We start from the raw sequence: 44,205 nt of genomic DNA on the forward strand, positions 1-44,205 counted from the left end.
TATCAAAAATTTTATCGTATTTGTCGATTTAATTATTATATTTGTTATTATTGCATCTATTCAAATTCATTTTTAGTTCTTCCAAAATAGATTGTAAAAAAATATTTTATAAGAGGTGGAATGAAACTCCCCGCCGCAAGCAGCGGGGTATCTTCTTATTTATCTAATCCATTCGCCGCAAGCGGCGGGGAATTCAACCCTGAGAGATTAAAGAAAGGATCTTAATCTATTTTATTCTTTTATACATAATAATATGTATAACAAAATACTTTGTCAATTCTTTTTTTCCAGCAAAAGCCTCGATTTTCCAAAACCAAAAAGGACTCAACCACATTGGTTAAGTCCTTGATTATATTGGTGGAGCAGAACGGGATCGAACCGTCGGCCTCATCCGTGCGAGGGAAGTTTAGTTCGTCTTTGCTATATCATGCTTTGCTCCTGCAAAAGCAGCTTCTTCTATCTCTACTCGTTTTGAAGCCGGTTTAGTTCTACGAACATGAATTGACTTTCCCCATGCCGAATCATCGTCAGCTTTTTTCATAACAAGTTGATCAATCTCTCGTTCAGACAGCTTCTTGGTTTTTCTTTTTACACTCATATATCCCATCACAATCATCTTGATTGCTTATTTCTGTGCATCCGCCGGTCTACCAGCTTAGAGTGGGGCGTCTTCTGGCGCTTTCGAAGGTCTTGGACGATCTCATCGAGGCTATAATGATGATTTTCTACGTAGGCATCCCGATTTCGCCAGACCTCTGCGATGATCTCATCTTTGTACATCATCCTATTCCTCCGACAGTAGCTCTAAGGGGGTACATATTTCTGGGCAAGTGTATCCGGCTGTCGTACAAATCAACCGGATTATTGGTTTTACTGAAGCGTTGTCTATATGTCGAAAGTTCCAAGTTAGCAAATAGTCCACCTCGTGAACACATGCCACGGCGATGTGAAGAGCATCGGCCTCTGCTCTGGGAGGAACGCCGCCGCCTTCGATCAGCTTGGCCGCAAACGCCTGCACCTCCTCGTCAACCGGAAGTTCTGCAATGCTCCCCAGCACTGCCAAGCGAATACCTGCAGCTTCGTGGTCACCTGCTGATGCTTCGGCAACGACCAGTTCGGAAGTTAACAATTCGTACTTCGGACGCTCTTGCGCCCACCACTGAATGGTGACTTGTTGCCATGCCGCCGAGCGTAAATCTCGACTCGGGTGTGATGTCAAATAGCTGATGATAGAAGTTTCTATATAAACGCTTTTCATAAGTAATAAAACGAAATTCCTTTAGCATTCTATTTAGTCATTCTTTACATTATAATATGCATAATAAAATACTTTGTCAATCCTTTTCCCTGTAAAGCCTTCGGTTTTCTGAAACCAAAAAGGACTCAACCATGTCGGCCAAGTCCTTGATTATCTTGGTGGAGCAGAACGGGATCGAACCGTCGGCCTCATCCGTGCGAGGGATGCGCTCTCCCAGCTGAGCTACTGCCCCACTTTTCTTTCTTAAAATATAACCTGCGGTAAGCCCAGTGTAAAGGCAAAAATGCAGACATTGATTCTCCGAATCTATACGTGAAATTAAAGTCGGGAGCTTTTTTAATATTCTTTAGTCTCCTACTCTTTCCGTTCCGATTCGGGGATATTTATCACCATGACTGAACAATTGCCGAAGCGTCCGACACCCAGGTCGGGTACATCCTCGGTAAATGCCCCGTTCCAGACCATGAAAAGCTTTTCTCCACGGTCATCGAGTTTGAGCGAATAGGAAACCGCCGGTATATAACCATACTTTTCATAATAGTAAGATTTAAGAAAAGCAATTACCTTTTTCCCGCCGGTCTTTATGTCATACTGAATCACCGGGGAACCATCACGGTAGGCTTGCGGTGCGTAATAGACATACCTTCCTCCGGGACTTCTTTCCATGGAACAGGTATAACGCTGATCGGTCGGCCAGATGAGACCGTGATCTACGATTTTCTCTCTCGCAGGGTCGAAGCTGAAGAGCACCCCGGAATTGGTCACTCCCCAGAAAAGGCCGTCCGGGCCACGGTCACGGGTCTGGGCGCGCATTGGTTCATACCTTCCCGTCATTGGGTCTTTTGGCATTGAGCAGGAAAGTTTCGTGAAACGGTTGGCGGCCGGGTCATACCTGATAAGGTGACGTTCCTGGTCGGAAACATGATTGTTGGCAGTATAAACCATGCCGGTAGTTTCATCGAGGAGAATGGCGCGGGTAAACCAGGTCAGGCTGTCGGGAAGCATTCCCGCCCAGCGGCTTCGCTGACTGTTGATATCCCAGGCGAGAAATTCGGAATGGTAACCGACCGCATACAGCATCCCCCGTCGTGTATCCACCCGGTGGTAAGGCCAGGAGGTGCGGGGGATCGGAGCGCCATAATCAACAATATCCCCGGTCTCCATGTCGAAACTGAAGATGCGCCCTCCGTCGTATCCGGTGGCGTAATCCGCTTCAGTGGGCTCGGGAAACCGTGACCAGTATGTGCAGAACCAGATATGTGGACGGGAAAGATCCCTGCTCTGATAGATGTCAATCCATCCATGAACGATTCCGTCACCGAATTGCTTTTCCCCACGGCCGATGGAACGGTTTATTTCCGGCAGACAGCGAACGGTACGGGAGCGGGTATCATATTCTACAAGGTAAATATGGGCATTGAGCTTGCCATGATCACCTACAGCGGAATAGAATTTTCCGGTGGGTGGATAGTAGTTGGATTGAGTGTAATTTCCCCACCATCCGGTTACATCACGATCCGCCAGTTCATCGAAAAAACGGGGTTCTGCGGGAACAACCGCAAATTCTATTCTTGGAGTAGTCTTTGCCACAATAAATTCTTTTCCTGCAAACCGGCGAAGTCCTGCAGGGATTTCAAGCATTTTCGGATCACTGTCAATAACCGTTCGAGAGGAGTAGAGGAGCTTCTCCCTGTCCATATGCTCCGCCATTTCTTTCCGTTTCTTTTCGCTCTCGCAGGGTATAACGGAATCGGCGGGGATAGATACACGCTGATGGATGACTCCATAATATCCGATTTTGTGGGGTTGTCCAGCCGGCCCCGGAGTTTTTCCGCTGCAACAGAGAAAGTTTAGCGCCGGGAAAACCAAAATCACCGCTATGAACCGCACAAGTATAATGATCATGCCCTTACCTTCTCGCAGGTAACAATCCCAGCGTCGTAATGAATCTCTGTCTCTTGACTTTCTCCTGGCAGAAATGTATTATTACCCCAGGGGGGTAATAGATGAGCAGAAGACGGGAAATCGCTTTCATTGGAATTTATGTTGGCATCATCCTGGCGATGCTGTTTGTGTTTTTTTTCATCCAGGAACGGTATGGCGCCCACCTTCAACGGCCTCAGAAGAACAACGCCGGAACGCATTCCCTGATGCACCGGGGAACGCCGCAGATGACGACCCCCTTCTCATCCGGACTTCAGACCATTTCGGAAAGCGCGGTACCATTCGATAGTTCGCCTGAGTCCCTCGTCAAAATCCACCTTCGCCCTGAATCCGAAACGCTCCCAGGCCCGCGCAGTGTCTAAACACCGGCGCGGCTGACCATCCGGCTTGCTCGTATCCCATAGTATTTTTCCGGTGAACCCGCTGTAGAGGGCGATTTTTTTGACCAGCTCACTGATGGTAATTTCAAAACCGGCGCCGAGATTGACCGGATCGGAGCTGTTACATCGCTCAGCGGCGAGCAGAATACCCTCGGCGGCGTCGGCGGCATACAGGAATTCCCGGGAGGCTTTCCCGGTTCCCCACACCACAATGGTATCTTCTCCTCTTTCAAGAGCATCTACACATTTCTTTATGAGCGCCGGAATCACATGGCTCGATGCGGGGTCGAAATTGTCCCCCGGGCCATAGAGGTTAACCGGCAGAAGGTAGATGGAATTGAAACCGTATTCCTGACGGTAGGCCTGGGACTGCACCAGGAGCATTTTCTTCGCCAGACCGTAGGGGGCGTTCGTTTCCTCGGGATAGCCGTTCCAGAGGTCTTCCTCACGGAACGGCACCGGGGTATACTTTGGGTAGGCGCAGATTGTACCCAGTGCGACGAACTTTTCAATCCCTCGAAGGCGCGCCTCCTCCATGAGCTGCACCCCCATTACGAGGTTACGGTAAAAGAATGTTCCGGGATGGGCCATGTTCGCTCCGATTCCGCCCACTACAGCGGCCAGGTGAATCACCAGGCCGGGCCGCATGTCATCATACATGCGCCTGATGTCGGCGAGGATGGTGAGATCATATTCTTCAAGGCGGGGTACCATTACATGACTGGCGCCACGGGTTTCAAGCCCTTGTAGAACGTATCCACCGAGAAATCCCGCTCCGCCGGTAACCACCACCCGGCGGTCTTTCCAGAAATCGTTCATCCATTACTTTCTTTATTTTTCATTCAAGAAAGCCAGCGCGGCGGCGGCCAGCACGCTCACCCCGGTCTCGATGCACCGCTCATCCACATCGAATGAATCGTTGTGCAGAGGGAACCGTATCCCTTTTTCATCGTTTGCTACACCCAGTTTCAGATAATACGCAGGCATCCGATCGGAGAAGTGAGAGAAATCCTCCGCGGTCATGGGGCACTTCGCCTGGTATATCACGTTTTCCCTGCCGAGCAGGTCGGCAGCCGCCGCGGTGACCAGGTCATCCAGATGCGCATCATTGATGACCGGAGGATAGAGATCGTCCAGAAAGACCTCGTTTTTGAGATCGAGAATCCGTGAAACACCTTCCACCGTATCCTTGATACAGTCCATCATATACGCCAGGATTTCTTTGGAAAGGGCGCGGACGCTTCCCTGCATGGTGACGCGCCCCGGGACGGTGCCCAGTTTGCTTCCGCCTTCGATAAAGGCGACATTGAGCGCAATAGGTTCCGATGGATCAGTACGCCGTGGAATAATATGGTAAAGAGAAGAAACAACTTCCGAGGCGCCCAGGATGGCGTCTCTCCCCCTCTGCGGCGTGGCGGCGTGGGCCTGACGGCCTATGATGACGATCTGGAACGCCTCCGCTCCGGCCATGGCCGATCCCGTCGCCACTCCCACCTGTCCGGCATTCAGGTCCGGCCAGCAGTGGAGCGACATGATAGCGTCCATGGGAGGATTCTCGAGCACTCCGTCTGCGATCATGGACAGCGCCCCGCATTTCTCGCCGCAGGGATTTTCCTCCGATGGCTGGAATATAAATTTTACCGCGCCGCCGAAACGGTCTTTCATTTTTGCCAGCACCCGCGCAATACCTATGACCACGGTGGTGTGGACATCGTGACCGCAGGCATGCATGCTGCCGTCATTCTTCGAGCGGTAGGGCGCAGTGCTATTTTCCAGGATGGGAAGAGCATCCATATCGCAGCGAATCCCGATAACCTTCCCCGCTCCGAGTCCCCCTTTTAAAAGTCCCACCACTCCGGTCTTGCCGACTCCTGTGCGATGTTCAATTCCGGTTTTTTCCAATATATTCGCAACCACCTGCGCGGTGCGAATCTCCTGATAACGCTGTTCGGGATGCGCATGGATATCACGCCGGATGGCGATGAGGTCTTCCCGCATATCTTCAGCCTGCTTCCTAACATACCGAAAGTCCTCAAGCAGGCGGTCATTGAAATGAATGTTCATGGCTCATTCCCCGTGTATTTGTGTTATTGTTCCGGTGATTACATATACGAACCAATTGGTATAGATGCCGAAACGGTTTCATCGTTCCCGCGAAGCGGCAACAAGTTCGGCATGACACGTGTCATCCTGAACTCGTTTCAGGATCTAACGGCGCATATATCCCTCACAGCCTGAAGAAACATGCGCACCTCCTCCAGGGTGTTGTAATGCACGAGGCTGGCACGGAGCGGCATGTCATACCCGAAGAAATCCTCCGACATCGACCAGTATTTCATGGAGCGCATAGCCATCTTATAATCTTCCACCAGACGTTTTTCCACATCCCTGCCCGCCATACCCTCGACGCTGAAAGCAAAGGTGGGGTCGCGCTCATCCAGGCGGTTCGGATCGCTCAGGCCGTGGAACTTCACCCGGGGGATTTCCACTAGACCCGGAAGGCCGTCAATGCCGGTCAGCATGGCCCGGGAAATCTCCTTTTCATAGAGATCGATGGCATCCATGGCGATCTTCAGAGACCGCGCACGGCCCCGGTAGGAAGTATAGCGTTCTTTATAACGGTCTTTTACGCGATCGCCCAGCCATGCCAGGTATCCGATGGTGGCGTCCACCGCCGCGTATTTGGCCTGATCGGGCGAGCCCCAGTGCCATTTGGCATGAAGAGTGCCGTGATCCTTCCCGGCACTGTAGGGGCGCATGGATTCAAGGTGCTCTTTTTTCCCGTACATGAAACTTATATACTTGGGAGTGAAGAACTTATAGGCGGATATCACCATGAAATCACAGCCTATTTCCTGCACATCCAAAGGGCCGTGCGCCGCATGGTGAACTGCATCAATCACGTAGTAGGCCCCTGCCCTGCGGGCGATTTTGCCGATCTCGACCAGCGGGCTCTTGGAACCCAGGAGATTGGAAGCCGCAGAAACCGTGATCACTTTTGTATTCACATCGACCAGACTCTCCAGGTGATCCACATCGAGCGTCCCGTCCGGACGAAGATGGGCAAAGCGGAGTTCGCCCGCCGCTCCCCGGCGGACCAGCTCACGCCAGGGATCCACATTGGAGAGATGTTCATAGTAAGTTGTCACGATATTATGACGTTTATCGAGCTGATTCCCGAGAGCATAGCTGAGTTGGAAAAAAAGCGCGGTGGCGCTCTGCGCGGAAAGAATATTTTCGGCGGACTCCGCGTTCAAGAGGTCGGCGACTGCCTGAAGCCCATTTTGCATGAATTTCCCCGCTTCACGGCACTCACGGAAACTGTCGCCGGGATTGGCGCTGTGTTCAAGGGAAGCGATATACTGAGCCTCGGCAGAACGTTTCAATACCAGGGTGCCGGTGCCGTTATCAAGAAAAACCCGCCGGCTGCCCCAGGTATCGGTTCTGGCCCGGGGAAATTCATTCTCAATGTCTTTCAACAGATTATTGTCAAAAATCATGGAACACAATCTCCTTATCAAATCATGTTGTTCTTGTCAAAAGATAGATGCAAAAGACCTATTTATGCAGTTCAAAAGCAAGTAATCCATTGAGCATGACATAATAGCATATAGATGCCGAAACAAGTTCGGCATGACATAGTCACCCTGAACTTGTTGCCGCTACGCGGGAACGATAAAACCGTTTCAGGGTCTATGAAATAAATGAAACGACTTGTTATAAGATGCTCTCTAATCTAAGGCGCAGCACGCTCTCTGTCAAGCAAGGTATTTCTTCGGGATCTCCAGACCTGCCGTGTAAGAAAAGGTAGGCAGATCCACCATCTGGTAGACATTGATCCGCGTATCCGGGCAGGCAGTGAGGAGAATGTATGCCTCACGCTCCTCGAAACCATAATCATGAATTACCCATTCCATCAGGTTGGTAAACGCATCACGCACCGCATACTCAAGGGGTTTTCCGGTTGCTACACCGACCAGGGCGTCCGGCTTTTCTATCCGCACATGGGGTATCCTCTTTCCCTTTATCACCTCGCAGGAGAGGGTAATTTCTGCGCGGGTTTCGTTTGCCGTGCCGGAAAGCTCGCCATCTCCCTGGCAGGCATGCACATCCCCTGCAAAGAGGAGCCCTCCTTCCGTATAGCTGTTAAAATATATCTTCGATCCTTCGCAAAAATCACGGATATCGAGATTTCCGCCCCAGGGACCCTGAATATAGACCGAAGAAAAAACTTCCCGCTCCGGCGCGAGGCAGAGGGTCCCGATGAATGGCGCCAGATGCCACCGTATCCGCTCATTGAACACACAATTTCCATCCGAGAGCGTTCCCGAAGGTCCCGGAACGTGTTTGAAAATGTGGGTATAGAATTCGGTGGTCTTACGGTATTTGAGAGAATCGCCGAGGAGCCCGTCGCCGGGCTGAAGAATGGTATATCCCTGGGCGTCCGGAACGATTTTCTCCACCGCGACCACGACCACATCTCCTTTTTCGGCGCCCTCGATAAAAACCGGTCCGGCGACCGGGTTCAAAAGCGGCGGATTGAACCGGTGAGTGGGGCGGTTCTGAGGATAAGGCTGGAAGGTTTCCTCGCGGATGTATCCGGAGGCGGCATCTTCCGTTTCAAGGATAAACCGCTCGCCGGGCTTGACCGTGATGACCGGGGCAAGACGGTGATCTATTTCGTAAACCAGGTTTGCCGGTGAGCGTTCTATGCGTTTCATGAAAGTCTCCTCTATTTCACCTCGATGTTGCTATGTTTTTCAATAGATGCCGAAACAAGTTCGGCATGACACGTGTCATCCTCAACTCGTTGCCGTTTCTCGGGAACGATAAAACCGTTTCAGGATCTAAACACTCAAAACATGCGCAATTATTTTTTGTCGTCATGTATTGAACAAGTTCGGCATGACTCGTCACCCTGAACTCGTTTCAGGGTCTAATCGATAAAAAAACCAGTTTTTACAAAAGATTTCAAGACAAGTATAATCTTCAACTCTGTAATCTCTTCTCACGGTATTTTCACCGCATTATTCCGCATCGTTATCTCCTTTACCCCAGTATCGATCTGCACCGTACAACCGCGGGGGTTCACCACGGCGGGGAGTTTGAGCAGGACATCCGCTGTTTTGGGCAGCAGGTCGTGTGGCGCTTTGAGCGCCGGAATACTGCCCCTGGCCAGTATTTTCCCGCCGCTGTCCCGGAGCAGGAGAGTCCCGGAGGGAGCGTCCACGGAGCCGAGGCTGTGCACGGTCACCGCTATGGTGTTTCCCTGCACGCGGATGTCATCCTTCCCGATGGCCAGGTCGGGACGGCTCCAATAGGGTTTGCTCTTATTCAGGAGCTTGAGCGTAATGATCGTGGTCTTTTTCGGGGCGAACGTGAACCCGATCTCCCCGGTGCGCTCGAATTCGACTGTACGCTTTCCAATGACCGACTCCGGTGTGTCGTCGCCGTTTGAGTCGATGCCCTCGGACACCTCCCATATGCCGGGGTCCACATCCCAGCCGATGAGGGATGCCTGCACCGGCGCACTCTCCAGATTATACACGATGATGGTCATGCCGTCCGGTCTGGCGTCGGGAATGAGGATGGCCGCGCTCTCGCCGGTGGCGGGCGCAGTGAACCGCCAGCTCACCGTATGGCCTGGGTAGAGGGTATTGCGGACGAGAGCCACTCCTCCCAGGCGCGCTCGCTGGAGTTCAGTGTTGGCCAGGGTCACCCGGTCCACCCACCAGTGGTGTTCGGTCATCATGGGCATCCGCTGGGCACCGCTCTGTATCTGGGAGGCATACATATTTTCGAGAAACCGTTTGTCGCCGGTCACCTGCCAGGCGATGTGGCGGTACAGATCGTTTCCGGCGGCGGGAGTTACCTGCGAGGCGATGGTCTTGCCCCAGGTATCCCGCTTCCCGATAATATCCATAAGGTTTGCGTTCAGGCTCCCCAAGGCGCCGGGGCCGCTGTCGAGAACAGGCTGTAGGTATTTCGGGTCGCCGGTCCACCGCCAGAGCGCCCAGAAATAACTGATTGCCGGGCCGATTCCCGAAGGCCGTTCCGCGTCGGTCCTGTAATTGATGGTGGCCGAAAGCGAATAATTGCCGTTGGCGTCCTTCCTTCGGTGTGCCAAAAGACCGTCGAACAGCTCGGAAACCAGCTTCTTAGTCTTTGGGTTTCCGTTAAACTCCACCAGGGACAGGGCAGGATGAAAGATCAGATAGGAGTATGGATACGACCATGACCACACTCCCTCTTCAGACATCTTTGTGGCGCTGAAGAAGCTCGATCGTATATGGCGGTGCCCGGCGGGATTGACGCCTGTTATCCCTTCCAGGGCGCGGCAGGTTTCCATGATGCGCTCAACCTGCTTCGGGTCGCCGTAATCGAGGAGCATGATCTGCGGAAGGATATCGATCCCCTCCTCGTAGGTGTGGAGCTCATCGGTCTGTATGGTATTCAGCCCGTTAGTGAACATCCCATTGTTGTAGAAGGCGTCCATTTCGCGGCGGAGTGAGTCGGCGACCTTTTCCGGCTCTACTCCCATGAGGGCGAGAGCCGGCCACTGGTTGGTCAGATCGCCGTCATCGGAAAGCCCGCCGCCGAATTCTCCGTCCTCAAGCTGACGGTTGTCGATCCACCAGGTGATGAACTTGCGGTAGAGTTTGAGGTCTTCGACCTGGCGGAACGCCCAGAGGGGAACATCAGAAGGCGCCTGGGGCTGTTCGAACGCAGGAAATCCCTGTTCGCCGTTCCGCATTGCCCAGTAAATCCTGCCCTGCGCGTGTTCCGGGTTTACCCGCAGGAGGTCGGAAATGTCGAGGATATAACGCTCGAACATGTGCAGCTTTTTCGTATTCGGGCCGCATTCCACGATGTTGCCGTAGTTGTCCACCACCTGGGTGAACCTGTCGGCCTCGTGCTCAATTCGGGCCGCCGCGCGATCCTTGAATATGAGGCGGACGCGGGCGCCCTCCAGAGACTGCATCCCGAAATCGCCTCCGGCCCCGGCGATGGTGAGATACATCGGGCGGTCATCGGGAAGGATACGGTCGCGGGTGTCCAGCCAGAGCGTCCTCGCCTCTCCCGGTTTCATCGAAAAGGAAAAATCCAGCAGGTTACGGTTGGGCCAGAGCGGGTCCTTGATCTGGATGTTGAGGGGGAAGAATTCACCGTGGGTGGGTTTTACTTTGAGCGCCGGGAGATCGATGGCGATGCCGTCCAATCCGCCGTCCATGTTCTGCCAGGTATAGGAATACTGAGCGTTTGACCAGAACGGCCGGTTGACTCGGAAATCGCAGGGAATGAGCACATGCACCAGGGGAAGCGGGTGCTCGATCGTTGTAGTCCGGGGGTTGCCGGGAGCGCCTCCCGGGAGCGCCTCCATGACCGCGCGCTCGTCCGGAAGGAATCGTCCCCGGATGTACTCCAGGAGCGGAACGAGGCTCGGGTTATCCGGCTCTAACTTCGCAGTCAGCGAGTACGAGAGGACTGCGGTCCCCCTGGGTTCCCGGCCCGGCGCGACCCGGAAAGCCGAAAACTCCCCGATGGGCATTTCCTGCACCTCGTTGTCGAACCGTACGGCTCCTCCCCGTACAGGCGCGGGCAGGAGATGGAACGTGCGCTCCTGGCTGGCGGGACGGGTGAAAAGCATCGATTCCGCTCTGTCTTTCAGCAGGGAACCTTTCCCGAACGCGCCGCCGGAGATTTCCAGATAGTTCCATTCCTCATCCGGCATCGTAAAAGTCACCGATTTCCCCGAAGTGGAGTAGCAGTTCCAGTCCGGCTCGATGAAGTAATCCAGGCGACCGGTAAGCTGCGAGCGGTTATAGACATTCGGCCAGGTGGTTTCGCGGATGCCGTCAACGCCTTTCCAGACCCACTGCTTTTGATCATAGACATCACGGATTTCGACCTTCCGCACACCGGTTGCAGGCGCAGCGAGAGGGGGCGGTATGTCGCCGGGACGGTTCCAGCCGTAGCGAAGCAGCCACTCATCGCGGAAGGCAGAGTCATCCAGGGCACGGATCACCGGCGCTATCTCTCCCGCCGGTTCCCCCCCGGCAAGGCGGGCGATCTGCCCTGCTTCCAGCATACTGTCGTAGATACGCACCTCGTCGAGGTCGCCGCCCCGGGAGTGGTTGTAGTTGGCCCAGATGTGCTGGGGATTGATGAATCGGTTGGCCGGGCCGAACATGTCCAGGCCCGCATAAAACACCGCTGTAGTGTCCTTCTTCCCCACGAGCGCGCCGTCCACATAGAAACGTATGCCCCTCGTTTCATCCCAGGCGACCGCAATATGCGACCACTTGTCCGGCGCAGGCAGGACGGGAGCTTTCCAGGATACCCGGGCGCGTCCCAGATTGATGTCGGTCACAAAGGCATCAAAGCCCTGGCCGTTGTAATCGATACGCATCCAGGCCATGTCTATGCTCGAGTGATCGCAGTATGAGACCTGGAAGATGTGGAACGGGGTATGCCCGATAGGCTCGCGTGATCGCCAGAAGAAAGAGAGAGTTCCTCGCTCGACATAGATGTTACCCGGAGCGAAATAGGCAAGGACCATAGAAAAGTCAGGAATCCTGATTGCCTTCCCGCGGAAGCCGTCGGGCACGCGGGTGATTGCGTCGAGGAAAGAGGGATTCGGATCGCCTCCGGAGTAATCGGCTGAGAATCCTTTGTCCCCGGATAGATAAAAGAGCAGCCCCGGCTCAGCGGCGTTTTCCGCTGCGGAGCAAAACCAAGGAAAAACCGAGAGGATCATGAAGATAAGAAATACATACCGGAAGAGCTTCACATCATAACTCTTAATTTGGAGGTATACTGTCTGAAAATTTCTGTAGGCTGTATATACTACAGCCCCCTAAATCCCCCAAAGGGGGACTTAACAGGCTGAAATACAACTGAATTATCCGGTTTTACTATTTTAAAAAAAATACCATGTTTCATCTTTATTCGGAGAAAGTCCCCCTCCGGGGGATTTAGGGGGCTGCCTTCCTATAGATATATTCCCGTTTTTTTCAATCATCATACACCCGCCAGAAAGGCCTCTCAGGATCCCATCGATCGGTGATCTCTGCGGGAGGTTTCACCACCACCGCTGTGCACTCCGCAGTCACTGTTCCGTCCGGGAGCCGAATTTCACCCGCTACCTGCGCTCTAAGTGCTGTCTGACGTATGACCCACCCGGTCACTTCGAGCGGCGTTTCTGTGGGAGTCGGTCTACGGTAGGTCACCTGCAGGTTCAAAGTTACCATCAGATTATTGAAATCGCCGTCGAGCATGATCGCGCGACCGGCTGTTTCGTCGAGCACCGCCGCCAGAACGCCGCCGTGCACAATTCCCGGATAACCGTTGAAATGCTCAGGTATGGTAACCGTACTTCTGACCTTGTTGTTCTCAACATCGTTGTACCAGGTCATTTTCAGGCTGATTTCGTTCTGTCTTCCACAGCAGAAGCAGGTTCGTGATGAAGGCTGTCTGGTCATGGAATGCCCCTATAAAAAGTATGTACAGTCCTGGAAGATGATTAATAAAATTTCTCGCAAAGCCGAAAATAAAGATACTACAATTTATAATAGATAATAAAAAAAACCCCTCTTTTTCAGGGGGGAGTTCACAATTTCGGCGCCTGTTCTCTTAAAAATGCATCACTATGATGACCCCTTAAGTTGCTTCGTGAACTTTTTCTTTGCCAGATACGCATAAGATGCGGAGATTTGGTTTCTTGTCCGTATAAGACACCATGCACCGCGTTATCAGACGGCCATAATTCTTGATATATCAACGTGTTGCATTGAGGTTGCCCTCTTATCACGGCGTGTTATGCGGATCGGCATAACAACTAAGCTCACCTGCAACGGGGAGAATTACCACTAAACTTTGTAAGCAAAATAAAACCTTGATAAACCACAAAACCTTCATACACGGCCCAGCCCCCGCTGTCAGGTGCAACGACGGGTTAGGTAATAGCTCTTACCCCACAGTCTTTTTTTCTTCTGGCTTACCAACCTATCTCATTTCAGAATATCAATTCACAATTCAAGATGCGACCCTACTCTCTATTTCCTCATTTTTATGTGGATCGGATTTCTTTACCGTATGGCAACAAATTTTTCTCAACTGTATGCATTGTCATAACATCTTCTTCTTTAAAGTGGAATACAGGAGAGAGCCAAACAATATTATCTCTGATGAGATCAAAATATTTCTCATTTCGACTAAAGAGAGGCAGAAAATACACATTTGAATTTGAAAGTTTAGTACTTATATATAGCACTGCTTGTCTAAGTGTTGTTCCCGAAGCAACAATATCATCAACAAGTAATATCTCTATCTTTTCTTTCGCCGTTGGACTACAGGATTCAATCCCTTTCACTATTGATTCATTTATAGGATTATCAAAATACTTGTTTTCTCGATTTAATCGATCAGCCCATAATGATAATATCGGTATTCCTCTAAACAGCTCTCGTCCCAGGAGGTCAGCATACATCAGCCCTCCATTAGATATACCTAGAATTACATCTGGTACAAATCTGCCATCTTGAACATTATCCCGCAGTTTACTTACAATATGTTGTAATCGCTCCCAGTATTCACTCCAAGCCATAGCCTTTGATGAGGTTACCTCCTCCTCCCTTTCTTTTATTATACCAGGAATTTCTACAAGCATCTGAGGGAATACATCAAACACAAGACTGTCAGTGGGACGGGGACGTTGAGAAATAACCAAGTTTATAGTATCAACAATATCATCTATAGCTTTTTCTGGACCATTGAAAAACGGAGAGTACTCAACGCATCTATAGTTAGTAATATCAAAAGGAATAACTGTCCCTGCCTGTTTTAAAAGAATAGTAGTTGACCTTCTTAAACCATATCGTATACCAAGTTCAAGAAACACATTTGGATTTTGTCCAGTTATATCAACAATACTTGTATCTGCTAATGCAATGTGCCTAACCCGGATTATTCATAAATTTTTTTTTGCTGCCTGAGAATTGTGAAAATGGCCATGTATTAAACTTTCAAAATGGTGTTTCGGTCACCTTGAAGTGTGATTTACAAGAAACACAAGAACGCGGATGATTGATACATTAAGGTATACCTTTTTTTAGGTAAAGTGATCCCTTGAATGAAACGAGAACTGTAATTTACATGCCTGACACATTTTCGGTTACATCTGCATTACGATTTTGTTGCACATGGTGACGAATACATTTTTCAGGGGGAAGGAAGACGGGAAGATGAAATGAAGCTTGGTTTTCATTTCCCGGACTTCGACCCCGATTTTGAGTAAGCGCAACCGTATGGTATCAAACTGGGCATTGGCGAATTCGGTGCCGGAAAGGGCTTTTTCTCTGAGCGTGTGGAGAATGACATAGGCTGCGCTATGGAGCATGAGACGGAAGCTGTTAGCCAGGAAACTGTGGCAGGATGTCCGGCCGCTTTTAAGGGCGAGCTTATGATCCTTGATAAAATTCTCCATCTGGCCGCGGCCACAGTACACCGTTTCATAGATGAATGATGGCAGTGAGCTTTCCAGGCTGGTGACGATAAAGCGGATGTTGTCGCCCTGGGCGGAGACCTCAGCCATGACAATTACCCGGAGATCCCGATGCCATGTACTGGCTTGATAGCGCATCTGCCTGAAGGTGCGGGCTTTTGTACCTGATGCCTTGTACTCACGGCGAGCTGCCTCAAGCGCGACTTGTGCACGCTTTTTGAGAATTGAGGTACATGTCAATCCGAGAACATACAGAACAGCATGGGAGTCGCACCAAGCGTATAGTTCGGGTGTGGCAAAGTGAGAATCGCCGCGGATGAGGATGCCAACCTTTGGCCATGCCGCTCGAATGCGTTTTACAACCCGCTTGATGATTGCACAGGTCTCCTTGCCGCTGGGCCGTCTGCCGGGTCGAAGAATACTGGTAATCAGGTTGCCGCTTTGCCCCTCAAAGATGAAAAGAGGCTGATAGCAGTACTCATCGTAGTAACCGTTGAACAAACTCAGTTGCTGCGCCCCGTGTGTGGGATCATCCGTATCATCAATGTCGAGAATGATCGCTTTCGGTTCTGTATCGTACGAGGCGATAAACAGATCCACCAGTACATTGGCAATACGATAGATATCTCTTGGTGTCATGGCGTTCTCAAACCGTGATATGGTCGGCTGGCTTGCCAGATCACCCTCGGACGGTAAACGATTGCACGCAGCCTTGAAACCGGGATCGGTTCTCAGGTCATCAGCATCATTGGCATCTTCATAGCCGCAGACTATCTGCAGAATACGCTGTTTAAGGAGCGTTTTATTATCATGAAGCACATAACTCTGATGGCGGAAATCCGTAATGACTTCCGCAAGCCGGTCGATAATACCAATACTGTCTGTTATCTCTCTCAATGCAAGAACTCCTCCATCGGAGCTAACATCACCGCCGGTAAAATCCGCTGTCACTTTTTTGCCGGAAATCATTTTGAATCTAAGCGAAAGTTGGGTATCTTCTCTCATGGCAGGCTCAACTCATTTGTATTGTGTTTGTTCGTCGTTATTTGTCTAACTACAATATAATACAATATATTAGTTGATGCACTGCCTTTTTTTATGAATAATCCGGGCTATAAGTCATCAGTATATTTTTTGCGAGATATTTGTTTATAAGTTTTTCATAATGAACAGGAGATGCCTCTCCGCCAGTTTCAGGTCGGCGAGACCCACGGACGCCAAAATGTACTTCCCCTTCCGGGCGAACATCACCGTGCCGTAAAAAGATTCCTTCCCGGTGAACGCCTCGTCTCCGAGTGTCGGATTCCCCTTGTCGATCCCGCCGGAATTACGGATATACTCCATGCAGGAGCGAAAATTTTCCTTCGCCTGTTCCGGCCCGGAGGATTCGATCAGGTAAAGCCGGAAACGTTTATCTCCCTGCTCATACTCGACAGTGAAGGCTTTCCTTAAAAAATCCTGCCCCAGGACATCTTTCGCAATATATTTCTCGGAACGAGCCAATTTCCCCTCAACCGGGAAAAAGGAGAAAAATCGCGGAAATACATTCCCGCCGGGTATCCGCTTCTCGACAGCCCGGGCCATCTGTTCCAAAGTAGATGATGAACAAGCCGATTCGGCAGAGGGCATGATTTTTACATAAAAGCGGTCTTTCCAGAAAAAGAGAGCATTGGAGGTGACATACCCTTCCACGCCGATGTTCAGGAAGCGCGCTTCCGTGTCATGTTCGTTGGCGTAGATGCCGAAAGCGCCCAGACTGTCGGTCATGTCGTAGATATCCACTACAATGGAGAGGCTGTCGGGAATATGTTTAACGGTGAATGTCGCCATATCCCAGAAGCCGTAATCAAGGTAAGGCGGCGCTCCGCCGTCTATGTAGTTCCAGAGATTCTGGGGGCCGTAGTAGACGGGGGCGCGGGTAATAGAAAAGCCGGGAATATCTTTCTCCGATGGGATTAAAGGTGTAACACTATGGCTTGTATCACCGGAAACGGATGGGGAAAATAACGCTAAAAAGAGAAGGATGAAGGATGAAGGTACAAAGTCCAAAGCCCAAAGTCCAAAGCCCAAAGTAAAAGCTCTTCTCCGGGATTCTGGATTCTGACTTCTGAATTCTTTTTTCATTCTTTCCTCATCCCATCGCCGAGGTATCTTCTGTAACCTCGCGGAAGTTTCCCATGCCGGCCACAACCGAGCTGACATTCTTATTCCTGAGAATCCATTTCAGAGCCGACCGGTAGGTTTCTTTCGGTTCACCCTCTTCTTTTCTCGGCCCGCCGGAACAGGTCTTCATGACCAGGATGCCCATACCGGCAGCCACTGCATCGGCTATTTCTTTCTCCTTGGCTTCCTGGTTCCACTCGCTGTAGATACCATAAATGGAATGGGTGAAATGTCCGGCATGGTTGTAAGGGATCATGGCCACATCGTAGAATTTCGTTTTGACCCCGGCCCTCAGGATCTGATCGGCGCTTCCGGCATGGGATGAGAATCCGCAAAACCGTATCTTGCCGCTCTTTTTAGCCTTGGAGAACACTTCCATGAGGATCGTGTCATTCACAAATTCCTCCGATGTGGCGCCACGGACGAGCATAATATCGATAAAATCGGTTCGGAGCGCTTTCAGGCTGTCATCGATGGATTTCACCATGGCCTCCCGGTCGCCCATGAGCTTCTGATCTATTTTGGACTGGATCACCATGTTTTTCCGAATATCCTTTATCACCGACCCGATTATTTCCTCGTTCTTTCCTTCCGAGTACATCCGCCCGGTATCGAAAAAATTCAATCCCATGTCGAGGCATTTTTTTATCACCGAAGGCTCATTCGTCCGGGCCGCGCCGATGCCGACAGCCGATATTTTCAGGCCGGTCTTTCCGAGTGTGCGGAATTCCACATTCGTTTTGGGCGCCTGGGTTTCCCCTGAGTCGGGCGCTGCCAAACCAGTAAGACCGATGCCGATGATTCCTTCCGTGGTGCGGGTGAAAAATTCCTTACGGTTCATCTTTTTCTCTTCTTTATTTTCCATACAATATCTCCGGAATCAAAGACAAAATTTAGACATGATTAACAAGATTAACAGGATAAACTCTTTGATTTAGAACTTATCAGTATTTAAGGATTTTCACATTGCCATGGCGATGCTCACGACTGCGTCGTCAGTCGCCCCGAAACATCAGGTATCGGATCGGCGTATAGAGACCGGACGGTATGCGCGCCCATCCGGTGATCCCCTGCGGTGTAAGAACGAGATAGTCATCGCCGTCGTTGACCAGCACGGTGATTGACGTTCCGGCATCGAGTTCGGCAACAGCCCCGGTACCGCCGCGATCATGCGTCAGCGTGATCTTTTTGGTCGTCACCGTTTCCATCCCGACATACTGCATCGGCTGGGGAATTTCAACAAGTCCCCTGTCCCTGATGGTGTATTTCCGCCGGATATCGAACATCGAATTGACATGCCCAGACGTGTATATGCAACCATCGCCGGGAATGTAGATGTCGGTGCACCAAGAGGTCCGCCCGCGGAAACCGAGGCTGTCTCCGGCAACATCGAATATGAGGAAATACGGATCGGCGCTCAATCCCGGGGAAAAAACGATGGTATACCGTTTAGTGGTATCTGGAGTCAATGACGTAATCAGTACACGCTCACTATGCCCCATAGCCTCGATAGCTCCGGGATGTTCTGCTGCCGAAAAATACTTTCCATCTTCGCGATAAACACCATCCAGCACTATAGATTGCACTTTGGCAAGGGAGGGATTGTAATGAACGTGAACCCCTTCGGGATGATAGCTGCCCTTCACTGCAACGGTTTCCAGCGCTTCGAATGCCGGCGGCACGCGGTGCGTGTCGGCAACAATACGCTTGCCCAACTCGTCCATGTTCCTTCCGACATCATCTTGCGCCCACGCTTGAAAAGGAAGGAGCATAACGACAACCGCGAGAATCATGTTATTGCTATTCCGTTTCATGGCGTTCAGTCCTCCTTTGATCCGACATTCCCCATATCATAATCATGGGCATTCGAAATTCTTCTCAAACTTATTGATAAACGAATATTACTTTCAATAAATTCATTAGCAAGTATATTTTTTTATCTTGATCGATGAATTATGCCACGTACATGCTTGTTTAACCATGCACCGATAAGTCAAAGGTTTCAATAAAAATTATTGAAGCAAGTATCTTTTCTTTGCGAACTTTGCGAGAAATATTCCTTTCATTCCGGATTCTGGATTCTGACTCCTGAATTCAGTCTTTTCAAATCCCTTATTCATAAAGGAAAAGGAGTTAGCTTGCCGTTGTTTTTGATCATTCTCTCCAGGCTCAACAGATTCAGCATAAGGCACCGCGGCTGGTGGAAATTGCACTTGCGGAAGGGGCTGATGCCTTCCCTGACGAGATTCTCGCCGTACCGGTCGACAGCCTGGCGCCATACTCCGATGCCGGTGCTGGCGATTGTCCGAAGGGTGAATTCACGGGTCCGCTCGTACCATTCCTTGGCCCAGATGTCACCAGTATATTCCAAAACGGTCAGGCAGGCAATCAGAATTTCGCACTCCGCCCACATGGTTTTAACATCGTAGCTCGGTCCTAAACGATGCCCGGGGATATCGAGTACATAAAAATTTTCATCCCCGCACCCGCCGTATACATAATCCCAGGCCATTTCCAGGAACCGGCGGACCCGGCTCTTGCAGATATAAAAAATGGTTCCGTTACGCACCAGGAGGGAGCTGTGCATGATCATCCATAAAGTCTCGATGCAGTGCCCCACATACATGTATCCCTCGTAGCCGGGTATCCGGGTATAATCATGCAGAAGCCATTCATTGGTGACTCCGAAATCCGGATTCCAGAACTTGTTCAGAACCAGACCCATGTGCTGTGTGAGAATTTTTTCCAGTTGGGCGTCCGGGTGGTGGCTGAGAAGGTTGGCGAGCATGTCGATGATTACCATGGAATGCCCCTGGTCGCGCGCTCCCCGTTTGGGAAACACATCGGAGCTGATGGCGTTTCCCCATACCACAGCGCCGGCATATCCGGGGTCATCGTAAGCCTTGACAGATGCATGGAGAGATTCCAGCGCAAGCTCCAGGTCTTCCGGATTACCGGCGGCTTTGTATAATTCCGCCAGACCGTGGGCGGCAAACATCCATCCGTAGATGTTTTCGCTCACCCCTTCCTTTATCCGGCCGTCACGGTACACCCGCTCGTACCATTTCCCCTGCCCCGCCCGCATATACTTTACCAGGAAATTCCTGGTCTTGCGTGCAATTTCCAAAAAACGCTCATCATGCCCGAAATTGTTATACAGGAAGGAGTACACCCAGACCGCCCGTCCCTGGTACCAGATATATTTCTCATCATCGCACACTGTCCCGTCATCGTTGAGCAGGCACATGAATCCGCCCAGTTCGCGGTCATAGGCGCCCTTGTCCCAGAAAGGCAGGAACTGTTTAAACAGGCGGTCACGGTAATCATCACGGAGTTCCTCGAGGGTCAACCCCGCGATAAATTCGGGAAGCGATTTGAAAGCGGCGGGTTTCAATTCCCCTTTCGGGACCACGGGGACAGCGCCCGCACCCAGGGCGCCGCCGAGACCCGCAGCCAGCGAGGTTCCGATAAAATGTCGTCGTTTCATATTTACCCCATCTTCCTATCGGTTATGAGCGGTTAATGTCTTGTAAAAAAAGTCGTTGTAAAAGAAAAATCCCCCCTCCACCTTCGCGGCGACCCCCTTGATAAGGGGTAAAAAGATTTCCCGCTCACAAAGTTCCCCCCTTAACAAGGGGGGATGCCGATAGGCAGGGGGGATTATAATATGCCGAAAGAGTTCTCTGTCTTTGGGAAATAAAAGTAGGGCATCGGCATCTGTATATAATCAAATCTACCATCAATTAAAATACAGTTTCCGGTAAAAGCAATGTGTTTCATGATGTCGACGCCGCATTTCCGGTCATTTTTTCAGCCGGTTAAACCTTTTTCAAGCCTGAATTGTCGAATAGTTAGAATTTTTCAAGGGATAAACGATAAACAACTTCACCAAAAAGGGGAAAAATGAAAAAGTTAACCCTTGTATTCAGTTTCATGCTGTCAGTGACGCTCTGCACTCTGTTCCATTCGAACGCCTACAGCCAGCCTCCGGCCGGAGGACAGGGCCAGAGAGCCCCTATATCCATCGACCAGCAGATAGATCAGCTCGACAAAGCGGTCTCCCTCACCCCGGACCAGAAGAAAAAAATACGGGCCATTTATGAGGAAAACGAGAAAAATCGGACTCAGCCGCCCGCACAGTCCTCGGGCGACAGGCCGAATGCACGGCGCGACCGGTTGAACCAGTCACAGCAGATGGGGGGCCGGGGGCAGGCGCTGAACCAGGAGATAGAAAAAGTCCTCACCCCTGCCCAGGTGAAAAAACTCGCCGCATTCAGAAACCAGTCCGGCATTGACAGACGGATTGAGCAGTTGAGCAGCCTGAAACTGACCGATGATCAGAAGAAAAAGCTACGCACCGTCTTCGAAAATCAAAATGCAAGAATGCAGAAAACGCGAGAGCAGAGGCAGAGCCAGGGTCAGGATCAGAGCCAGGATCAACAGGCCATGATGGAAACATTCCGCAAGATGCAGGAAGAGAACAACAATGAAATAAAGAAGGTTCTGACCGCAGCGCAGGCCAAGCAATATGATGACATGCAGCAGCAGATGATGAACAGGAGAGGCCAGGGCGGAGGACAGGGAAGAGGTGGCAGGGGTCAGCAAAACTAAATGGGCAGGCCGGACACGCCTTCATAGGGAACGTGGCATGAATATAAGCATCAAGAACCTGAGTAAAGTGTACAAACAGGGAACCAAAGCGCTGAAAGATGTGAATCTGGAGATCGGAAACGGAATGTTCGGTCTTCTGGGGCCGAACGGCGCAGGAAAAACCACACTGATGCGTATCCTGGTCACCTTGATGGAGCCTACAGACGGGATGGTAACCTTCAACGGTCTTGACCTTAAAAAAGATCGCGGAACAATTCGCTCCATGCTCGGATATCTTCCGCAGGAGTTTCGCATGTTTTCACGTTTGAAGGCTTGGGAGTTTCTCGACTACTCGGCGCAGCTCGCCGGAATTTCCCGTAACGGCAACCGTCGTGAGGTGGTAAGCAAAATGCTCGAATCGGTGGGACTTTATGAGGCGAGAGACCGTCAGGCCAACAAGCTCTCCGGCGGAATGAAACGGCGTCTCGGCATTGCGCAGGCGCTGATCGGCAATCCGAAGGTGCTGGTGGTGGATGAGCCCACAATCGGGCTGGACCCCGAAGAGCGTATACGGTTCCGCAACCTGCTTGCCGACATGAGCCGTGAGGAAAAAATCATTATTCTTTCCACCCATATCGTTGGGGATATTTCCAGCACCTGCGAGCATATGGCCATGCTCGACGAGGGGGAATTGGTTTACCACGGCGCTCCCGAGAAACTCCTGGAGGAGGCGAGGGGGCATGTCTGGCTGATCGATGCTGTAGATGCCGATGTTGAAAAAATCAAGAAGAAGTACTCGGTCATTGCGTCGGTTCCATCCAGGCACGGTCTTGAAGTCCAGGTGGTAGGTGATCATCTGGAAGGTTTTACCGGCAGAGAAATCGAACCGAATCTTGAACACGCCTATGTGTATTTTTTGGAAAAGAGAGCCTCTGAGGCTGCTGAATATGCTCTTTTGGAAGAGGATTGGACCTCATGATATCGATAAAAAAAATCTTAACGGTGGCCGTATTTGAGGCCAAAACGCTCTTCCGGAGCTGGTTCTTCAGGATATTCTCCGTGCTTGCCCTGTTCATCCTCGTTATCATGGATATAGCTCTTTTCGCCCTTCCCCAAAGCTCCTGGATGAACCGTGGGCTGGAAGCTTCCATACCCTATATGAACCTGGTGCTTTTGAATGTGGTGCAGGCCATCATTGCAGTATTCATGGCATCGGAATTCCTCAAATACGATTACAAGCTGGATACCACAGAAGCCATATATGCCCGCTCGATGACCAACGCCGATTATGTTCTCGGTAAAACGTTCGGCGTGCTTATGGTATTCATAGTTTTGAATATTCTCGTCCTCCTGATTTCATTTATTTTCAATTTTTTCTTTACTGAAATTCCGGTGCTGCCGGCTGTTTATCTCTATTATCCGCTGTTGATAAGCCTTCCGACCCTTATTTTCATTTTCGGGCTTTCGTTTGTGTTCATGGTTACCATACGCAACCAGGCGGTAACCTTCATCATCATCCTGGGATATATAGCCAGCACCCTCTTTTTCCTGAGCGGCAGATTCCATCATATATTCGATTACATGTCCAATACTGTTCCGCTCATGTATTCGGGTATAGTCGGTTTCGGAGACATTTCCACCATCCTTATCCACCGTGGAATTTATCTCAGTCTTGGGATAGGATTCATCTTCGCCTCCGTGGTTCTCATGAAAAGGCTTTCCCAATCAAGAGCCATGACGCAAGTGTCTTTGGTCTCCTCCATCCTGTTCATCTGCTGTGGATTCTACCTCGGATACATTTATATCCAGCGGCTTTCGGATGGAGTTAAGCTGCGGGAGAATATGCGGGCGCTTAACAGCCGGATAATTAAAAACCCCTCCATATCCATGTCCGCCTGTGCGCTCTCTCTTGCCCACCTGGGAAAAGAGATCGAAGCAAATGCGGCTCTCACTTTCATTAATAAAACCGAGGGACCGATCTCAGAATACCAGTTCAGCCTCAATCCGGACTTAAAAGTCCTGAGCGTAAACCGTGGGGGACAAGACCTGCAGTATGATCGGACCTTACACATTATAACCATAAAGCCCGCTTCCCCTCTGGCACCGGGCGCTCTCGATTCGCTGACCATATCCTATCGCGGGAAAATCAACGAGGATGCGGCCTATTCTGAGATCGATGAAAATACCCGTGAGGCAGGCTATCGATTCTGGGTTTATAATATTGACAAACGATATGGATTTTTCACTCCGAGCTATGTTCTCCTCACTGCGGAGAATCTCTGGTATCCGGTGGCCGGTGTTCCGTATGGATCCGGCTATCCTATACTGAAAGGCAAGGACTTTGTAAAATTTACGCTCCGTGTAAAAACGGTTCCCGGTCTGACTGTTATCTCCCAGGGCAAAGAATCCAAACCCGCTCCGGGAGTGTTCGAGTTCAAACCAGAGGCTGCCCTTTCCCAGATTTCCCTGGTAATAGGGAACTACGAAAAACGCTCCGTTACCGCGCAGGGAATAGAGTACAATCTCTATATTGCGCCCGGACATGATTATTTTTCGCAGTATTTCAAGGCGCTCAAGACCAAGCTGCCGGAGCTGATCGACGCCAATATGACCGATTTCGAGCGGAAACTGGATATCAGCTATCCTTTTGCCCGTCTCTCCCTTGTTGAGGTACCCATCCAGTTCTATGCCTACCCCCGCATCTGGAGCACTGCTCAGGAAACAGTGCAGCCGGAGCAGGTGTTTATCCCCGAAAAAGGGGTTACCCTCCGCGCCGCCGATTTTAAGCGCTCATCCTATTTTATGAAACAAGGCGGTGGTAGAGGTGGCGGTGGCGGTGGCGGCATGGGTGGCGGTGGAGGCGGCGGCGGTAGAGGCGGCGGCAGCGGACAGACCATGACCGACGAGGAAAACCAGAGCAACCTGTTCAACAGGTTTATCCAGACGACTTTTGCAGGGAGCGGTCCGGATAACCGGATGATGCGGCAGGTAATCTCCCAGTTCACTTCCGGGAGGAACCTAGATCTACAGCGTATGGCGTTTTCCGCCGGGATGGGTCTGGTCAATGCCCCGGATTACGGCCTGTTTCCCGAGTTTTACTCTTATGCGAACCATTTTCATTCCGAAGAGTGGCCGATACTGAACATGGCCATTGAAAACTACTTTAAAGCACGCACTTCTCAAAGTTCTTCCGGCTTCCGATCATTCATGGGAGGAGCAAGCACAGATGATAATGCGAACACTGCCCTGCAGAAACAGAACCTGAAGGAGATTCTCGCCGACCCCACGAAGAAGGATATCGTGCAGGATGTTCTGAGCAGCAAGAGCAGCTACCTCTTTTCACTCCTTGAAAGCCGGGCGGGAAAAGAAGGATTCAATGCTTTCCTCTCTGATTTTCTCTACAAGAACCAGTTTCGTGACGCCGAAACCGAAGAATTGCTTAAGGCCCTGGATGAGAAATTCAAATTTGAGCTGAAACCCTACCTGGATGCCTGGTACAACCAAAAAGGACTGCCTGCTTTTATCGTCGGAGAGATGAAATGCTATGAGGTAATTGAAAGCAGCATGACCCGTTACCAGGTTATCTTCTCCGTATCCAATCCGGAGCCGGCGGAGGGGCTCATGTCGGTCTCTTTCATGGTGGGCGGCCAGCGCGGCGACCGTCAGCAGATGATGGGAATCGGAGGGGGCGCCAGCAGCAACCCTACATCCTTTATCGATTTGAAGGGGAAAGAAACCAAGGAAATCGGAATTCTCCTTGATTCCGCTCCACGGATGGCGACGATAAAAACGTTTATCTCCCAGAATCTTCCCTCTTCGTTCAGTCGGAATTTCGGCAAACCGGAAAAAAATCCGAATATTATTCCTTACGAGGGAGCAAAGATTCTCGATAAACCGCTGAGTTTTGCCGAGACGGGAGAAATAATCGTTGATGATGAAGATCCCGGTTTTCAGACAGTTTCCCTGGAAAAAGAATCGTTTCTCAAACGGCTGCTCGTGCGGAATAAAGATGACGAAAAGGGATATGCACCCATGCGGTTCTTCAGACCGCCGCTGAACTGGCGGCACACCGTACAGGGAGAATATTACGGCTTATATAAACACACTGCTTACTATATAAAATCCGGAGACGGCAAAAAGAAGGCAATCTGGAAAACTCAGATACCGGAAACCGGAAACTACAGCGTTTACATGTACAACTCTCCGTCCCGAGGCGGAATGATGCAGAGAGGAGGAGGACGGGTGGTGGTGGTGGGAGGTGGCGGCGGCGGAAGGCAGCAACAGCAGCAGAAACCTTCGGATACTACAGAGTATCATTATTTCGTTCATCATGACGACGGAGTTGATGAAATTGAGTTTGAAGGCTCCCAATCCCCCGAGGGCTGGAACCTGCTCGGCACATTCCATATTACAGCCGGTCAGACCGAAGTGGAACTGACCAATAAATCAAAAGGTCCGGTTGTGGTTGCAGATGCAGTGAAATGGGTGAAACAGGGTGGGTAATACAGAATTTCGATCACCGATATTAACCATAAATCAAACCAGGAACATATGATGGAACGGAAGACCATGTACAAAATTTTATCCGTGAAAGCAGCGATGGGGCTGGTATTTCTTTTATGCTGGCCGGGATTTGCGACCGCGCAGCAGGTATTGACGCTTGAAAAAGCCACTGATATTGCCATGTCCAAAAGCCCCACGATTCAACATTCCAAGATGAGTCTGGAGAGAAGCGAAGAATCGTTGAACATCCAGAAACTGGCTTTGAAATCCCAATTCAGCTTGAGGATCAACCCTTACGGCCAGACCAACGACCGCTCGTTCGATTCGAGAGATGCGGCCTATTACACGAACTGGAATAAATCGTCTTCCGGCTCCTTCAACATTACCCAGCCTCTGAAATGGACAGACGGCACCTTCACGATAAACGACCAGTTGGGCTATCAAAAGGCATACAGCGACAGAAGTAATTTAACAACAAGTTATTACAATAATTCCGTCTCTTTCAGCCTCTCACAGCCGCTTTTTACCTATAACCGCACCCTTTTGAGCCTTAAGCAACTGGAGCTGAATCTGGAAAACACAAAGCTCGGTTTTGCCTTACAGATGCTTTCACTGGAACAGAATATTGCCACAAACTTCTATAATCTCTACGAAAGTAAAGCGAGCCTGGATATCGCTGTCGATGAGCTCAAGAACCAGCAAATGAGCTACGAGATCATCAAGGGCAAGGTGGATGCCGGTCTTTCGGCCAATGAGGAGCTCTACCAGGCGGAATTGAATATGTTATCGAGTACAGCTTCCCTGGAAAACCGTAAGGTATCTCTTTTAAACTCCTATGAAACATTCAAAAGACTCATCGGGCTTTCCCTCACCGATTCTATTACAGTTGAAGCAAATATTACATTTCAACAGGTGGATGTGAACCTTCAGAAAGCAATCGACAACGCCCTGAAAAACCGTATGGAACTCCGTCAGCGCGCTATCAGCCTCTCGAACCTCCAGGATGATCTGATACGCACCGCCGCTCAGAACGAGTTCAAGGGGAGCATGAACCTTTCCCTTGGCGTCAAAGGGATCGATAGTGATTTAACTGATATATATAAAACACCTACGAATACTGTGGTAGCCGGCATTTCGTTCGATATACCCATCTGGGACTGGGGACAACAAAAGTCGAGGATGAATGTGTCAAAGATCGCCATCAAGGATGCACAACTGTCCGCCGAGGAAGAAAAGACCAATATGGTCATCGCCATCACGCAGGCATACCGCAACATGGGCAACCTGGTCAGCCAGATCGAGATTGCCCGTCAGAACCTCCAGTTAGCCCAGCGCACGTATGACATCAACCTGGAGCGTTACAAATACGGAGATCTTACCAGCATGGACCTGAATCTTTACCAGAGCCAGCTCTCCCAGAAAAGGACAAGCTTAACTGCTTCTCAAATTGATTACAAGCAGGCCCTGCTCAACCTGAAGATTATCACCCTCTGGGATTTCGAAAAGAACCAGCCAGTGGTGCCCATGCAGACGCTCGAAAAGTAAGGAAAGTTAAAAATAGATGCCGAAACAAGTTCGGCATGACGTCATCCTGAACTTGTTGCCGTATCTATTCAATAAGATGAACCGGAAAAAAGTGTTACAATGCTTACAGTTTTGTCAATAACCTCACCCGGCCTTCGGCCACCCTCTCCTAATTAGGAGAGGATAATGACAAGTCGCGTAATGAGTTACCTCCTCTCCTGACTAGGAGAGGGGGACAAGGGGTGAGGTTTAAAACACCAGAAAATAATGTAAAAATTACTTTTTGCCGGATCTTTTCAATAAAAATACGCAAAGAAATAAATCATACATCATTCATATTTCAGAAGGAGCGCAGAGTGAGAGCGGAATTAATTCTGGTGATCATCGTTGCCTTTCCCCTGGCATGCAGCCAACCGCAAAGCCAGGCAGATCTTGACATCACCGCTCCGGTGAGTGTGGAAGAGATCAAGTACAAACCAATTGAGGAATTCATCACCACCACAGGGACTGTCAATGCCACAAAATTGTACGATTTGAAGACGGAGCAGGCGGGGTATTTCCGTCTGGCGATCAATCCCGGCACCTCAAGACCTTATATTATCGGTGATCAGGTAAAAAAGGATTCAGTACTCGTTTACCTCGATAATCCCGAAGTGGAAAACAGTATCAAAATCGATTCGCAGAAGATTGGCCTTGATCTGGCCCTGCGGGAGTATGAAAAGCAGCAGTCCCTCTTTGAAAAGGGGGGAGTGACCCAGCGTGAGCTCATAACTGCCCAGCGCTCAGCTATGGATGCCAAGTACGGCTATGAAAACTCCCTCATTCAGCTCTCCAGAATGAAGGTCCATTTTCCGTTCGACGGAGTAATAGTTGACCTGACCTATTACACTCCTGGCATCAAGGTTTCATCGGGCGCAGCGATTGCCTCCATCATGAATTACAGCAAGCTTAACATGGATATCAGCCTTTCCGCCAAGGAACTGGGCATAATAAAGAAAAACCAGCCGGGGCGGATAACCAATTATACCATTCCCGATAAAATTCTAACCGGGAGAATCACCCAGGTTTCTCCGGCTCTCGATCCCACCACCCGGACATTCAAGGCGTCATTGGATATTGACAATCCCAGCCTGATCCTGAAACCCGGCATGTTTGTCAAAGTGGACATCATTGTGGCTCACAAGGACAGCGCCATTGTGCTCAACAAGGATATAATCATGACCAGGCGGCAGAACAAGAGTGTGTTCGTGGTTGACAGGGGCCTTGCTGTGGAGCGCCCCATTACCATCGGCCTGCAGAATCCTACTAAGGTGGAGGTGGTAAGCGGGCTGAAGGTGGATGACCGCCTGGTGGTCAAGGGTTTTGAAACCCTGAGAGACCGCGCAAAGGTAAAGATAGTGAAATAGATTGCGTTTCTTTTCAACATAGATGCCAAAACGGTTTCATCGTTCCCGCGAAGCGGCAACAAGTTCGGCATGACACATGTCAACATAGATGCCGAAACAAGTTCGGCATGACACATGTCATCCTGAGCTCGTTTCAGTATCTAAACACTCATCTCATCATTACCTAGAAGAAGATGTAAACCATGAAAAAATTAGCCCAGTTTGCAGTTGATTATCCGATTACCATTACCATGGCTATCCTGGCACTCTCCCTGCTTGGGTACATCTCGTTCAGTAAGCTGGGCATGGACATTTTCCCGGACCTGAACAACCCCAGGATTTTTGTGGAATTGAAATCGGGCGAGCGCCCCCCTGAAGAGATGGAACGTCAGTTTGTCCAGTCGATTGAATCGCAGGCCATTCGGCAGAAAGGTGTTGTCCAGGTATCCTCGGTATCACGGGTAGGTTCGGCTCAGGTTACCGTGGAATACTCCTGGAATTCCAACATGGATGAGTCGTTCCTGGACCTCCAGAAGACCCTGAAAAATTTATCCGCGAACCAGCAGATCGATGAACTGAATATTACCCAGCATGACCCGAACGCTTCGCCTATCATTCTTCTCGGTTTTTATCACCCCGAGATCACTGATATGGACGAGCTGCGGAGGGTGGCGGAAAATTTTATTCAGAACGAGCTGGTTCGTCAGCAGGGTATTGCAGAAGTCAAACTTTTGGGGAAAGAGGAAAAGGAGGTAATTATTGAAACGGATGATTACCTCATGAAAGCATACGGACTTACTCCCAGCACCATAGCATCGAGAATTACGAACAATAATCGAAACGTGTCCGGCGGTTCCATAACCGAATCGGGGAGAAAGTATGTCATCAAGGGTGTGAGCGAGCTCGATTCGATCGATGACATCGGTCGTATCATTGTCGCTGAAAAGCAGCAGACTGCGGATACATCCGCTCAGGGATCGTCTGGCGCAGGTTCGGCGACTGTATCTGTTCCGGTCTTCCTGAAGGATGTTGCCACCATCAAGTTCCAGAACAAGAAGCCTGACAACATCGTCCGGGTGAACGGTGTCCGCTGCATGGGCATCGCCGTCTACAAGGAAACGAAGTATAACACTATCAAAGCTGTTACCGAATTTCAACACGCCCTTGTGGACTTGCGGAAAGCCCTGCCCGGTTATCAACTGACAATAATCCAGAACCAGGGTGATTTTGTTACCCAGGCGGTCAACGAGGTGCAGTCGGCGGCACTGGTAGGCATTCTGCTCTCGGTGCTGGTGCTTTTTATTTTCCTCAGGAGATTCGGCACCACCGCCATCATCAGTTTGGCCATCCCCATTTCCATAATCGCCACGTTCAATCTGATGTATTTCGATAACCTGACCATGAACATCATGACCCTCGGCGGTCTGGCGCTCGGGGCGGGCATGCTGGTGGACAACGCCATAATCGTGATGGAGAATATCTTCCGCAACATGGAAAACGGGATGCCGATCAAGGAGGCGGCGGTTGTCGGCACAGCCCAGGTGGGCGGCGCCATCAATGCCTCCACCATCACCACCGTTGTGGTTTTCCTCCCCATCGTGTATCTCCATGGGTCCGCGGGCGAACTGTTCAAGGACCAGGCGTTGACTGTATCGTTTTCACTTCTCTGTTCGCTGGCAGTGGCTATATTTGTGGTTCCCATGCTCGCCGCCCAATTTCTCAAAAGTGTGCCGCCAGGGACTAAACTGACCTCCATCCGGTTCCTGAGATACCGTAATTTCCTCTCGCATCTTTTAGACCATCGGTGGCTGGTGATCGGGGTAACCTCAGCAATAGTTGCCGCTTCGTTCAGCCTCATCCCGGTCATCGGGAGTGAATTCATGCCCAAGCCTGAAGCGCGTGATTTTTCCATAGACATCAAGCTCCCCGAAGGAACCGAGATCAACCGTACCGCCGACGCGGTCGAGACAATCGAAAGCGTCGTCCGCCAGACTCTCGGAGACAATATCGTGTCCATGTTCAGCGTAGCAGGCCCTTCGGAGGAAATCGGCACAAGCTCCACTTCGGTTTTTCAGGATGAAAATACCGCCACTCTCAAGTTCAGTATCAAAAAAGAGTCGAAATTGCGCACTGAATATGTGGTGTCGCAACTGACCACGGAATTAAAAAAGCTGCCCGATGTGGAAGTAAAAGTGGCGCATGAGCAGACCGCTCTCGATGTGACTCTGGGGACGGAGTCTGCGCCAATGGCAATTGAAATACAGGGGGATGACCTCGATATCATTCAGAACCTTACCGAACAGGCGAAAGAGAAAGTCTCGGCAATCCCTGACCTCTTTAATATTACGACCAGCTTCGACGAAGGCCGGCCGGAGATCGACTTGAAGATAGACCGGGTACGGGCCGGGGTGTTGAATGTTGGTATAGACAACCTCACCGCACGGCTAAAAGAGCGTCTCGCCGGAACCACGGCGGGCCAGTGGGAAAACGGAGGCGAGCTGCGTGATATCACGATCGAACTCCCCAAGGTCGGGATAAACGATCTTGAGGGCATCGTGATCAAGAACGGAAACCAGGATGTGTCGGTAAATGAGGTTGCCCGAGTCATAATCGGCCAGGCGCCAAAGGAAATCAACCGTAAGAACCAGGTGCGAATAGGGATGGTGACCGCACATTTGAAAAATGTCCGGCCTCTCAATCAGGTAGTGGCGGATATCCGCACCAAAATGAGCGGGATCAGCTTTCCTCAGGATTATAAATATGCAGTAACCGGCGAGGAACAGATGCGGCGTGATGCATTCCAGAACCTGAAATTTGCTTTCCTCTTGTCCCTGGTACTCATGTACATGGTGCTGGCCGCGCAGTTTGAATCATTGATTCACCCATTCACCATTCTTTTCTCCATTCCTACAGCGGTGGTCGGAACGATACTTGCCTTTTTCCTTTTGGGGAAATCCTTTAACATCATGGCTTACATAGGACTGATCATGCTGGTGGGTATTGCGGTGAATGATTCCATTATTTTGGTGGATTGCATCAACCAGGTTCGAAAAGAAGGCGCTTCTCTCCGTGAGGCAATCCTGGAAGCCGGCATGCGCCGTATCCGGCCTATCATCATGACCAGTCTCACCGCAATCCTCGGCATGCTGCCACTCTGCATCGACATCGGCGAGGGCGCCGCTCTGCGCTCGCCTTTGGCGATTGCCGTGGTAGGCGGGCTGTTCACCTCCACGATACTTACTCTTATTGTGATACCTTGTGTATACTATGTGCTTGACAGTTTAACGGTGAGAAATAAAACATGAACGTAATTCAATGGATCATAAACCGCAAGGTTTTTGTCAGTATGTTTTTCATCGGAATAACCATGCTGGGTTATTTTTCCTACCGCCAGCTGCCGTTGGAGATCATACCTGCTTCAGAACTCCCCTACCTGATCATCTCTGTATCGGGCAGGACCGAAATGGATCCCGACTATATCGAGAAACAGGCGGTGATTCCTAAGGAAGGCGCTGCGAGCACTCTGTCAGGCATCAACTATATTGAAACCACAATCAGTCTGAACAGCGCGCGGATAACTGTATCGTATAACGCCGATGTAAAAATCAAGTATGCGTATTTGAAGCTGGAGGAATCGGTAGCGGCTCTGAAAACAGCCCTTGCAGGTGAATTCACTATCAATGTACAAAAGGTAGATACGCAAAGCATGTCCAATACTTTCATGGGTCTTCAGGTCCGCGGAGGAGGCGGCAAGGAACGGCTCCGCGCCGTCATCGACCAGAAGATTCAGAAGGAGCTGGAAGCGATCAACGGCATTGCCCTGGTAAATATCTCCGGCGGAAGCCTGAAATCGGTTCAGATCACCCTCAATGAGCAGGCCTGCAAAGCCTACAATGTGACATCCGGGAGAATCCGTCAGGCCATCACGCAGAACAGCCAGAGTAAAACCTACCTGGGCTATGCCTATACCCATGATAAAAAATACGTGGTTAACCTGGTTACCGACTATACGGATGTTAGCGATCTGGAAAACATCGTGGTGAACACGAACGGCCCCATCCTTCTGAAAGATGTGGCGGATGTTACCTTCGGGGCACAGGAAGAGACTTCCATCAGCCGGGTCAACGGCAAGGATTCAATCACCATCCAGCTCGTCCGTGATTCCCAGGCGAACCTGATCGATCTGTCTCACACTACCCGCGGGATTATCAACCGTCTCAACACCCAGCTTGCTCCGCAGGATGTGCAGATCGTCGTTCAGACCGACTCCGCCGATGAAATGGAAAAGAATCTCAATCTCATCATCGAGCTGGCTCTTGTTGGCGGAATGATGGCCATTGTCATCCTCTGGTTGTTTCTCCGGAACTTTAAGCTGGTGGCTATCATCGCCCTGGCTATTCCCATATCCATTTTCACCGCCTTCAATTTCTTCTATGCCTTCGGGATAACCATCAACAGCCTGACCCTGGTAGGAATCGCACTGGCAGTGGGAATGCTTCTCGACAACGGGGTGGTCGTGCTGGAGAATATCATGCGTCTCCTTGCCGCGCACCGTGACCGAACCACCGCGGTGCTTCAGGGAACAACGGAGGTATGGCGCGCTATTGTTGCGTCGACGTTCACCACCATCGTGGTATTCATGCCCTTTATTTTTTCTTCCGATGCAGCGATCAGACTGATTGGAAAGCAAACGGGAGTGTCGATTGTTTCAACGCTTCTCGTTTCACTCCTCGTGGCGATTTTCCTAATCCCGGCGATCACTCATTTTACCCTCCAGCGGGAGAAGGATACCCAAAAGCTGATTTTCAACAAGGTCTCCCATAAGAACCGTCTCGTCCAGATATATAAACTCCTCCTGAAATCCGCCATGCGTTTTCCGGCGAGAACCATTTTCGGGGCGGTTACCGTTTTTCTCCTGAGCGTGCTCATCTGCTTCACCCTGAGCCTGAATGTATCCCGTGAGGTTGAGCTGAAGCAGTTCACCCTGTACCTCACCGCACCGAAAGGCTCAACCCTCGTTATGACCGACCAGTTGACCCAGAATCTGGAAACAAGGCTTGTGGATATCGAAGAGATACAGGACCGCATCGCCAATGTGGTCGAGGAAGAATCGACGATCTCGGTCATATTGAAAGACAATTACTCGAAAATCAAAAAACGTTCCATAGTCGATATCAAGGCTGATATCCAGAACCGGATCAATCAGTTCCCCGCATCGGAGGTAAGTCTCTCCGAGCCTCAGGCAAGCAGCCGTTACGGCGGGGGAAGTTCTAGGTCCTCCGGACCCTCACTGGAAAAGTATCTTGGAATAGGCACCCCATCTGAAAGAATCCTGGTCAAAGGGAATGATTTTTACATGATGCGGGCGGTCGCCGAGGATATCAGGTACCAGCTCGATAACCTGGATTCGGTGCAGTCGGTGTCGTTCAATGTGGATGACAACCGTCCGGAAGTCCACCTCCATTTTGACCGGGGGCTCATGAGCAAAGAGAACATCACTCCCTCGAATATCGCCAGCGAAGTGGCATCCATGAACAGGCAGGTCAGCTCGTCGATGAAATTCAAGCAGGGAGTGGAAGAATACAACATCGATATCAAGAACGAACCGGAAGACCCTTCGGATCCGACCAAAAAGCCTGCTGATAAAAACGCCGACGACCTTCGGGCGCTCCTTATCCCAACTCAGTCCGGAGCTTTATATACTCTGGATCAGTTGAGCCGGATTGTGTTCGGGCAGGGACGAGCCGGAATCAAGCGGCTGAACCAGGAAAAACAGATACAAATCACATATCGTTTCAACTCCGATGTGAATGAATCCAAACCCTATCTGGAAACTTCCCGGGGCGATGTGGATGAAGTCATCGCCAGCCTTACCCTTCCTCCGGGAGTGGCAGTGGAAGCAGTCCACACCGAGACGGATTTCAGCGAATTTTACTTCCTCATCGGAGCGGCGTTCTTTCTTATCTATATGCTCTTGGCTTCGGTGTTCGAATCGTTCACCGCTCCGGTGGTCATGATGTTCACCATACCGCTGGCGGCAATAGGCGCACTCTGGGCGCTTATCCTCACCAACAACTCGATTCTCAACGCCAACTCCCTGATCGGATTTCTCATTCTCCTGGGGGTGGTGGTCAATAACGGCATTCTGCTGATCGATTACACCCGTATTCTCCGAAGGCGCGGGTTCACCCGCTCACGGGCGATCATGATGGCGGGTCAGGCGCGGGTGCGTCCGATTCTCATCACTGCGATCGTCACCATCATCGGGATGCTCCCCCTGGCTATGGGCAAGGGCGGATATGTAGACCGTATCGGGGCGCCGTTCGCCATCACGGTTATCGGGGGACTCAGCCTGAGCACCCTCTTCACCCTGGTGTTCATCCCGACCGTCTATTCCGGTATGGAAAAGGCCCTGGAATGGCTGAAGAGCCTTCACTGGATGCTGAAAGCCCTGCAGCTTGTGGTTCTCGCTGTTGTTGCCCTCTTCATTTACACCAATGTGGACAGTCTTCTCTGGAAGTTCGCTTACTGGTTTGCCGCAGTTCTTTTGATTCCTTCTACGCTTTATTTCATAACATCCAGCCTTAGGCAGGCCAAAACCGAGTATATCGGCCGCGATGAGTCATTGCACATCAAGCTCCAACGGATGGTCAAGATATACGATGACGACAGCCGGTTTGTGCGGGAATGGAAAAAAGGCGGCCGTATAGAGGCTGCGACCGGCGCAGCAAAGGAGTACCATACCTGGAGAGATTTCAATCATTTCCTCTGGGAAGTGCCGCTCCTGGGATTTGTAATTTACTTTGTCTATTTTTATATACAGTCTCATCTCTGGATTTTCCTTCTTTCCAACATTATATACTTCTACACGCTTTTCCTTTGGGGGATAGTCGGGAAGTACCTGGAAAACCGTGCAAAAGATACGGGAAAAGAATTATTCATGAAAATCCGTTCCGCAGGTCATGATAGCCTGCTCTGGGGACTTCCGGCGGTTTATCTTTGGGTATTCGATCAATTTGGTTTCAAGATCGCGGTGATCTGTTTGATCGCTTTTGTCTGGTATTTTGCACTCGTGATCCACACAACGGCGGAGTGGCTCCATAGGAGCGGGATCAACATCATGCGGCTCAAGGGAAGATTTGCGGGACTCAGACTTTTGTTCTACCGTTTCGTCCGCTTCGTACCCGTTATCGGAGAGAAAAAGAACCCGTTTAACGCCCTGGACGGAGTATCCATAGATATTGAAAATGGTATGTTCGGACTTCTGGGGCCTAACGGCGCCGGAAAAACAACGCTCATGCGGATTGTCTGCGGAATCTTTAATCAAACTATGGGAACCGCCTGGATCAACGGTATAGACTTCCGTGAAAAACGGGAGGAGCTTCAGGGCCTCATCGGCTATCTCCCGCAGGAGTTCGGTACGTATGAAAATATGACCGCCTACGAATTTCTCGATTACCTGGCCATACTGAAGCGCATCTATGACCGTGACACCCGGAAGGAGCATGTTGAATACGCCCTCAAGTCAGTGCACCTTTTCGACAAGAAGGACCAGAAGATCGGCTCATATTCGGGAGGAATGAAACAGCGCATGGGCATTGCATTGACCCTCCTGCATCTGCCGCGCATTCTCGTGGTCGATGAACCGACAGCGGGCCTGGACCCCCGTGAGCGGATACGGTTCCGGAATCTCCTTGTGGAACTGAGCCGTGACCGGATTGTATTATTTTCCACACACATCATCGAAGATATTTCCAGCTCCTGCAACATGGTGGCGGTGCTCAACCGCGGAAAACTCGCCTATCTCGGCAACCCGTTCCAGATGACCGATGCGGTACGGGGGAAAGTATGGCAGTTCCTGGTAGAGCCGGAGGCTTTCCTCGGACTCCGTGAACACCTGCGGATTGTTCACCACATGCGGTTCGAGGATAAGATAAGGGTGCGGTGCCTCGGCGAAACTCCACCCTGTCCGGGCGCTGAGGAAGTACAACCCACCATGGAAGATGCCTATCTGTGGCTTTTGGGTAAGAAGCATATTGATGCCGAAGCAAGTCCGGCATGACGTCAGTAAATTTCATTGTTTAATCGCCGGAGCAATAAAATAACACAACTATCTCATAAGTCTTCTAAGGTATGGTGAAATCTATGAATTATCGAAAACTCATCTTGAATAGCTGGAGTATTCTTTTTGGCATGGTCCGCTATAACATGAAGATCATTTTCGCGAATAAATTCATTTTCTTCCTTATTGCGGCTCTCGGAGTTTTCATCTTCGTGACTGTTATGAACGTCCTTAATACGGACAGGAACATCACGGAAGGAACTGTATTCTGGCTGCTTTTGGTGCCCGGTCTCCTGCTTGTTTTTTATCCGACCGCATTCGGCATACAGAATGATGTGGACACCCGGATGATCGAGATTCTCTTCGGTATTCCCAATTACCGTTACAAGGTGTGGATGGTAAGGCTGCTCATGATTTTTGCGATGGTGTTCACCATTCTCGTTCTTTTGAGTTTCGTAAGCTCTCTGGCACTGGCAAGCATCCCTGTGTTCGGGATGGCTGTACAGGTGATGTTCCCCATCCTGTTTTTCGGAAGCCTGGCGTTCATGTTCTCCACAGTGATAGGCAACGGCAGCGGCACAGCGGTGGTCATGATCATCCTGGGACTGGGCGTCTGGATTGCCCAAAGCGCTATCGGCAGGAGCCAGTGGAATGTTTTCCTCAATCCTTTTGTTGTACCGCAGAATGTCAACGAAATCGTCTGGAACGAGATCACTGCCAATAACCGTGTATACCTGGTTATCGGAACAGCCATGTGTATCTTGATGGGGTTATTGAACCTGCAGAAACGGGAAAAATTTGTGTAAAATCAGCCCCCTATCCCTCGGTCCCTTTCCCCCTGAAGGGGGGAAGGGAAGCCATAGCTCAATAGTCATTACTGCTTCGCAGGCTCGATGAAGCCGTGTCCTGCCAATTATCAAGCGAATCACGGTTCAGACTTTTTTTATTCTTTATTCTTTCATCATCTTTTATCATCAGCATCATACGCATCAGTGGTTCAGACAATCTTTTAACTTTGTCACTCTGTCACTTTCTTTTCCCTTTGTGACTGGCTTTTTACCACCGTTCATACCTCACCAGTTCTGCGAGCGCCTTTCGTTTTTTCTCACGCGGCGAATCGGCGGCATACCCCAGCGGAGTAAAAGCCACCGGCTCCACATCGGCGGGAAGCCCCAGCACCTCTCGCGCCGCCTTCGTGTCGAAAGCCGCGATCCAGCATGTACCCAGCCCTAAATCCGCCGCCGCCAGGATCAGGTGATCCATAACGATTGCGACATCCACCTCGCTGTAGTTTTTGCCGTCCATCCGTACCCAGCCCTGGGAGGGAACCATACAGGCGCAAATCACCAGGGGCGCTTTGCCAAACCATTCAGCACGGTAGATTCGCCGCAGCTCCTCTTCCCTGCCCCTTGTATGGATTACCAGGAGCTGGATCGGCTGACGGTTGGCGGCGGTGGGCGCCAGCCGCGCCGCATTAAGGACCAGCTGCAATTTTTCATCTTCTACCGGATCCGGTTTATAGGCTCTGACGCTGTATCTCTTTTCGATCACATCCTTGAATTCCATGATGGTCTTCCTTTCCCATCCGCTATCTGAAGCAGAGTGAAATTTAAAAAAAAACGGAAAAATTATCTTCCTAATGGTGCAAAATATACAATGAAAGCCGTGAAAAGTAAATGAATTACCCCGCAGCAAGTTGCGAGGAATTCTTTTAATTAATTGCGCATGTATAGCCAAATATAGATCCTGAAACGATTTCAGGATGACGAGCGCCAAGGTCATGCCGAACTTGTTGCCGCTTCTCGGGAACGATGAAACCGTTTCGGCATCTATCTTGTTAATGCGCTAAAAAATATGTCACTATGTCTTGGAGAAGAGATTTTTTTAAAGTTTGTTTTGCATTTCCAGGAAAATATCTCTATTCTAACATTGTACAGATTGAGTTACATTGTCATTCTTTTTGCTGGAAACGTGAGAAAACCAGCGAAAATTTAAATCATAAAAAGGGGAAAGAATGAAAAAAGTTGTTTCTTACTATCCGCTGTCATTGAAACCATCAGTTGCAATAATTTGTTTAAAATTCATCCTCTTTTTGCTAGCGATTCCGTCACAAGAAGCTCCGGCGGCCCAATGGAAAGGCGGGGTCGCCGCAGTAGTAATTACTCCCGAACAGCCCATGCTCCTCGAGGGATATGTCCCAGCGCAGATTGCCAGTGAGAAAATCCATGATATTTTTGCCAAGGCTCTCGCGCTCCAGGACTCGACAGGCAGCCGGGTGGTGATTGTCACCGCCGATCTTATCGGTTACGATTACGGGTTCACCGCCGAAATAGCGAAAGAGGTTTCACGCAGGTTCGGTCTTCCCCGTGAAGCCCTGCTTTTCAACGCCTCGCATACCCACTCCGGGCCGGCTATTTATCCTGCGGAATGGCAGCTTCTCTATGGCAGTACACAGGAAGAAACGGCAAAGGTGACTGCATATATTCTATGGGCCAGGGAGCGGTTCATCAAAGTTATCAGCGAAGCCCTCACGGGCATGAAACCGGTCACACTGAGCTTCTCAACCGCACAACCCACTCCTTTTGCCATGAGCAGGCGGTATCCAACGGAAAAAGGCATCTCGTACCGTTCCACTCCCGCAACCCAGTATCCCGGGGGTTCTCGTGACGACACCGTGCCGGTCTTGAAAGTGGCGGGGCAGGACGGGAAAGTAAAAGCTGTGCTCTTCGGATATGCCTGCCATCCCATTACCCTGAATGGTGAAAAGTTCTGCGGCGATTATCCGGGATTCGCCCAGCAATATATCCAGGAGGCCTATCCGGGGGCGATAGCCCTGTTCATGCAGGGCTGCGGCGCGGAACTGGTTCCCAACGCCCGTTTTCAGCTTGAATACGCGATGGGCCATGGCAGAACTCTGACGGATGCGGTGAAAAAAGCTCTTGAAGGCCCGCAAACGCCTGTCACAGGCCCGCTGAGATACGCTTACACCGAAGCCCCACTGGATTTTCAGCCCCCTCCCGAGCGAAAGGTTCTGGAAGAACAGGCGAAATCCGACAACGCCGCCCAGCGGCGCAAAGCTGCTTTTTTTCTCGACAAACTGAACAGGAACGAGAAAATTAAAACTTCCATTCCCTGCCCTCTTCAGGCGGTTCGATTCGGCCCGGAGTTACTCATGATCGGGATCTCCGGGGAAACAGTAGTTGATTATGCGGTTACCCTGAAATCGGAAAACCTCACCCAGTTCACCTGGGTCGCCGGATACTGCAACTACGTCTATGCTTACCTTCCCACCTGGCGCATCGTAAAAGAGGGAGGATATGAGGGCGGCGGCGCCATACTCTATACACCCTTTCCGGGACCCTTTCTGGAGAATGTGGAAGAGCGGGTGCTGACCGGCGCACGCAAGATAGTTAAGGAAGTATCCGGAAGGTAACGGGCGAAAGCAAAGATAATCAATGTAAAATAATACGAGGTGGCATGAAGAGACTGTGGGGCAATGACTTCCCTTTCCCCATTCAGGGGGAAAGGGATAGAGGGATAGGGGGCTGTAACAACTTGCCTTCTTTTTTACATATAAAACGACTTTTGCAATTTGCTCCATTGAAAAAACTATTTATTTTTCATATATTATACCGACTGTTATCCGAAAGACAAACATGAAATCAAAAGGAAGGTGCAGCATGGCTCAAAATACCCAGACACAGCGGAAGGAAAAGGTAATCGAAGTCCTGAACAAGGCGCGCGCAAGGGAGTTAATGGCGATTTCCCAGTACATGAACCAGCACTTCAATCTGGAGGACATGGATTACGGAGAACTGGCATCGAGTGTAAAACATATTGCAATCGATGAGATGCGTCACGCGGAAACATTTGCAGAACGAATAAAGGAATTGGACGGAGAACCGACGACTGAGCCTGCTAACAAGGCTGAAAAAGGTCAGAAAGTGCAGTCAATCTTTTCATTTGATGCCAAACTCGAGGACGATACGATCGGCGTTTATAACCAATTCGTGTCGGTGTGCAGAGAAAATGGCGACAGCACCAGCATGAAAATTTTTGAAAATATCATTGATGAAGAACAGGCGCATTTCAACTACTTTGACAAAGTCAATGAACACATCGAGAAGCTCGGCGATGTATATCTTGCTCAAATTGCCGGAACATCTTCAGAGAAATAGAATTTTGCAGTGAAAACAGGTTTCTGACGCTGCACAGACAAAGTTCGACGAGGAAAAAGACAAAGAAGGGCTTACGGTCGGAACCGTAAGCCCTTGCTGTTCTTGATCTCATCCCGGCTGCAGACTGTTACTTATTCATATCGTTTTTCTTCAAAGGAGCGATCCATAAGTAGACGGTATGCTGGGAATACTCGCCGGAATTGACCGTTACTGTTTTAACCGGCGTAACTATTCCCTGCATATCGAAATCGTGTGAAACAATCCGTGTGCCGGGTTTGACCTTCTCAAGCTGGGGGATCAGTTTAACGTTAAGACTGGAAAGCAGATAGAGCGTTATTACATTGGCCTTGCCAAGGTCAATGGTGAAAATATCCTTCTGATAAATGTTGACCAGATTCTGGACATTGTTCTTTTTTACATTCTCCAATGACTCGATTACCCGCTGCGGGTCGATATCATACCCCACCCCCATGCACCCAAACTTCTTGGCTGCTGTTACCACTATCCTTCCGTCACCGCAACCCAGATCATATACCAAATCATCCTTTTTAACGTCCGCAAGTTCAAGCATTTTATCCACCACCTCTTGCGGAGTAGGCACAAAAAGGATATCGGGGGTGCGAATTTCTTTGAGTTCCTGATTGGCGCTGTCGACAACAGGAGGGTTAACTGCCGGTCGAACGCTTTGATGTCCGCAGCCAACGACTAACGCTGCCAAACATACAAGCACCAGCATACCATTCATCATACATACATGCATCAAAGAACTTTTGGAACGAACAATGGTGTGAACAGTCATAAACAATCTCCTTTATTCTGTGAAAGGCCACAAGAACTTTCAGTCAAAATGTGTGATACGGGAATCTAAACGACTGCCTCCCGCGTGTCAAGCAGAATAAAAGTAAAAAGACAGCTCAACTTTCAAACTTTTTCCTGACCTTTTTCGCCAGAACGGCTTTGATAAAAAAAAGACCTTGAAATATCAAGGCCTCGTAACTGGTGGGCGATATTAGACTTGAACTAACGACCTCCTGCATGTCAAGCAGGCGCTCTAACCAACTGAGCTAATCGCCCGTATAGAAATATAGAAAATTATGTAGTTACGTGTCAAGACTTTTCGAGCTTAGCTGATAGAATATCGTACAGGTGAAGTTTTCTGGCAAGAGAAACGGGGAGGGTGAAAGTAAGACGGATGATTTCACCATGCCCCTCGGTTTTCCGTATAACCGCATGGCGATAGATTTCACGGAGGAGTGCGTTTTCGTCCGATCCAAAATCCATGGTTAGAGTGATTTGACCTGCCATAGCGGCTTTTTTCAAAGCTTCACAGAGAATATCCAGCCCGGTACCTTGTGCGGAAGAAACTGCAATGGAGTCCGGATACCTTGAACGGAGAGACAGCAGGAATTGGAGATTATCAACCAGGTCGATCTTGTTGAATATGGTTATAATCGGGACGGTCGTAACACCGAGCTCCCCGAGAACCTGGTTCACCACGTTCGACTGCTCCTCCCAATCCGGATTGGTACTGTCGATAACATGGAGGAGCACATCGGCGTCTCGTACTTCATCGAGAGTGGATTTGAATGAAGCTACCAGATCATGCGGCAGATCGCGAATGAATCCCACTGTGTCCGACAGGAGAATGTCCGGAGCGTCTTTGAACCGGATGAGCCGGGTCACTGAATCGAGGGTTTTGAACAGCTTGTCCTCCACCGGGACATCCGCTCCGCTGAGTGAATTGAGGAGAGTCGATTTCCCGGCATTGGTATATCCCACCAGAGCGGCTTTGAACCGCTCACTCCGTTTCTGCCGTGAGATGGAGCGCTGACGGTCGATTTTTTCCAGCACCCCACTCAGATGGGCTATACGTGATCTTACCCGGCGGCGGTCGACCTCAAGCTGGGTTTCGCCGGGACCTCTTACACCGATTCCTCCCACCTGACGGGAAAGATGGGTCCACCGGCGGGTCAGCCGCGGGAGGAGATATTTCAACTGGGCAAGTTCAACCTGGGTTTTCGCCTCACGGGTTTTGGCGCGGAGCGCAAAAATATCAAGGATCAGCCCGGTCCTGTCGATAACCTTGACATCGAGAAACTCCTCCAGATTCGAAACCTGGGCCGGTGCGAGGTCGTTATCGAATATGACTGTGGAGGCGCCGAGACGCTCTACTTCTTCTTTCAGTTCCTGGACCTTGCCTTTGCCGATATAGTACGTGACATCGACAAGTGAGCGCGCCTGGAACACCGTACCCACAACTTCAGCGCCGGCAGTATCCGCCAGAAGCCGGAGTTCCTCGATCGGGTCAGAACAGGGAGAGCAGTCAGTCTTCCCAAACTTTTCTCCCGCGCCGACCAGGATCACCCGTTCTTTGGTTTTTTTCGTCAGATCAAGCATAATGTTTCCTTTATAAAGACAGAAGACAGAAGACAGAATAAAAAGAAAGTCTGAACCACTGATTCGTGTGATTCAAGTGATAAAAGATGATGAAAAGAAGTAAAAATAACCCAAAGACTGTCTGAACCATGATTCACATGATTCCATGATTAGCTTGATTGATTCAACTTGGTTATACTTGGATCATAGTTATTGCTCCTATGATTAAATATACGAACACTTTATTGTAAATAGATGCCGAAACGGTTTCATCGTTCCCGCGAAGCGGCAACAAGTTCGGCATGTCATCGTCCAATTTAAAGGAATTTAGTTTTGTGG

Annotated in this window: 28 protein-coding genes and 3 tRNA genes; 10 read left to right on the plus strand and 21 right to left on the minus strand. The window is 50.3% G+C overall.

Annotation, left to right across the window (positions count from 1 at the left end; all coding sequences use genetic code 11):
• Window positions 1–355 precede the first annotated feature (355 nt).
• The 17 genes from Q8O92_00990 to Q8O92_01070 form a co-directional block, all read right to left on the minus strand.
• Window positions 356–439 (minus strand) — tRNA-Ser (locus tag Q8O92_00990).
• Window positions 407–616, minus strand: a complete 210-nt coding sequence (locus Q8O92_00995; GenBank protein ID MDP2981891.1) for a hypothetical protein — start codon at window positions 614–616, stop codon at window positions 407–409. Before Q8O92_00995 ends, Q8O92_00990 begins: the two co-directional genes overlap by 33 nt.
• Before the next feature lie 168 nt (window positions 617–784).
• Window positions 785–1,258 carry a type II toxin-antitoxin system VapC family toxin gene (locus Q8O92_01000; GenBank protein MDP2981892.1) on the minus strand — a complete coding sequence of 158 codons (474 nt, stop codon included), beginning with the start codon at window positions 1,256–1,258 and terminating at the stop codon, window positions 785–787.
• A gap of 156 nt (window positions 1,259–1,414) precedes the next feature.
• Window positions 1,415–1,490 (minus strand) — tRNA-Ala (locus tag Q8O92_01005).
• Window positions 1,491–1,612: 122 nt separating this feature from the next.
• The gene (locus tag Q8O92_01010) at window positions 1,613–3,163 is read right to left on the minus strand and encodes a hypothetical protein (GenBank protein MDP2981893.1); all 1,551 of its coding nucleotides are present in this window, start codon (window positions 3,161–3,163) and stop codon (window positions 1,613–1,615) included.
• 281 nt (window positions 3,164–3,444) lie between these two features.
• Window positions 3,445–4,401: a GDP-L-fucose synthase gene (locus Q8O92_01015; GenBank protein MDP2981894.1), complete on the minus strand. Its 957-nt coding sequence runs from the start codon at window positions 4,399–4,401 to the stop codon at window positions 3,445–3,447.
• Window positions 4,402–4,413: 12 nt separating this feature from the next.
• A complete protein-coding gene (locus Q8O92_01020) occupies window positions 4,414–5,646 on the minus strand; it encodes a M20 family metallopeptidase (protein ID MDP2981895.1) in 1,233 nt (410 codons plus the stop codon).
• A 137-nt stretch (window positions 5,647–5,783) separates the two neighbouring features.
• Complete coding sequence (locus Q8O92_01025) at window positions 5,784–7,082, minus strand: aminotransferase class V-fold PLP-dependent enzyme (GenBank protein MDP2981896.1); 1,299 nt, start codon at window positions 7,080–7,082, stop codon at window positions 5,784–5,786.
• 258 nt (window positions 7,083–7,340) lie between these two features.
• Complete coding sequence (locus tag Q8O92_01030) at window positions 7,341–8,303, minus strand: acetamidase/formamidase family protein (GenBank protein ID MDP2981897.1); 963 nt, start codon at window positions 8,301–8,303, stop codon at window positions 7,341–7,343.
• Window positions 8,304–8,590: 287 nt separating this feature from the next.
• On the minus strand, window positions 8,591–12,373 hold the full coding sequence (locus Q8O92_01035; GenBank protein MDP2981898.1) for a LamG-like jellyroll fold domain-containing protein: 3,783 nt from the start codon (window positions 12,371–12,373) through the stop codon (window positions 8,591–8,593).
• Window positions 12,374–12,596: 223 nt separating this feature from the next.
• Window positions 12,597–13,064 (minus strand): PaaI family thioesterase, encoded by a 468-nt coding sequence (locus tag Q8O92_01040; GenBank protein ID MDP2981899.1) that lies wholly within the window; start codon window positions 13,062–13,064, stop codon window positions 12,597–12,599.
• 587 nt (window positions 13,065–13,651) lie between these two features.
• The gene (locus tag Q8O92_01045; protein MDP2981900.1) at window positions 13,652–14,482 is read right to left on the minus strand and encodes a phosphoribosyltransferase; all 831 of its coding nucleotides are present in this window, start codon (window positions 14,480–14,482) and stop codon (window positions 13,652–13,654) included.
• A 273-nt stretch (window positions 14,483–14,755) separates the two neighbouring features.
• A complete protein-coding gene (locus Q8O92_01050; protein MDP2981901.1) occupies window positions 14,756–16,090 on the minus strand; it encodes an IS1380 family transposase in 1,335 nt (444 codons plus the stop codon).
• Window positions 16,091–16,234: 144 nt separating this feature from the next.
• Complete coding sequence (locus tag Q8O92_01055; protein MDP2981902.1) at window positions 16,235–17,209, minus strand: hypothetical protein; 975 nt, start codon at window positions 17,207–17,209, stop codon at window positions 16,235–16,237.
• Window positions 17,210–17,216: 7 nt separating this feature from the next.
• The gene (locus Q8O92_01060; protein MDP2981903.1) at window positions 17,217–18,113 is read right to left on the minus strand and encodes an aldo/keto reductase; all 897 of its coding nucleotides are present in this window, start codon (window positions 18,111–18,113) and stop codon (window positions 17,217–17,219) included.
• A gap of 130 nt (window positions 18,114–18,243) precedes the next feature.
• Complete coding sequence (locus Q8O92_01065) at window positions 18,244–19,062, minus strand: hypothetical protein (GenBank protein ID MDP2981904.1); 819 nt, start codon at window positions 19,060–19,062, stop codon at window positions 18,244–18,246.
• 302 nt (window positions 19,063–19,364) lie between these two features.
• The gene (locus Q8O92_01070) at window positions 19,365–20,735 is read right to left on the minus strand and encodes an AGE family epimerase/isomerase (GenBank protein ID MDP2981905.1); all 1,371 of its coding nucleotides are present in this window, start codon (window positions 20,733–20,735) and stop codon (window positions 19,365–19,367) included.
• A 416-nt stretch (window positions 20,736–21,151) separates the two neighbouring features.
• Here Q8O92_01070 and Q8O92_01075 point away from each other — a divergent pair, with 416 nt between their 5' ends.
• From Q8O92_01075 to Q8O92_01110, 8 genes are all read left to right on the plus strand, one after another.
• Window positions 21,152–21,859, plus strand: coding sequence for a hypothetical protein (locus Q8O92_01075; GenBank protein MDP2981906.1), 708 nt, complete (start codon window positions 21,152–21,154; stop codon window positions 21,857–21,859).
• A 37-nt stretch (window positions 21,860–21,896) separates the two neighbouring features.
• On the plus strand, window positions 21,897–22,817 hold the full coding sequence (locus Q8O92_01080; GenBank protein ID MDP2981907.1) for an ABC transporter ATP-binding protein: 921 nt from the start codon (window positions 21,897–21,899) through the stop codon (window positions 22,815–22,817).
• Window positions 22,814–26,341, plus strand: a complete 3,528-nt coding sequence (locus Q8O92_01085; GenBank protein ID MDP2981908.1) for a hypothetical protein — start codon at window positions 22,814–22,816, stop codon at window positions 26,339–26,341. Before Q8O92_01080 ends, Q8O92_01085 begins: the two co-directional genes overlap by 4 nt.
• Window positions 26,342–26,389: 48 nt before the next feature.
• Complete coding sequence (locus Q8O92_01090) at window positions 26,390–27,886, plus strand: TolC family protein (GenBank protein ID MDP2981909.1); 1,497 nt, start codon at window positions 26,390–26,392, stop codon at window positions 27,884–27,886.
• A 335-nt stretch (window positions 27,887–28,221) separates the two neighbouring features.
• Window positions 28,222–29,271 (plus strand): efflux RND transporter periplasmic adaptor subunit, encoded by a 1,050-nt coding sequence (locus tag Q8O92_01095; GenBank protein ID MDP2981910.1) that lies wholly within the window; start codon window positions 28,222–28,224, stop codon window positions 29,269–29,271.
• A gap of 182 nt (window positions 29,272–29,453) precedes the next feature.
• Window positions 29,454–32,555 carry an efflux RND transporter permease subunit gene (locus tag Q8O92_01100; protein ID MDP2981911.1) on the plus strand — a complete coding sequence of 1,034 codons (3,102 nt, stop codon included), beginning with the start codon at window positions 29,454–29,456 and terminating at the stop codon, window positions 32,553–32,555.
• Window positions 32,552–37,312 (plus strand): efflux RND transporter permease subunit, encoded by a 4,761-nt coding sequence (locus Q8O92_01105; protein ID MDP2981912.1) that lies wholly within the window; start codon window positions 32,552–32,554, stop codon window positions 37,310–37,312. Before Q8O92_01100 ends, Q8O92_01105 begins: the two co-directional genes overlap by 4 nt.
• An 83-nt stretch (window positions 37,313–37,395) precedes the next feature.
• Window positions 37,396–38,118: a hypothetical protein gene (locus Q8O92_01110; GenBank protein ID MDP2981913.1), complete on the plus strand. Its 723-nt coding sequence runs from the start codon at window positions 37,396–37,398 to the stop codon at window positions 38,116–38,118.
• Between the two features lie 250 nt (window positions 38,119–38,368).
• Here the strand turns inward: Q8O92_01110 and Q8O92_01115 are convergent, their stop codons facing one another.
• Window positions 38,369–38,878, minus strand: coding sequence for a nitroreductase family protein (locus tag Q8O92_01115; GenBank protein ID MDP2981914.1), 510 nt, complete (start codon window positions 38,876–38,878; stop codon window positions 38,369–38,371).
• Window positions 38,879–39,326: 448 nt separating this feature from the next.
• On the opposite strand from Q8O92_01115, the gene Q8O92_01120 reads away from it, so the two are divergent.
• Together Q8O92_01120 and Q8O92_01125 are read left to right on the plus strand one after the other, a co-directional pair.
• A complete protein-coding gene (locus Q8O92_01120; GenBank protein MDP2981915.1) occupies window positions 39,327–40,745 on the plus strand; it encodes a neutral/alkaline non-lysosomal ceramidase N-terminal domain-containing protein in 1,419 nt (472 codons plus the stop codon).
• Window positions 40,746–40,992: 247 nt separating this feature from the next.
• Window positions 40,993–41,490: a bacterioferritin gene (locus tag Q8O92_01125; GenBank protein ID MDP2981916.1), complete on the plus strand. Its 498-nt coding sequence runs from the start codon at window positions 40,993–40,995 to the stop codon at window positions 41,488–41,490.
• A 127-nt stretch (window positions 41,491–41,617) separates the two neighbouring features.
• Here the strand turns inward: Q8O92_01125 and Q8O92_01130 are convergent, their stop codons facing one another.
• The 3 genes from Q8O92_01130 to hflX form a co-directional block, all read right to left on the minus strand.
• A complete protein-coding gene (locus tag Q8O92_01130) occupies window positions 41,618–42,289 on the minus strand; it encodes a 50S ribosomal protein L11 methyltransferase (GenBank protein ID MDP2981917.1) in 672 nt (223 codons plus the stop codon).
• A 198-nt stretch (window positions 42,290–42,487) separates the two neighbouring features.
• Window positions 42,488–42,564, minus strand: a tRNA-Val gene (locus Q8O92_01135).
• Window positions 42,565–42,597: 33 nt separating this feature from the next.
• Window positions 42,598–43,887 (minus strand): GTPase HflX, encoded by a 1,290-nt coding sequence (gene hflX, locus Q8O92_01140; protein MDP2981918.1) that lies wholly within the window; start codon window positions 43,885–43,887, stop codon window positions 42,598–42,600.
• Window positions 43,888–44,205 lie beyond the last annotated feature (318 nt).

The sequence above is a fragment of the Candidatus Latescibacter sp. genome (assembly GCA_030692375.1).
GTDB lineage: Bacteria > Latescibacterota > Latescibacteria > Latescibacterales > Latescibacteraceae > JAUYCD01.

Coding starts and splice junctions, on each gene's coding strand:
- Q8O92_01025 (MDP2981896.1), bottom strand. CDS start 7,082: ATGATTTTTGACAATAATCTGTTGAAAGACATTGAGAATGAATTTCCC.
- Q8O92_01105 (MDP2981912.1), top strand. CDS start 32,552: ATGAACGTAATTCAATGGATCATAAACCGCAAGGTTTTTGTCAGTATG.
- Q8O92_01015 (MDP2981894.1), bottom strand. CDS start 4,401: ATGAACGATTTCTGGAAAGACCGCCGGGTGGTGGTTACCGGCGGAGCG.
- Q8O92_01060 (MDP2981903.1), bottom strand. CDS start 18,113: ATGGAAAATAAAGAAGAGAAAAAGATGAACCGTAAGGAATTTTTCACC.
- Q8O92_01000 (MDP2981892.1), bottom strand. CDS start 1,258: ATGAAAAGCGTTTATATAGAAACTTCTATCATCAGCTATTTGACATCA.
- Q8O92_01125 (MDP2981916.1), top strand. CDS start 40,993: ATGGCTCAAAATACCCAGACACAGCGGAAGGAAAAGGTAATCGAAGTC.
- Q8O92_01055 (MDP2981902.1), bottom strand. CDS start 17,209: ATGAAAAAAGAATTCAGAAGTCAGAATCCAGAATCCCGGAGAAGAGCT.
- Q8O92_01110 (MDP2981913.1), top strand. CDS start 37,396: ATGAATTATCGAAAACTCATCTTGAATAGCTGGAGTATTCTTTTTGGC.
- Q8O92_01070 (MDP2981905.1), bottom strand. CDS start 20,735: ATGAAACGACGACATTTTATCGGAACCTCGCTGGCTGCGGGTCTCGGC.
- Q8O92_01090 (MDP2981909.1), top strand. CDS start 26,390: ATGATGGAACGGAAGACCATGTACAAAATTTTATCCGTGAAAGCAGCG.
- Q8O92_01115 (MDP2981914.1), bottom strand. CDS start 38,878: ATGGAATTCAAGGATGTGATCGAAAAGAGATACAGCGTCAGAGCCTAT.
- Q8O92_01075 (MDP2981906.1), top strand. CDS start 21,152: ATGAAAAAGTTAACCCTTGTATTCAGTTTCATGCTGTCAGTGACGCTC.
- Q8O92_01020 (MDP2981895.1), bottom strand. CDS start 5,646: ATGAACATTCATTTCAATGACCGCCTGCTTGAGGACTTTCGGTATGTT.
- Q8O92_01010 (MDP2981893.1), bottom strand. CDS start 3,163: ATGATCATTATACTTGTGCGGTTCATAGCGGTGATTTTGGTTTTCCCG.
- Q8O92_01085 (MDP2981908.1), top strand. CDS start 22,814: ATGATATCGATAAAAAAAATCTTAACGGTGGCCGTATTTGAGGCCAAA.
- Q8O92_00995 (MDP2981891.1), bottom strand. CDS start 616: ATGATTGTGATGGGATATATGAGTGTAAAAAGAAAAACCAAGAAGCTG.
- hflX (MDP2981918.1), bottom strand. CDS start 43,887: ATGCTTGATCTGACGAAAAAAACCAAAGAACGGGTGATCCTGGTCGGC.
- Q8O92_01065 (MDP2981904.1), bottom strand. CDS start 19,062: ATGAAACGGAATAGCAATAACATGATTCTCGCGGTTGTCGTTATGCTC.
- Q8O92_01050 (MDP2981901.1), bottom strand. CDS start 16,090: ATGAGAGAAGATACCCAACTTTCGCTTAGATTCAAAATGATTTCCGGC.
- Q8O92_01100 (MDP2981911.1), top strand. CDS start 29,454: ATGAAAAAATTAGCCCAGTTTGCAGTTGATTATCCGATTACCATTACC.
- Q8O92_01030 (MDP2981897.1), bottom strand. CDS start 8,303: ATGAAACGCATAGAACGCTCACCGGCAAACCTGGTTTACGAAATAGAT.
- Q8O92_01130 (MDP2981917.1), bottom strand. CDS start 42,289: ATGACTGTTCACACCATTGTTCGTTCCAAAAGTTCTTTGATGCATGTA.
- Q8O92_01080 (MDP2981907.1), top strand. CDS start 21,897: ATGAATATAAGCATCAAGAACCTGAGTAAAGTGTACAAACAGGGAACC.
- Q8O92_01120 (MDP2981915.1), top strand. CDS start 39,327: ATGAAAAAAGTTGTTTCTTACTATCCGCTGTCATTGAAACCATCAGTT.
- Q8O92_01040 (MDP2981899.1), bottom strand. CDS start 13,064: ATGACCAGACAGCCTTCATCACGAACCTGCTTCTGCTGTGGAAGACAG.